This window comes from Micromonospora sp. NPDC048839, from assembly GCF_040649915.1.
Lineage (GTDB): Bacteria > Actinomycetota > Actinomycetes > Mycobacteriales > Micromonosporaceae > Micromonospora.
In genome coordinates this window covers 47,090-101,027 of sequence record NZ_JBEZGL010000015.1, presented here as the reverse complement: position 1 = coordinate 101,027, position 53,938 = coordinate 47,090, and the positions used below count along the sequence as shown (strand labels likewise).

At 71.6% G+C, this 53,938-nt stretch carries 64 protein-coding genes (1 of these 64 only partly in view); 24 read left to right on the top strand and 40 right to left on the bottom strand.

The features are described from left to right. Positions 1-1,037, top strand: the 3' portion of a protein-coding gene (locus AB0C25_RS25695; RefSeq protein ID WP_357376780.1) for a hypothetical protein. Its footprint begins 136 nt before the window's first position; the window shows 1,037 of its 1,173 coding nt (coding positions 137-1,173); its start codon lies off the left edge, out of view; its stop codon occupies positions 1,035-1,037. A gap of 101 nt (positions 1,038-1,138) precedes the next feature. Continuing rightward, positions 1,139-1,510, top strand: coding sequence for a VOC family protein (locus AB0C25_RS25690; protein WP_357376779.1), 372 nt, complete (start codon positions 1,139-1,141; stop codon positions 1,508-1,510). An 11-nt stretch (positions 1,511-1,521) separates the two neighbouring features. Here the strand turns inward: AB0C25_RS25690 and AB0C25_RS25685 are convergent, their stop codons facing one another. The 5 genes from AB0C25_RS25685 to AB0C25_RS25665 form a co-directional block, all read right to left on the bottom strand. Continuing rightward, positions 1,522-2,520, bottom strand: a complete 999-nt coding sequence (locus tag AB0C25_RS25685) for a tyrosine-type recombinase/integrase (RefSeq protein WP_357376778.1) — start codon at positions 2,518-2,520, stop codon at positions 1,522-1,524. A gap of 67 nt (positions 2,521-2,587) precedes the next feature. After that, positions 2,588-3,013, bottom strand: a complete 426-nt coding sequence (locus AB0C25_RS25680) for an Hsp20/alpha crystallin family protein (RefSeq protein WP_088951751.1) — start codon at positions 3,011-3,013, stop codon at positions 2,588-2,590. 113 nt (positions 3,014-3,126) lie between these two features. Next, complete coding sequence (locus AB0C25_RS25675) at positions 3,127-3,540, bottom strand: DUF6069 family protein (protein ID WP_357376777.1); 414 nt, start codon at positions 3,538-3,540, stop codon at positions 3,127-3,129. A gap of 77 nt (positions 3,541-3,617) precedes the next feature. Beyond that, complete coding sequence (locus AB0C25_RS25670) at positions 3,618-4,094, bottom strand: MarR family transcriptional regulator (protein WP_357376776.1); 477 nt, start codon at positions 4,092-4,094, stop codon at positions 3,618-3,620. A gap of 52 nt (positions 4,095-4,146) precedes the next feature. Further along, a complete protein-coding gene (locus AB0C25_RS25665; protein WP_357376775.1) occupies positions 4,147-4,662 on the bottom strand; it encodes a DUF2087 domain-containing protein in 516 nt (171 codons plus the stop codon). Positions 4,663-4,787: 125 nt separating this feature from the next. Between AB0C25_RS25665 and AB0C25_RS25660 the strand changes: the two genes are divergently transcribed. Then, entirely contained in the window at positions 4,788-5,507 is a 720-nt protein-coding gene (locus tag AB0C25_RS25660; RefSeq protein WP_357376774.1) for a VOC family protein, read from the top strand. 32 nt (positions 5,508-5,539) lie between these two features. On the opposite strand, the gene AB0C25_RS25655 is transcribed toward AB0C25_RS25660, so the two are convergent. Then, entirely contained in the window at positions 5,540-6,043 is a 504-nt protein-coding gene (locus AB0C25_RS25655; protein ID WP_357376773.1) for a MarR family transcriptional regulator, read from the bottom strand. Positions 6,044-6,111: 68 nt separating this feature from the next. On the opposite strand from AB0C25_RS25655, the gene AB0C25_RS25650 reads away from it, so the two are divergent. After that, positions 6,112-7,344: an MFS transporter gene (locus tag AB0C25_RS25650; RefSeq protein ID WP_357376772.1), complete on the top strand. Its 1,233-nt coding sequence runs from the start codon at positions 6,112-6,114 to the stop codon at positions 7,342-7,344. A 66-nt stretch (positions 7,345-7,410) separates the two neighbouring features. On the opposite strand, the gene AB0C25_RS25645 is transcribed toward AB0C25_RS25650, so the two are convergent. Further along, positions 7,411-7,602 (bottom strand): DUF397 domain-containing protein, encoded by a 192-nt coding sequence (locus tag AB0C25_RS25645; RefSeq protein ID WP_355031686.1) that lies wholly within the window; start codon positions 7,600-7,602, stop codon positions 7,411-7,413. Continuing rightward, a complete protein-coding gene (locus tag AB0C25_RS25640) occupies positions 7,593-8,360 on the bottom strand; it encodes a DUF5753 domain-containing protein (protein ID WP_357376771.1) in 768 nt (255 codons plus the stop codon). Before AB0C25_RS25640 ends, AB0C25_RS25645 begins: the two co-directional genes overlap by 10 nt. 236 nt (positions 8,361-8,596) lie before the next feature. Between AB0C25_RS25640 and AB0C25_RS25635 the strand changes: the two genes are divergently transcribed. The 3 genes from AB0C25_RS25635 (at position 8,597) to AB0C25_RS25625 (ending at position 10,509) form a co-directional block, all read left to right on the top strand. Next, positions 8,597-8,890, top strand: a complete 294-nt coding sequence (locus AB0C25_RS25635; RefSeq protein ID WP_357376770.1) for a hypothetical protein — start codon at positions 8,597-8,599, stop codon at positions 8,888-8,890. Further along, a complete protein-coding gene (locus tag AB0C25_RS25630; protein WP_357376769.1) occupies positions 8,890-9,135 on the top strand; it encodes a flavin reductase in 246 nt (81 codons plus the stop codon). Before AB0C25_RS25635 ends, AB0C25_RS25630 begins: the two co-directional genes overlap by 1 nt. Positions 9,136-9,276: 141 nt before the next feature. Further along, on the top strand, positions 9,277-10,509 hold the full coding sequence (locus AB0C25_RS25625; protein WP_357376768.1) for an MFS transporter: 1,233 nt from the start codon (positions 9,277-9,279) through the stop codon (positions 10,507-10,509). A gap of 79 nt (positions 10,510-10,588) precedes the next feature. Here AB0C25_RS25625 and AB0C25_RS25620 read toward each other — a convergent pair whose 3' ends face one another. From AB0C25_RS25620 to AB0C25_RS25605, 4 genes are all read right to left on the bottom strand, one after another. Then, positions 10,589-11,083, bottom strand: a complete 495-nt coding sequence (locus tag AB0C25_RS25620; protein WP_357376767.1) for a CAP family protein — start codon at positions 11,081-11,083, stop codon at positions 10,589-10,591. Between the two features lie 469 nt (positions 11,084-11,552). Further along, a complete protein-coding gene (locus tag AB0C25_RS25615) occupies positions 11,553-12,140 on the bottom strand; it encodes a GNAT family N-acetyltransferase (protein ID WP_357376766.1) in 588 nt (195 codons plus the stop codon). 24 nt (positions 12,141-12,164) lie between these two features. Beyond that, positions 12,165-12,671, bottom strand: coding sequence for a DinB family protein (locus tag AB0C25_RS25610; RefSeq protein WP_357376765.1), 507 nt, complete (start codon positions 12,669-12,671; stop codon positions 12,165-12,167). Beyond that, positions 12,668-13,699 carry an aldo/keto reductase gene (locus AB0C25_RS25605; protein ID WP_357249377.1) on the bottom strand — a complete coding sequence of 344 codons (1,032 nt, stop codon included), beginning with the start codon at positions 13,697-13,699 and terminating at the stop codon, positions 12,668-12,670. The genes AB0C25_RS25610 and AB0C25_RS25605 overlap by 4 nt, the downstream gene beginning before the upstream one ends. A gap of 122 nt (positions 13,700-13,821) precedes the next feature. Between AB0C25_RS25605 and AB0C25_RS25600 the strand changes: the two genes are divergently transcribed. Continuing rightward, a complete protein-coding gene (locus tag AB0C25_RS25600; protein WP_357376764.1) occupies positions 13,822-15,372 on the top strand; it encodes a glycosyltransferase family 39 protein in 1,551 nt (516 codons plus the stop codon). A gap of 39 nt (positions 15,373-15,411) precedes the next feature. On the opposite strand, the gene AB0C25_RS25595 is transcribed toward AB0C25_RS25600, so the two are convergent. Continuing rightward, complete coding sequence (locus tag AB0C25_RS25595) at positions 15,412-15,894, bottom strand: Rrf2 family transcriptional regulator (RefSeq protein WP_357376763.1); 483 nt, start codon at positions 15,892-15,894, stop codon at positions 15,412-15,414. Positions 15,895-16,031: 137 nt separating this feature from the next. Here AB0C25_RS25595 and AB0C25_RS25590 point away from each other — a divergent pair, with 137 nt between their 5' ends. After that, positions 16,032-16,772, top strand: a complete 741-nt coding sequence (locus AB0C25_RS25590) for an NAD(P)H-binding protein (protein ID WP_357376762.1) — start codon at positions 16,032-16,034, stop codon at positions 16,770-16,772. Between the two features lie 93 nt (positions 16,773-16,865). Then, positions 16,866-17,600 (top strand): SMI1/KNR4 family protein, encoded by a 735-nt coding sequence (locus AB0C25_RS25585; RefSeq protein ID WP_357376761.1) that lies wholly within the window; start codon positions 16,866-16,868, stop codon positions 17,598-17,600. A 28-nt stretch (positions 17,601-17,628) separates the two neighbouring features. Here the strand turns inward: AB0C25_RS25585 and AB0C25_RS25580 are convergent, their stop codons facing one another. Together AB0C25_RS25580 and AB0C25_RS25575 are read right to left on the bottom strand one after the other, a co-directional pair. Further along, positions 17,629-18,111 (bottom strand): NUDIX hydrolase, encoded by a 483-nt coding sequence (locus tag AB0C25_RS25580; RefSeq protein ID WP_357376760.1) that lies wholly within the window; start codon positions 18,109-18,111, stop codon positions 17,629-17,631. A gap of 120 nt (positions 18,112-18,231) precedes the next feature. Continuing rightward, entirely contained in the window at positions 18,232-18,807 is a 576-nt protein-coding gene (locus AB0C25_RS25575; RefSeq protein WP_357376759.1) for a TetR/AcrR family transcriptional regulator, read from the bottom strand. A gap of 80 nt (positions 18,808-18,887) precedes the next feature. Here AB0C25_RS25575 and AB0C25_RS25570 point away from each other — a divergent pair, with 80 nt between their 5' ends. Beyond that, a complete protein-coding gene (locus tag AB0C25_RS25570; protein ID WP_357376758.1) occupies positions 18,888-19,808 on the top strand; it encodes an alpha/beta hydrolase in 921 nt (306 codons plus the stop codon). Between the two features lie 60 nt (positions 19,809-19,868). On the opposite strand, the gene AB0C25_RS25565 is transcribed toward AB0C25_RS25570, so the two are convergent. Beyond that, entirely contained in the window at positions 19,869-20,987 is a 1,119-nt protein-coding gene (locus AB0C25_RS25565) for an NAD(P)/FAD-dependent oxidoreductase (RefSeq protein ID WP_357376757.1), read from the bottom strand. A 53-nt stretch (positions 20,988-21,040) separates the two neighbouring features. Here AB0C25_RS25565 and AB0C25_RS25560 point away from each other — a divergent pair, with 53 nt between their 5' ends. Next, positions 21,041-21,733, top strand: a complete 693-nt coding sequence (locus tag AB0C25_RS25560; protein ID WP_357376756.1) for a TetR/AcrR family transcriptional regulator C-terminal domain-containing protein — start codon at positions 21,041-21,043, stop codon at positions 21,731-21,733. A 188-nt stretch (positions 21,734-21,921) separates the two neighbouring features. On the opposite strand, the gene AB0C25_RS25555 is transcribed toward AB0C25_RS25560, so the two are convergent. Together AB0C25_RS25555 and AB0C25_RS25550 are read right to left on the bottom strand one after the other, a co-directional pair. Further along, on the bottom strand, positions 21,922-22,524 hold the full coding sequence (locus tag AB0C25_RS25555) for a uridine kinase (protein ID WP_357376755.1): 603 nt from the start codon (positions 22,522-22,524) through the stop codon (positions 21,922-21,924). 135 nt (positions 22,525-22,659) lie between these two features. After that, the gene (locus AB0C25_RS25550) at positions 22,660-23,061 is read right to left on the bottom strand and encodes a nuclear transport factor 2 family protein (protein WP_357376754.1); all 402 of its coding nucleotides are present in this window, start codon (positions 23,059-23,061) and stop codon (positions 22,660-22,662) included. Positions 23,062-23,145: 84 nt separating this feature from the next. Here AB0C25_RS25550 and AB0C25_RS25545 point away from each other — a divergent pair, with 84 nt between their 5' ends. After that, entirely contained in the window at positions 23,146-23,643 is a 498-nt protein-coding gene (locus AB0C25_RS25545; protein ID WP_357376753.1) for an HNH endonuclease, read from the top strand. A 102-nt stretch (positions 23,644-23,745) separates the two neighbouring features. Here the strand turns inward: AB0C25_RS25545 and AB0C25_RS25540 are convergent, their stop codons facing one another. Together AB0C25_RS25540 and AB0C25_RS25535 are read right to left on the bottom strand one after the other, a co-directional pair. Further along, positions 23,746-24,270 (bottom strand): NUDIX hydrolase, encoded by a 525-nt coding sequence (locus AB0C25_RS25540; protein WP_357376752.1) that lies wholly within the window; start codon positions 24,268-24,270, stop codon positions 23,746-23,748. A 320-nt stretch (positions 24,271-24,590) separates the two neighbouring features. Then, entirely contained in the window at positions 24,591-24,986 is a 396-nt protein-coding gene (locus tag AB0C25_RS25535; RefSeq protein ID WP_357376842.1) for a RidA family protein, read from the bottom strand. 130 nt (positions 24,987-25,116) lie between these two features. On the opposite strand from AB0C25_RS25535, the gene AB0C25_RS25530 reads away from it, so the two are divergent. Continuing rightward, a complete protein-coding gene (locus tag AB0C25_RS25530) occupies positions 25,117-26,091 on the top strand; it encodes a WYL domain-containing protein (protein ID WP_357376751.1) in 975 nt (324 codons plus the stop codon). Between the two features lie 80 nt (positions 26,092-26,171). Here the strand turns inward: AB0C25_RS25530 and pip are convergent, their stop codons facing one another. Continuing rightward, positions 26,172-27,158, bottom strand: a complete 987-nt coding sequence (pip, locus tag AB0C25_RS25525; RefSeq protein WP_357376750.1) for a prolyl aminopeptidase — start codon at positions 27,156-27,158, stop codon at positions 26,172-26,174. After that, complete coding sequence (locus AB0C25_RS25520) at positions 27,155-27,355, bottom strand: hypothetical protein (RefSeq protein ID WP_357376749.1); 201 nt, start codon at positions 27,353-27,355, stop codon at positions 27,155-27,157. The genes pip and AB0C25_RS25520 overlap by 4 nt, the downstream gene beginning before the upstream one ends. A 53-nt stretch (positions 27,356-27,408) precedes the next feature. Here AB0C25_RS25520 and AB0C25_RS25515 point away from each other — a divergent pair, with 53 nt between their 5' ends. Beyond that, entirely contained in the window at positions 27,409-27,804 is a 396-nt protein-coding gene (locus tag AB0C25_RS25515) for a cupin domain-containing protein (RefSeq protein WP_357376748.1), read from the top strand. A gap of 56 nt (positions 27,805-27,860) precedes the next feature. Here the strand turns inward: AB0C25_RS25515 and AB0C25_RS25510 are convergent, their stop codons facing one another. From AB0C25_RS25510 to AB0C25_RS25500, 3 genes are all read right to left on the bottom strand, one after another. Next, entirely contained in the window at positions 27,861-29,762 is a 1,902-nt protein-coding gene (locus AB0C25_RS25510; protein ID WP_357376747.1) for a prolyl oligopeptidase family serine peptidase, read from the bottom strand. 45 nt (positions 29,763-29,807) lie between these two features. Continuing rightward, on the bottom strand, positions 29,808-31,295 hold the full coding sequence (gene rox / locus AB0C25_RS25505; RefSeq protein WP_357376746.1) for a rifampin monooxygenase: 1,488 nt from the start codon (positions 31,293-31,295) through the stop codon (positions 29,808-29,810). A 225-nt stretch (positions 31,296-31,520) separates the two neighbouring features. After that, positions 31,521-32,231, bottom strand: a complete 711-nt coding sequence (locus tag AB0C25_RS25500; RefSeq protein ID WP_357376745.1) for a TetR/AcrR family transcriptional regulator — start codon at positions 32,229-32,231, stop codon at positions 31,521-31,523. Positions 32,232-32,316: 85 nt separating this feature from the next. Here AB0C25_RS25500 and AB0C25_RS25495 point away from each other — a divergent pair, with 85 nt between their 5' ends. After that, positions 32,317-33,180 (top strand): NmrA family NAD(P)-binding protein, encoded by an 864-nt coding sequence (locus tag AB0C25_RS25495; RefSeq protein WP_357376744.1) that lies wholly within the window; start codon positions 32,317-32,319, stop codon positions 33,178-33,180. Between the two features lie 103 nt (positions 33,181-33,283). Here AB0C25_RS25495 and AB0C25_RS25490 read toward each other — a convergent pair whose 3' ends face one another. Continuing rightward, on the bottom strand, positions 33,284-33,901 hold the full coding sequence (locus tag AB0C25_RS25490) for a TetR family transcriptional regulator (protein ID WP_357376743.1): 618 nt from the start codon (positions 33,899-33,901) through the stop codon (positions 33,284-33,286). A gap of 92 nt (positions 33,902-33,993) precedes the next feature. On the opposite strand from AB0C25_RS25490, the gene AB0C25_RS25485 reads away from it, so the two are divergent. Continuing rightward, positions 33,994-34,428, top strand: a complete 435-nt coding sequence (locus tag AB0C25_RS25485) for a nuclear transport factor 2 family protein (protein ID WP_357376742.1) — start codon at positions 33,994-33,996, stop codon at positions 34,426-34,428. A 54-nt stretch (positions 34,429-34,482) separates the two neighbouring features. After that, entirely contained in the window at positions 34,483-34,956 is a 474-nt protein-coding gene (locus AB0C25_RS25480) for an HIT family protein (RefSeq protein WP_357376741.1), read from the top strand. Positions 34,957-35,009: 53 nt separating this feature from the next. Here the strand turns inward: AB0C25_RS25480 and AB0C25_RS25475 are convergent, their stop codons facing one another. Beyond that, entirely contained in the window at positions 35,010-35,702 is a 693-nt protein-coding gene (locus AB0C25_RS25475) for a class I SAM-dependent methyltransferase (RefSeq protein ID WP_357376740.1), read from the bottom strand. Between the two features lie 100 nt (positions 35,703-35,802). Here AB0C25_RS25475 and AB0C25_RS25470 point away from each other — a divergent pair, with 100 nt between their 5' ends. Continuing rightward, the gene (locus AB0C25_RS25470; RefSeq protein ID WP_357376739.1) at positions 35,803-36,279 is read left to right on the top strand and encodes a hypothetical protein; all 477 of its coding nucleotides are present in this window, start codon (positions 35,803-35,805) and stop codon (positions 36,277-36,279) included. Between the two features lie 34 nt (positions 36,280-36,313). Here AB0C25_RS25470 and AB0C25_RS25465 read toward each other — a convergent pair whose 3' ends face one another. From AB0C25_RS25465 to AB0C25_RS25450, 4 genes are all read right to left on the bottom strand, one after another. Then, positions 36,314-37,099 (bottom strand): ABC transporter permease, encoded by a 786-nt coding sequence (locus tag AB0C25_RS25465; protein ID WP_357376738.1) that lies wholly within the window; start codon positions 37,097-37,099, stop codon positions 36,314-36,316. 31 nt (positions 37,100-37,130) lie between these two features. Then, entirely contained in the window at positions 37,131-37,889 is a 759-nt protein-coding gene (locus AB0C25_RS25460; protein ID WP_357376737.1) for an ABC transporter permease, read from the bottom strand. Positions 37,890-37,903: 14 nt separating this feature from the next. Further along, complete coding sequence (locus AB0C25_RS25455; protein WP_357376841.1) at positions 37,904-38,845, bottom strand: ABC transporter ATP-binding protein; 942 nt, start codon at positions 38,843-38,845, stop codon at positions 37,904-37,906. A gap of 90 nt (positions 38,846-38,935) precedes the next feature. After that, a complete protein-coding gene (locus AB0C25_RS25450) occupies positions 38,936-39,967 on the bottom strand; it encodes a helix-turn-helix domain-containing protein (protein ID WP_357376736.1) in 1,032 nt (343 codons plus the stop codon). Positions 39,968-40,032: 65 nt separating this feature from the next. On the opposite strand from AB0C25_RS25450, the gene AB0C25_RS25445 reads away from it, so the two are divergent. Continuing rightward, positions 40,033-40,608: a maleylpyruvate isomerase N-terminal domain-containing protein gene (locus AB0C25_RS25445; protein ID WP_357376735.1), complete on the top strand. Its 576-nt coding sequence runs from the start codon at positions 40,033-40,035 to the stop codon at positions 40,606-40,608. A 3-nt stretch (positions 40,609-40,611) separates the two neighbouring features. Here AB0C25_RS25445 and AB0C25_RS25440 read toward each other — a convergent pair whose 3' ends face one another. Both AB0C25_RS25440 and AB0C25_RS25435 read right to left on the bottom strand, forming a co-directional pair. Continuing rightward, the gene (locus tag AB0C25_RS25440) at positions 40,612-41,154 is read right to left on the bottom strand and encodes a GNAT family N-acetyltransferase (RefSeq protein ID WP_357376734.1); all 543 of its coding nucleotides are present in this window, start codon (positions 41,152-41,154) and stop codon (positions 40,612-40,614) included. Positions 41,155-41,195: 41 nt separating this feature from the next. Continuing rightward, positions 41,196-41,681, bottom strand: a complete 486-nt coding sequence (locus AB0C25_RS25435) for a DUF1992 domain-containing protein (protein ID WP_357376733.1) — start codon at positions 41,679-41,681, stop codon at positions 41,196-41,198. A gap of 224 nt (positions 41,682-41,905) precedes the next feature. Here AB0C25_RS25435 and AB0C25_RS25430 point away from each other — a divergent pair, with 224 nt between their 5' ends. Next, positions 41,906-42,556: a LysE family translocator gene (locus tag AB0C25_RS25430; protein WP_357376732.1), complete on the top strand. Its 651-nt coding sequence runs from the start codon at positions 41,906-41,908 to the stop codon at positions 42,554-42,556. Between the two features lie 60 nt (positions 42,557-42,616). Here AB0C25_RS25430 and AB0C25_RS25425 read toward each other — a convergent pair whose 3' ends face one another. The 3 genes from AB0C25_RS25425 to AB0C25_RS25415 are packed head-to-tail and all read right to left on the bottom strand — an operon-like array spanning position 42,617 to position 45,491. Next, a complete protein-coding gene (locus AB0C25_RS25425; RefSeq protein ID WP_357376731.1) occupies positions 42,617-43,450 on the bottom strand; it encodes an SDR family NAD(P)-dependent oxidoreductase in 834 nt (277 codons plus the stop codon). After that, positions 43,447-44,787, bottom strand: a complete 1,341-nt coding sequence (locus tag AB0C25_RS25420) for an NAD(P)-binding domain-containing protein (protein ID WP_357376730.1) — start codon at positions 44,785-44,787, stop codon at positions 43,447-43,449. The genes AB0C25_RS25425 and AB0C25_RS25420 overlap by 4 nt, the downstream gene beginning before the upstream one ends. Before the next feature lie 56 nt (positions 44,788-44,843). Then, positions 44,844-45,491, bottom strand: a complete 648-nt coding sequence (locus AB0C25_RS25415; RefSeq protein ID WP_357376729.1) for a TetR/AcrR family transcriptional regulator — start codon at positions 45,489-45,491, stop codon at positions 44,844-44,846. 57 nt (positions 45,492-45,548) lie between these two features. On the opposite strand from AB0C25_RS25415, the gene AB0C25_RS25410 reads away from it, so the two are divergent. The 3 genes from AB0C25_RS25410 (at position 45,549) to AB0C25_RS25400 (ending at position 48,739) form a co-directional block, all read left to right on the top strand. Then, on the top strand, positions 45,549-46,940 hold the full coding sequence (locus AB0C25_RS25410) for an MFS transporter (RefSeq protein ID WP_357376728.1): 1,392 nt from the start codon (positions 45,549-45,551) through the stop codon (positions 46,938-46,940). A 52-nt stretch (positions 46,941-46,992) separates the two neighbouring features. Then, the gene (locus AB0C25_RS25405; RefSeq protein ID WP_357376727.1) at positions 46,993-48,162 is read left to right on the top strand and encodes a hypothetical protein; all 1,170 of its coding nucleotides are present in this window, start codon (positions 46,993-46,995) and stop codon (positions 48,160-48,162) included. Between the two features lie 235 nt (positions 48,163-48,397). After that, positions 48,398-48,739, top strand: a complete 342-nt coding sequence (locus AB0C25_RS25400) for an RNA polymerase-binding protein RbpA (protein WP_030489777.1) — start codon at positions 48,398-48,400, stop codon at positions 48,737-48,739. A gap of 68 nt (positions 48,740-48,807) precedes the next feature. On the opposite strand, the gene AB0C25_RS25395 is transcribed toward AB0C25_RS25400, so the two are convergent. The 4 genes from AB0C25_RS25395 to AB0C25_RS25380 all read right to left on the bottom strand — a co-directional run bounded on the left by AB0C25_RS25395 (position 48,808) and on the right by AB0C25_RS25380 (position 53,775). Beyond that, the gene (locus tag AB0C25_RS25395; RefSeq protein ID WP_357249499.1) at positions 48,808-49,326 is read right to left on the bottom strand and encodes an FxsA family protein; all 519 of its coding nucleotides are present in this window, start codon (positions 49,324-49,326) and stop codon (positions 48,808-48,810) included. Positions 49,327-49,443: 117 nt separating this feature from the next. Then, on the bottom strand, positions 49,444-50,253 hold the full coding sequence (locus AB0C25_RS25390; protein WP_357376726.1) for a polyprenol monophosphomannose synthase: 810 nt from the start codon (positions 50,251-50,253) through the stop codon (positions 49,444-49,446). 34 nt (positions 50,254-50,287) lie between these two features. After that, positions 50,288-51,886, bottom strand: a complete 1,599-nt coding sequence (gene lnt / locus AB0C25_RS25385; RefSeq protein ID WP_357376840.1) for an apolipoprotein N-acyltransferase — start codon at positions 51,884-51,886, stop codon at positions 50,288-50,290. 551 nt (positions 51,887-52,437) lie between these two features. Further along, positions 52,438-53,775 (bottom strand): glutamate mutase L, encoded by a 1,338-nt coding sequence (locus tag AB0C25_RS25380; RefSeq protein WP_357376725.1) that lies wholly within the window; start codon positions 53,773-53,775, stop codon positions 52,438-52,440. Positions 53,776-53,938 lie beyond the last annotated feature (163 nt).

The following is a 53,938-nucleotide window of genomic DNA, read 5'->3' as shown; positions in this document are numbered from 1 at the left end:
CCGCGTACCTGACGCCTGAGCTGGGGCCGGCGACGCCCGCCGGTGCGACCGTGCTCGGCGCGGGGCCGCTGCTTCTGGTCGTCGACCCCGGCCCGGACCCGCCGACGATGAGTGCCTACGACGCGGCCGCGCCACGTCGCCCGGCGCGGTGGCGGGTCGCGATGCCGCCCGGCTCCGGGTGGTCCGCCGAAGCGGTCGGTGACGTGTTGTTGGTCGCCGAACGCGACCAGGTACGCGGGACGCGAGTGACCACCGCCCGGTCGATCCGCACGGGCCAGGTGGTGTGGCGACGACCCGAGCGGGTGTACGCGACCGGCGACGTGGCGGTGGCGGTGAGCGAGGTACGCAGTGCCTCCGAACCGGGTCGCCGGATCGAGGGCGGCGTGCACGGGGTCGATCCGGCCACCGGCGTCAATCGTTGGTCGGTGCCGGTGCCCTCCACCGCCGTCCTGCGGGTGCTGCCCGACGTGCCCGGGCGGTTGCTGCTGGTGCAGGACGACGGGCTGGCCCGGCTGCTCGACATCCGCGACGGCGCCGACCGCGGGCGGGGGCGGCTTCCGCCGGCCAACTACGGCCCGGACAATCCGCAGGTCGTTGGCGCGCATCTGGTGCTGCGGCATCCGAGCGGCAGCAGCGGGTCGGTGCTGACCGGTTACGACCTGCCCGGGCTGACGCCGCGCTGGCAGGTGGCGGTCGAGCCGGGCGAGATGACCCTGCGGCCCTGCCAGGGTCTGATCTGCGGGCAGGACGAGCAGGGCCGCTGGGCCATCGACGCGGGCACCGGCGCGCGGCGGTGGACATGGCCGGGCGGGGCGCGCTGGCACACCGTCGCGGGCGCCCGCGTTGCCGGTGAGTCGTTGGTGCTGCTGGGCTTGGCGTCGGACGGCCGGCGCGTCCTGGTCGCGACGGTGGGCGCGGACGGTCACCGGGTGATCGCGGTGCTCCCGGCCGGGCTGAGCGGTTGCCGGCGGGTCGGTGCCCGGCTGATCTGCGGCGACGGCACCCGCGCGACGCTCTGGCCGCTCGGTGTCCCCTGACCCGACCGCGTCCGCGGGTCGACGCTCAGCGCAGGGGACCTCGGGCGACGGCGGCGCGCAGGTGCACCGAACCTGTCGGGCACCGGCGGCATACTGCTGGCGTGACAGTCTCTGCGGACCTCGCCATGGTCAATCTCGACAGTTCCGACCCTGCCGGCCACGCCGCTTTCTACCACCAGGTGCTCGGCTGGGAGATCACCCACAGCCAACCCGAGTACGCGATGATCAAATCAGGTGGAGTCTCCATCGGCTTCGGTCTGATCGAGGGCTACCAGCCGCCGGCCTGGCCCGATCCCGCCGGCGACAAGCGTTACCACCTGGATCTCTACGTCGACGACCTCGCGGCGGCGGAGGCCGCGTTCGTCGCGGCGGGCGCGTCCAAGCCGGATTTCCAGCCCGGCGGTGAGACGTGGGTGGTGCTCCTCGACCCGATCGGGCAGCCGTTCTGCATCTGCCCCCGCCCCCAGAGCTGAGCGGGTGACCGTCAGCTGCGGCGGCGGGACCGGGCCGCCCACACCACGTAGGCCGGGTCGCGGTCGAGGTTGTGCCGGTCGCGGTCGTAGCGGCGGGTGGTGCGCGGGTCGGCGTGGCCCATCGCGTCCTGCACGTCCTCCAGCGGCACCCCCTCGGAGCGGGCGGTGGTGGCGAAGGCGTGCCGCAGTGAGTGCGGTGACAGCTTCGCCCAGGCCGGGATCCCGGCGGCACGGGCGAGGCGGCGGACCATCCGGAACACCGAGTGCCGGTCCAGCCGGGCGCCGCTGGCGGTGACCAGCAGCGGCCCGGTGAGCTGTGGCACGGGCACGCCGGTGGCGGCGGCCCGCTGGGCCAGGTAGGCGTCCACGGCGTACCCACTGCCGGGGGTGAGGGCCCGGCGGCGTTGCTTGCCGCCCTTGCCGACGAAGCGGACGCTGCGGTGGCCGCGTTCGGTGCCGAGGTCGGTCAGGTCCAGCGAAATCAGCTCGCCGACCCGCAGGCCCAGGTCGGCGAGGAGCGCGATCGCCGCCCGGTTGCGCAGGGCGGTCGGGCCGGTGTCCGCGTCGGCGGCGGCGAGCAGGGCGTCCACCTCCTCCGGGCTGAGCCCGAGGGTGGCGGAGTGGTCGCGGTCGACGCGGGGCCGGTCCGCGCCGGAGACCGGGTTGGCCGGCAGCGCGCCCAGCTTCACCAGGAAGTCGTACCAACTGGACAGCGCGGAGAGCCGTCGCGCCACGGTCGCCGGGGTCAGCGGTCGGCCGCTGCGGGCGGCGAGGGTGGACTCCAACGCCCGGGCGTAGTCGTTGACGTGCAGGAACGTGGCCCGCAGCGGGTCGAGGTCGCGGCCGGCGCACCAGGTGAGCCAGCCGGTGACGTCGCGTCGGTACGCGTCGCGGGTGTGTTCGGACAACCGCCGGTTACGCAGCCACGCCTCGGTGACCTCGACCGGTCCACTCGGCAGCGCGGGTGACGCGGACGGGCGGGCCAGCACCGGAGCGTCGGAGAACACCATGTGAAAAAGGTTCTCAGCCTCGGGTGGGATCAGCGCGCAGGCGCGCCGATCCCACCCGACACCGTGATCATGCGTTGATCTGCCGACGCCCGTCGCCGTTTGCGGTGATGGTCACGCGGCGGGGCTTGGCCCGCTCGGCGACCGGGATGCGCAACGTCAGCACTCCGTGCTCGTACCCGGCTTCCAGCTTGTCGGTGTCCAGGGTGTCGCCCAGGAACAGCTGCCGGGTGAAGGTGCCCATCGGGCGTTCGGCGGCGACCAGCTCGACGCCGTCGCCGCTGGGCCGGCGACGCTCGGCGCGGACGGTGAGCACGTTGCGCTCGACGGTGCAGTCGATGGTGTCCGGGTCGACGCCGGGCAGGTCGAACGCCGCGTAGAAGTGGTCGCCGTCGCGGTAGGCGTCCAGGTGCATCATCGCGGGACGGGCTGCCGTACCGAAGAACTGCTCGGCGAGCCGGTCGATCTCGCGGAACGGGTCGGTACGCATCAACATGATCATGCCTCCTCGGTTCTCCTGGCCGAAGGTGATGAGTTGAGCCGGGGCGACTCAACTTCCTCCTCTTATTTAGCGCATCCCCCGACCGGGCGTCAACCGCTCAGCGGTGGTCAGCGGCGGCGTGCCGGTAGCAGGGCGATCAGGGGAGCCGCCACGGCCAGGTGCGTCGCGCCGAGGGTCAGCTTGGCCCCGCCGGTGGCCTCGACGCCGAACAGGGGTACGAGGGACACCGCCGTCACCACCACGGCGAGTGAGATCCAGACCGGCCGGGCCACCCGCGGGGCGAATCGTTCCAGCAGGGCCAGCGTGGCCCAGCCGAGCAGGGCGGCGCCCAGGGCGACCACGAGGATCGCGCCCGCCCCGATGTCGGCGGCGGGTTGACCCGGGCTCTCGACCGTGAAGTCGACGCCGGCCAGCGCGCCGATCGCCCAGATGGCCAGGGCGGCCACCACGGCGGCGGCGACGCCGAGAGCGCGGCGGCGCAGGGTCGAGGTGGTGGGGGTCGTGACGGCGGTAGCGCTCATGACGGGCTCCTCGTTCAGGGGAAACGAACGAGTACGACCGTAGCAGATAGTCTTGTTCGGAACTATCTTTGTCGGAACTAACAGGCGGAGCGGCCGCCCGGCGCGTACGGGGAGGTAGTGGCCAGCGGGCCGCTCACCAGCGCCAGCAGGGCGCGCAGAAACGCCTCCCGGTCCTGCTCGGGCAGGGTCGCGAGCAGGTCGTCCTGAATGCGCCGGACCACCTGCTGCGCCCGTTGCAGGACCTGCTCCCCCGCCGGAGTCACCACGACCAGCCGGGCTCGCCGATCCGTCGGCGCCGGTCGGCGCTCGGCCAGCCCGGTCCGCTCCAACTGGTCGAGCGTGACGACCATCGTGGTCTTGTCCACGCCACACCGCTCGCCGATCTCGCGCTGGGTCAGCTCGCCGGTGCGGGCCTGCGCCAGCACGTAGTGCGCCCGCGGCGAGATGCCCAGCTCGGCCAGCCCCGCGGCATGCTCGGTCTGCAACGCGTGACTCGCCCAGGAGAGCAGGAACAACAGGTCCGGTGGGCCGTCGGCGGGCGTGCAGGAGGTCATGCGCCGAGGCTAGCAAGATGCTCCGCGACCAGACGGTTTGCGGCGTGGACGATCAGGGCCGCTGGTAGATGCCGTGCTCCCGGGTGAGCAACTGCTCGTCGATCAGATACCGACGCAGCGTGGCGTGGTCCGACCCGCCCGCCGCGCACCACGCCTTGAGCGCCTCGTCGACGGCCCGCTCCGGATAGCGGGCGCCCGGCTCGAACGACCGCTCGGCGATGTGCGTGAGCAGGACGCGCCGCCGTTTCGGCTGCGCCGGCAGGCCCACCAGGACGTCTCCGCGCAGGAAGGTGCGCAGCACCGGATCGGCGGCCGGGTCGGTGTCGTCGGCCGGGCGGCTGTCGCGGGCGGCCGCCCGCAGCGACGCCTCGTCGACCGCGAGCGCGCCGTCCGCACCGGCGACAAGGCCCGCGTCGGTGAGCCGACGGACCCCGGTGAGCACGACCCGCACCGGCAGGCCGGTGCGCTCGGCGACCTGCGCCGCGCTGGTCGCCCCCAGCACAATCGCCGCGAAGATCCGTCGTCGTCCGTCGTCGGCCAGGGTCCCGGCCAGAGCATGCGCAGTCACGCCGGTCACCCTCGCATCAGCGGTACGCGCACCGCCAGGCGTTTTCCGGCCGATCGGATGGCCGAAGGCGATGATCGGCTATTTCCATGTGCGACGGACACCCTCCCACCCCTAGGAAGGGAGGCATGACCAACGAGCGGACCGTTCCCCTGCTGCCGTGCGCATCCATTGACGACATCGAAGACTTCTACGGAGTTCTCGGTTTCCGCACCACGTACAAGCAACGCAAGCCCAACGCGTGTGTGGGGGTGCAGCGGGAAGACCTGCATCTGCAGTTCTTCGAGATCACCGGATTCGACCCGGAGCAGTCCTATGGCTCCTGCCTCGTCATCACCGCCGACATCGAGGGACTGCATCGGGCATTCGCGGCCGGCATGCGTGCCGCGTACGGCAAGGTGCTGGTGTCCGGAACGCCGCGGATGACCCGACCCAGGGCGCGGAAGAACGCCGACGGGCTGGGCGGATTCAGCGTCATCGACCCGGGTGGCAACTGGATCCGCGTCTTTCGGGACGCCGCCGCCGCGCCCATGCCGGCCGCCACGGCTACCGGGCGGCTGGCCAAGGCCCTGGCGAACGCTGTCGTGCAGGCCGATTCCAGGGGAAGCGTCGGACAGGCCGTTCGGATCCTCGACAGCGCGTTGGCCCGCCCGCAGGCCGACGACGACCCGGTCGAGCAGGTAGAGGTCCTGGTCTACCGCGCCGAACTCGCGCTGGTGCTGCACGATCCGGAGACCGCGGCCGAGATGCTGGCCCGCGCCCAGTCCGTCACGCTCACCGAAGACGAATCCGACAGGGCGGCACCCGCGTTCGACAACGCCACCGAACTCGCACTAGCGCTGCGGTGACTCACCAGGCGAACGCCGGCCGGCCGAGGAGCTCAGTCGGCCGTCGGCTGCTCGGCGACGAGCAGCACCCGGCGCAGCAGGTCGGCGAGGTGTCTCCGCTCGGTCGTCGTGAGCGCGCCGAGCAACCGGTGCTCCTCCGCGCCCTGGATCTCCATCGCCCCGCGCCACGCCGCCTGCCCCGCGTCGGTGAGTGCCACGTCCACCCGCCGACGGTCGACCGTGGACGGGATGCGGCGCACGAAACCCCGCCGTAGCAGGGCGTCCACCCGCGCGGTGATCGAGGCGGGAGCCATCGCGAGGTCCGTGGCGAGGTCCGAGGGCGCCGCCCGGCCACGGCGGCCGGCCAGGGCCTGCAGGGTGTCGTACTCATGGACCGACAGGTCGAAATCGACCAGGACCCGCTCCTTGACCGAACGCAGGTGCCGGGTCAGCTTGATCATCCTGGTCACCGCGCCCTCGACGTCGGCGTCGAGGTGCGGCACCACCGGCAGCCACCGCTCGATGTGGCTGTCGACGGTGTCGGGAGTCGTGGTCACCGCCTCAGTTTACCTCAACGTCGAAATATTCATTGTCGAAAGGTTCGATGTCGAAGTATGTTGCCGGCATGACTCACCCCCTGCGCACCCGCTCGTTCCGGTTGCTGTTCCTGGGCCGGACCGTCTCCGCCGTCGGCGACGCGGTGGTGCCCGCTGCGCTGGCCCTGGCCGTGCTGCGGGCCACCGGCTCCACCGGCGCGCTGGCCGTCGTCCTGGCCGCGGCGATGGTCCCCCGGCTGCTGCTGTTGCCCCTCGGTGGTGTCGTCGCCGACCGGTTCGACGCCCGACGGGTCGCGTTGCTGGCCGACCTGGTCCGCTGCGCCACCCAGCTCGCGGTCGGCGTGGAACTGCTCGGGGGTGATCCGTCACTGACCACAGTCGTCATCGCGTCCGCCCTCGGCGGCACCGCCTCGGCGTTCGCGATACCGACCGCGTCTCCGCTTGTCGCCGGCGCCGTCGAACCGGCCGGCCGGCAGCGGGCCAACGCCCTGATGGGGATCACCGCCAACGCCAGTCGCCTCGCCGGCCCGGCGTTGGCCGGCGCGCTGGTCTGGGCCGCCGGGCCCGGCTGGGCGTTCATCCTCGACGGCGCGTCGTTCGCGCTCAGCGCGGCACTGCTCGCGCTGGTGCGGATCCGCCACGTGCCGGTGCCGCACCGGTCCGTCTTCGCCGACCTGCGCCACGGCTTCGGGGAGGTCCGCGCCCGGGACTGGTTCTGGACCAGCCTGCTCGGGCACGGCGTGTGGAACGGCGCCGCCGCCGTCCTGATGACCCTCGGCCCGGCCGTGGCCATCGACCGCCTCGGCGGCGAGACGACCTGGGTGCTGCTGTTGCAGGCCGGCGCGATCGGCATGCTCACCGGCTCGCTGCTGGCCGGGCGGGTCCGCCTACGCCGACCGGTGCTGCTGGCCAACCTCGCGTTGGCCAGCTACGCCGCGCCGCTGTTCCTGCTCGCCGTCGCCGCGCCCGCCCCGGCGGTGATTGCCACGTACGCCGTGGCGCTGACCGCCCTCGGCTACTTCAACCCGGTCTGGGAGACCGTCGTGCAGCACCACTTCCCGCCGGAGGTCCTGGCCCGCGTCACCTCCTACGACTGGCTGGTGTCGCTGGGCGCCATGCCGCTGGGGTACGCGTTGGCGCCACTGGCCGCCGACGCGTTCGGCGCACCCGTCCCGCTGGCCGTCGCCGGCCTGCTGGTCCTGGTCTCCTGCGCGGGCACCTCACTCGTCCCCGGCGTACGCCGACTCACCTGGCCGACCACCCCGCAACCGCGAGCGGCCGAACCTGCCGGCGTCAGGTGAGCCGGACCGCGCGCACACGCGAAAGGCCCCCGACCAGCGCCGGGAGCCTCTGAGCGGGGTGGTCGGTCAGCCGGCGTCGCGGGTCATCGCGACGAAGCCACGCCAGGACTGCGGGCTGAAGGTCAACGTGCCGCCGTCGCGATCCTTCGTGTCCCGCACGAGGACCACCCCCGGGAGGTTGTCGGCGACCTCGACGCAGTCACCGCCGTTGCCGCCGCTCTTCGTGCTCTTACGCCACCGCGCACCGCTCATGTCCATGATGCTGCCGCTTCTCTCAGAAGGTCCAAGGAACGCCCTCGGGGCAGTGCCTCTCCGCGAATACGCTCCCACCGTCGTTCCAGGTTAACAAGCTCCGATGGCTGGTCGAGGATCTGCGCCTGCGCCGGGCCGTCGACGTGCGCGACCCGCGACCCGTCCGGCATGTCGGCGATGGTGAATGGACCGTCCAGGCCGGGATAGCTGGGCGCGTCCGCCGGAACGATGTGGAGCTGCACGCTGTCGGTCTCGGCGTGCCCGAGCAGGCGGGTGAGTTGCGCCGCCATCAGGGCGCGGTCGTCGCCGACGCGTCGCCGGAGTACCGCCTCGTCCAGCACGGCGATCAGCAGCGGCCCATTGTCGCGGGTGAGGATCGCCTGCCGGTTGATCCGCGCCTCGGCGAACTCGCCGACCGCGTCCGGTCTCAGCACCCCACCCGCCAGGGTCGCCCGCGCGTACGCCTCGGTCTGTAACAGTCCGGGCACCCAGGCCAATTGAAACGATCGCAGCGTCACCGCCTCGCGTTCGATGTCGACCCACGGCCGGAACCACACCGGTTCGCGGCGACGGACGACATCCGGCCAAAGCGCGTCGGTGTCCTTTGCCAACAACTCCGCGACGGTGGAGCGGTGTCGACTCTGCGGAATGTGGCCCGGGTTCGCCCATCTCGCGACGGTCTTCGGGTGCACACCGATGCGACCTGCGAGGCTCTCCGCGGTGTGACCCGCCTCGGCGAGCGCCGCAACAAAGGCGTGGTTCATGCCGTGCCTCCCCTGGAACAAAGCAACCGTCCGAAGAAGATTGCACAACGCTGTGTGATTGTCCAGCGACTCTCGGCAAAGTGCGGTGTAGACGGCGCGGCCGGCAGGGACCCGAACCCGGCGGACGCGTTCGTGCCGGGGCCGCCCCGACGGGGCGGCCCCGATCCCACCACCAACCAGGGGGCATCGATGCCAGCCGAGACCGGACCAGCGCGGCCGACACCACAGGAGCCGCGATGACCGGCACACTGCGGGCGGGGGACGTGATCCTCCTGAGCACCGCCGCCAGCGTCCAGTTCCACACACCGATAGTCGTCCGGGTCATCCGCGAGTTGCCCGACCGACACACCTACGACGGATGGCTCTGGCTCGACGCCTACGAGCTGAACCCGAAGGGCGAAGCGATCGCGCGGCGGGAGCTGTTCGTCCTGCGGGCGGGCGTGCAGATCCAGGTGTCGTCCCCGCGCCCCGGCAACGAGACCCGCCGGCCCGCACCGATCCGGCGTACCGGTCCCGTGAGGGTCCGCTGATGCCACAACGCCCCAAGCACTCCCCGTTGCGGCCGTCGTGGCGATGCCGGGTCTGCGGCATCCGGTGGCCGTGTTCGGCCGCGAAGTTGCGCCTGCTCGGCGAGTACCGCGAGGACCGGCCCGGCCTGTTGGCACACCTGGCAGAGCTTCAGGAGGCAGCCGAAGCCGACCTCACCACGCTCAACCCGGGCGTCGTGTCGCCCGACCTCGCCCCGCGTTTCGTCGGCTGGGCCGAAGCCCGCTGAGCCGTCCCGATCCGACGGCGACGGAGACCGCCGCGCCGTCGCGCACCTGGCATTAATCGCACGCTCTTCGACACCGGTATGGCTAGCCTCACCCAGAGGCTGGTCGGTGAACGGGCACATCCATGAATCGGGGGATTCGCGATGTCAGGCGCAGCGCCCGGCGGCGACTCGCTGCGTCCCACCCAACTGCTTCGCCGCAGTCGACCCTTTCGCAATCTCTTCTCGGCCCGGCTCGTCTCGTACGCCGGCGATTCGCTCAGCCTCGTCGCGCTCATGCTGCACGTCAGCGAGACGACGGGGAAGGCGCTGGCAGTCTCCCTCCTGCTGCTCGTCGGAGATCTCGCGCCCTCGATGTTGGGTCCCTTCAGCGGGGCGCTCGTCGACCGGCTCAACCTCCGGCGGCTGATGGTGGTCTGCGAACTCGTCCAGGCCGCGGTCCTGCTGGTGATCGTGGTGACGCTGCCCCCGCTGCCGGTGCTGCTGGCCCTCGTCGCGATCCGCGCCACCGCCTCGCAGATCTTCCAACCGGCGTCGCGGGCGGCGGTGCCCGCACTCGTCGCCGACCGTGACCTGGAGACCGCCAACTCCACAGTCGGGTTCGGCTCGAACGCGGCGGAGGCGGCCGGCCCGCTCCTCGCCGCAGCCCTGTTCCCACTGGTCGGAGTGCGTGGGCTGCTGCTCGTCGACGCGGTGACGTTCCTCGTCTCGGCCGTGCTGCTCGCGACTCTCCCGTCCCTCCCGGCGGTGACCCCCGAGGGCCGCCAGCCGTCACTCCTGCGCCAGGCCAGATCGGGAATCGGCTATCTGCTCAGCGTTCCGACAGTACGGGTGATCTTCCTGGGCTTCGCCGCGGTGGTCGCCTTCAACGGAGTCGACGACGTGGCACTGCTGGTGTTGGCCCGGGACACCTTCGAGGTGGGCAACTCCGCGTTCGGGCTGCTGCTGGGCGCGGTCGGCATCGGACTCGTCGCCGGGTACGCCCTGTTGTCCCGGTGGGGCACCCGGGCGTCGATGGCGCTGCTGCTGATCGTGGGCTTCGGGGTCAGCAGTCTCGGGAACCTGCTCACCGGGCTCGCCTGGGCCGTCGCCGCCGCGATCGCGCTCCAGGGGGTCCGGGGGCTCGGACTGGCGGCCATGGACGTCGCCTCCAGCACGCTGCTGCAACGGACGGTCCCCGCGGGCATGCTCGGCCGGGTCTTCGGCAACCTGTACGGCGCGATCGGGGTCGCCGCCGCACTGTCCTACCTCGCCGGTGGTCTGCTGCTGGACCTCACGTCCGCTCCGGTGACCCTGGTGATCGCGGGCGTCGGCGGCCTGGTGGCCACCGGCATCGTCGCGCTGCGACTGCCACGGGCGATGCGACGCCGGGAATGATGGGCGTCGGCCGCTCGACTGGCGCAGAGCGGGGCGCACCGGTCATCGCCGGTACGCCCCGCCGCGAGGGGTCGGTGTGTCAGCTTGAGGGCCCGATGTTCATCACGTACTGGCCTTCCATGTTTCCGGGCAGCGAGAAGTTGGCCACGATGAAGGTCTCCCACCACTTCGTGCCCTGGCCGGCGACCCGCCCCACGCCCAGCTTCGTGGTGTTCTTCCACACCAGTGCGGTGAAGTGCCCGATCGGCTTCGTGGGGTCGAGGGGTTCGCCCGTGGCGAAGTTGTAGTTGCTGTTCTCGGCGTACCAATTCTCAACAGCGGCAGTTCCCGAGCCCGCCGTGGGACCGGTCGAGGCGCCCGCCCACGACGCGTTCTCACCGGTGTCCGGTCGCAGGCCCTCGTGGGTGAGCTTGGTGCTCTCGGCCATGAAGGACGCCCTCGACTTCGAATACTCCACGAGTTCCGGGTCGAGGGTGAGCAGCGACGATCCGTGCCGGGCCCGCAGCTGGTTGACCTTGTTCAGCACCTCCTGCAGGAACTCGTCGTTGGTTCGATCAGCGAATCCAGCTCGCATGATGTGACACCCTTCTGCTGAAGACGAACGGCGGGGAGGTCTACCCCTTGGCGGGCGGCTCGGCCCCGGAGGGCTCACACAGCGGGCCGGGCAGCCATCGGCAGCCTTCCATCCGCCAACACGACAAAACCGTCACTGACGGTGACGGATCAATGACAGAAGCGGTAACACCGAGGGCTGGCCGGTGAATCGGTGCGGAGACGCCGTGGCGAATCTGGCCGCACCCCAGGTGACCGGGGTACCCGGGCTTGGACGGCAGCGTCAGCGGCTCGTATTGCCAGCCGGGAACGACATCAGCGACGTGCCAGAGAATTTCCTGTTCTCTGTCACAACGGCAATTTCGCACCCCGGCCGACCAGCACGACACCCGTCCACGGCACGGTGCGACTCGCCGCCAGGTTTGTGTCCCATCGCGATGCGACGTAAGGACGGTGCGACGCCGACGGCGTCCAGCGAGTAGATCGACTGCTCAGATCGGGCCGTCGGTGCGCAGCCGTGCGTGCAGGTGCATGTCGTGCCAGCCGTCGGCGTGTCGAACCGACCCCCGGAGCAGGCCCTCAGGCGGGAAACCGACGCGCGTGGCCACCCGGCACGACGCCGCGTTGGCGGTCGAGTGATGCAGGGCCAGCCGGTGCAACCCGGCCCGGGTGAAGCTCCACCGGGTGAGTGCCCCCAGCGCCGCGGCGGCGTTGCCCTGCCCACGCGCGGCGGGCACCACCCAGTACGACACCTGCGCCGACGCCTCCTCCAGCAGCACGTCCCGCAGCCCCACCTGACCCACCGGCCGGTCGTCGGCGTCGACGACCGCCCAACTGGCCGACGTCTCGTCGCGCCAGCGCTGCGCCCACTGGGCCGTCCACGCCCGCGCCTCGTCGTCGCCGTCCAGGCGGCGGACGTGCCACCGCTGGATCCGCGCACAGTCGAAGGCGGCCCGAACGGCCGGGGCGTCGTCGAGCCGCCACGGCCGCAGCGCCAGCCCGGGGCGTACCGGAAGGTCTGGTTGTTGCTGGGCGCCGAGGCTCCCGGCGGGCAGGGCGGGCGCGACGAGCAACGGCATCGGCCCATTATCGGGCCGGCGGCGTCACTCCCCGGTCGGACCCCCGGCGAGTTCGGCGACCACGTCGAGGTGACCAAGGTGGCGGGCGTACTCCTGCACCAGGTGGAACAGCACCCGCTCCAGCGACGCCGGGGCCGCGTCGTTCCAGCGCGGCCCCGGCGCGCCGATCTCCGCCAGGTCGTGCGCCGTCACCACCGCCGTGGTGTGCGCGCCCTGCGCTCGCAGCGCCGCCACCAGGTCCTCCCGCGTCTCGTCGGGGGCGACGTACCAGCGGTCCTCGCGGCGGTCGCCCCACGGCTGCGCGACGTCCCGGCCCTGGAACCCCCACTCGATCCAGCGCCGCTCGACGTGACGCAGATGCGTGAGCAACTCCAGCGGGGTCCACCCGGACGGCAGCCGGCTGCGCCGCAGCTCCGGCTCGGCCAACGCGGACACCTTGGCCACCAGGGTCTCGCGAAAGTAGTCCAGGTAGCGCAGGAAGACCTCGGTGCGGCTGCCGGCCGGGTCGGTCGGCTCGGGAAAGGCAGTCACGACCCGGTGGGCAGGTCGCGGGCGCGCTGTCGCACACCCGCCCCGCCGTACGGGTAGTCACCCACCAGCGGGGCGCTCGCCTCGTCCAGCGAGCGCATCTGCTCGGCGTCGAGGACCAGGTCCGCGGCGGTGAGGTTGTCGTCGAGCTGCTCGGTGGTACGCGCGCCGAGGATCACCGAGGTGACCGCCGGTCGGGCCGCCAGCCAGGCCAACGCCACCGCCGACATGGACACGCCCCGTTCGTCGGCGACCCGGCGCACCGCGTCGAGCACCCGCCAGGTGCGCTCCTCGGCGTTGCGACCGGCGTACGCCTCGACGCCGCGCTGCGGGTTCTCACCGAGGCGGGTCGCACCGGTGGGCGTGTTGTCGCGCTGGTACTTGCCGGTCAGCCAGCCGCCGCCCAGCGGCGACCACGGCAGGATGCCGATGCCCTCGTTCTCGCAGACCGGCACCAGTTCGAACTCGATCTCCCGGGCCAACAGGTTGTACTGCGGTTGCAGGGACACGATCGGGGTGAGGTTGAGGTGCTGGGTGAGCAGGGCCGCCTTCTGCAACTGCCAACCGGTGAAGTTGCTGACCCCCGCGTAGCGGATCTTTCCCGCGCGCACCGCGTCGTCGAAGAACCGCAGCGTCTCCGGCAGGGGGGTCAGCGGATCCCAGGCGTGCGCCTGGTACAGGTCGACGGCCTCGACACCGAGCCGCCGTAGGCTGGCGTCCAGGGCGCGGGTGAGGTGCACCCGGGACAGGCCGGCGTCGTTCGCGCCCGGACCCATCGGGAACCGTCCCTTGGTGGCGATCACCAGCCGGTCGCGCACGTCGGGCCGCGTCCGCAGCCAGCGTCCCACGATGTCCTCGGAGACACCCGCGGAGTAGACGTCGGCGGTGTCGAGGAAAGTGCCCCCGGCCTCGACGAACCTGTCGAGTTGAGCGAAGCTGCCGGCCTCGTCGGTCTCCGCCCCGAACGTCATCGTGCCCAGACACAGGGTCGACACCACCGTGCCGGTGCTGCCCAGAGTGCGATAGCGCATATCGTCCTTTCGGTCCGAGTGACAAAGCCGATCTTCGCACTCGGTAGGGCCACCCGCACATGGAGGCCGCCGGGCCCCGACACGGGCACCCGTGCGGCCACCTCGCCGGTCATCATGGGCGGGTGAGCGAGTCCGCGATCAACATTGACCGGCCTCAACGGCCGGTTCCGACATCACCGCCGGGAGCGCCGGAGCCCGGTGCGCCCACCCGCCTCCCGGGGCTGGTGGCCCTGACGACGAGCGTGGTCCTGCTGTTGCTCGCCGGGCGCTACGGCTATCACCGCGACGAGTTGTACTTCCTGCTCGCCGGCCGGCACCTCGACTGGGGTTACGTCGACCAGGGGCCGCTGGTCCCCGCGCTGGCCCGGCTGCTGGACACGATCGCGCCGGACAACCTGGTGATTCTGCGGACCCCGTCGGCGCTGCTGGCCGGTGGCGCGGTGCTGCTGGTCGCCGCCATCGCCCGCGAGTTGGGCGCCGGTCGCGGTGCGCAGACCTGCGCGGCGGTGCTGGCCGCGCTGTCCGGCATCGTGCTCGCCAGCGGGCACCTGCTCAGCACCACCACCGTCGACCTGCTGGTCTGGCTGGCCGCGGCGTGGTGTGCGGTGCGGTTGCTGCGTACCGGCGACAGCCGCTGGGCGCTGGGCATCGGGCTGGCGCTCGGCGTGGGCATGCTCAGCAAGGTGCTGCCCGCGCTGCTGGCCGTGGGCCTGATCGTCGGCGTGCTCATCGGCGGGCCACGTCGGCTGCTGCGGGACCGCTGGGTGCTCGCCGCCGCCGGGATCGCCGTGCTGCTGGCCGCACCCAATCTGATCTGGCAGGCGGCGCACGGCTTTCCCCAGCTCGGCGTGGCGGCGTCCATCGCCGACGGTGACAGCTCCTACAGTGGCCGCCGCGACGCGTTGACCCTCCAGTTCGTCATCATCAGCCCGTACGCCGTACCCATCTGGATCGCCGGCCTCGTCGCGCTGCTGCGGCGACCGGCGTGGCGGGCCTACCGGGCGGTGGGCTGGGCCTGGTTGGTGGTGTTCGGCATCGTGCTGATCGCCGGTGGCAAGGGCTACTACGACGCGCCGCTGCTGCTGGTGCTGACGGCCGCCGGCGCCGTGGTGACCGTGGGGTGGGCGTCGCGCGGGTCGGTCCGGCTGCGCCGAGGGCTGCTCGCGTTGGGCGTGGTGCCGTTCCTGCTGCCCAACATGGTGCTGCTGCTGCCGGTGCTGCCGGCCGAGCGGTTGCCCGGTTTCGTGGTCGACGTCAACTACGACGCCGGCGAGACGATCGGCTGGCCGGCGTTCGCCGACTCGGTCGCCACCGTCCACCGTGGGCTGCCGCCCGAGGAGCGCCCCCGGGCGGTGATCCTGACCAGCAACTACGGCGAGGCTGGCGCGCTGGCCCGCTACGGTCCGGTCCGTGAGCTGCCCCGGGCCTACTCCGGGCACAACAGCATGGTCGACTTCGGCCAGCCGCCGGCCAGCGCGGACGTGGTCATCGCGGTCGGCTGGGAGCGCCCCGAGCCGCTGACCGCCTGGTTCGACGAGTGCACGCTCGCGGGGCGGGTGGATCAGCGGGTCGAGGTGGATAACGACGAGAACGGCGGCCCGATCCACGTCTGCCGGGGGCTGCGGCGTCCGTGGGCGCAGATCTGGGACACCGAGGTACGCCACACCGGCTGATGCCCCCGGGGCGCACGCTCCGGCAGTGGGCCGCGGTGGTCAGCCGGCTCCGCTGCTCAGCCAGGTCTGGATGCCGGCCAGTGCTTCGGGGCCGGAGGTGGCGTCGACGTCGCGGGCGAGGTCGGCGATGGTGACTGCGGCGAGCGCCTGGCGCCAGGCGTCCTCGGCTGCCCACATCGCGCGGGCGACCGGACACGGCGTGGTGCAGGCGTCGGCCGGGGTCGCGAACGGGCCGCGCTGGCGGATCTCGGTGCAGACGAAGGTCGGGCCGGGGCCGTCGATGGCCCGGACCACGTCGAGCAGGGTGATGCTCTGCGGTGCCCGGGTCAGCACGTAGCCGCCCGACTTGCCCTGCACCGAGTGGATCAGGCCGGCGCGGGCCAGGGCCTGGAGCTGCTTGGCGAGGTAGCTGCCGGAGACGTCGTGCAGCTCCGCCAGCTTGGCCGCCGGCACGGGCGCGCTGCTGGTGGTGAGCACCACGCAGCAGTGCAGCGCCCACTCGACCCCGCCGGACATCTTCATGCCCTCACCCTAGCCAACCCCGGTTACTCGGACTTCAAATGTCCGAGTATTGTTCTCGGACAGGAAAGGTCCGAGTTCTGGCTGCCCACAGTGCGGCCGGACAAAGACCCCACAACGTCACGGGAAGGTGCACTGTCATGAAGATCGCCGTACTGGGTGGGACCGGGCTCATCGGTTCGCAGGTCGTGCGGATCCTGCGGGCCGCCGGTCACGACGCGGTGCCACTGTCGCCGTCCACCGGGGTGGACCTGCTCACCGGGCAGGGTCTGTCCGACGGGCTCACCGGCGCTGACGTCGTCGTCAACCTGACCAACTCGCCGACCTTCGACGACGCCTCCCCCGCCTTCTTCCAGACGACCATGAACAACCTCCTCGCCGCGGCCGATCGCGCGGGCGTCGGCCACGCCGTGGTGCTCTCCATCGTCGGCGTCGACCAGGTGCCCGACCTGGCCTACTACCGCGCCAAGGTCCTTCAGGAGGACATCCTCAAGGCCGGTCCCGTCCCGTACTCGATCGTCCGCGTCACCCAGTTCTTCGAGTTCGTCGAGGCGATCCTGTCGTGGACGGCCGACGACACCACGGTCCGCCTGCCCAGCACCCCCGTGCAGCCCATGGCCGCGGCCGACGTGGCGCAGGCCGTCGCGGACGTCAGCATGGGCGCACCGCTGCGCGGTGTCCGCAACGTCGCCGGCCCCGACGTCTTCGCCCTCGACGAGCTGGGACGGATCACCCTCGCCGCGCGCGGTGACCAGCGCAGCGTCACCACCGACGGCAGCGCCGGCATGTTCGCCGCCGTACCCGGTGCGGTGCTCGTCGCCGCCGACGACGCCCTCATCGCCCCCACCACCTACCGGGAGTGGCTCGGCCGCCAGGGCTGAGGCGTCCGCCGGCCCGCACACCGACGTGCGGGCCGGCGCCGGTCGTGGGGTCGGGGCCGCGAAGACGAGGTGGTGACGGCTAAGGTCCGCGTCATGACCGACACCGCAGCCGAGGTCGACAGGCGCGTCGCCGAGGCGTGGGCCCGGATCGAGGCTGGCCTCGGTCGCGTCCTGCCGTCGTCTCTACGGCTGCTCAACGCGCCGGCTCCGGCACCCGCGATCGATGCGGTCGAAGCCGCCCTGGCCAGGACACTGCCGCCCGATTTCCACGCCAGTCTCCGCATCCACAACGGGACCGAACCCGGGGCGACACCGCCGTCCCTCGCGCCCACCCCCGTACCGCTGGACAACCTCTGTGACACCGACGAGATCATCGAGATGACCCGGATGTGGCGCGACAACTACGGTCCGGAGCCGGACTGGGACGACCCTCAGGTCTGGGCCTACCTGGTCGACAGAGGAATGCTCTGCCTGAACGGCCCGGTGCGGCCGATCGTCGGCACGCCGGGCGTGGTGGTCGTGGGGCACATGAACGGCGACGTGCTGTGGCTGCTCGACGGTGATCCGGCACCGGGGGGCACGCCCGGACAGGTGGTTCGGGTGGATATCGAGTGCGCCTCCTGGGACGTGCTGGCCCCATCCTGGACGCAGCTGCTCGTCCGCTACGCCGAGGACCTCGCACTGTTCGCGGCGGACCCGGACACCTCTCCTCTGGAGATCGATCCCCTCGTGGGGCCGGCCTGCGAGTGGGGCAGCACCCCGTCGGCCTCCTGGGGGACGCGTCCGGCGTGGCTTCGGGACGTCCCAGCTCGCAGCCCCTACACCTGATCCTCGCCGACGAGCCCTGGACGGGCGGTCAGTGTCGCAGCAGGCCGGTCGTGCGGATCGGCTCCACGTGCCCGCTGGGTGGCGCGCTGCGGTGCAGTTCCAGACCGATGTCGACGACGACGGAACGCTCCAGGGTCCCGACCTGCGCCATCGGAACCCACTGCGCCAGGTCGGTCGTGCCACCGGTCTCGGATCGAAGCTCACCGCCCACGATCCGGGCTCGATAGAACACCGCGAGCATGTGCAGCTCGACAACGTCGTCGTCGACCCGTTCCACGTTCCTGGTCCGCGAGTTCACCCCGAGCAACTGCTCGACCTGCGCCGCGTACCCCGTCTCCTCCGCCACCTCGCGCACGACGGCGTCGAACGGATCCTCGGTGTGCTCGACCCCTCCACCGGGCAGCGTCCAGTGCCGCCGAGCCCCGTCGGGCGACACCCAACGGGCGAGCAGCAGGCTCTCGTCCCGCAGACACACCGCGTACGCGGCCACTCGAAGCCGTTGTGTGATCACACGAACCAGGATCGCGCAGTTGCCGGCAACGTGCCGCCCGCACACGCGTTCGGCCGGCCTCCCCGCACCGCCGCCACGGCCACGTCGGTGCGACGAGGAGTGTGGGGTCGTCCTCGTCGGTCAGCTCGGGAAAGGGTTACGGGCGGCGGCTGCGGCGACGGTTGCCAGGTCGTCGCTCGAGAAGCCGGCGCGGCTCAGCACCGCCAGGGACTTGTTCGTTGCCAGCGTGCACAACGCCAGCGCTGCCGCCTCCTGCTCACCGGCCCCCGCCGCCTGCAACGCCTGCTGCAGCATCGCCCGCAACCCGTCGATCATGGCGCGGACCATCGCCTGGCCCTCTGCGTCGAGGGTCGGGAACTGCGTTGCCGACACCGTGAGCAGGCAGCCGTCGGGAACCGTCGGGTCGGCGATGCGGTTCAGGGTGACCTGCAGGTAGGCGGCCACCACGGCGCTCGGGCTCGGGTGGGGGCCGGTCAGTGCCCGCTCGTACAGCGGTTGGTAGGTCTGTGCGTACCGTTGGAGACTTTTGCGGAAGAGGGCGCTCTTGTCGCCGAAGGTGCCGTAGAGCGAGCCCCGGCCCAGGCCCGTGCCCTCGGTCAGGCGGTCGATCGAGGCCTCCGAATAGCCCCAGCGCCAGAAGACGTGCATCGCACGTCGGAGCGCCTCGTCCACGTCGAACTGCTTGCGGCCGGCCATGGTTCGTCAGTCTACACATCTTGTAACGATCGTTCCAACAGTCTTGTACTGATCGTTCCAACATGCGTATGGTCAGCGGCATGACACACCTGAGTTCGCTACGGCTGCCCGACGGGTTCACCGATGTCTTCACCAGCCGCCTCGTGGAGGCGAACGGGCTGCGGTTGCACGCCGTCACCGGCGGGGAGGGCCCGCCGCTGCTGCTGGTCGGCGGGTGGCCGCAGACCTGGTACGCCTGGCGCGACGTGATGCCCGCGCTCGCCCGCGAGCACACCGTCGTCGCCGTGGACTCGCGCGGGGCCGGGCTCTCCGACAAGCCCGACGACGGTTACGACGCCGGCACGCTGGCCGCTGACCTGGTCGCGCTGATGGCCGCGCTCGGGCACGACCGGTTCGACATCGTCGGCCATGACATTGGCATGTGGACCGCGTACGCCCTCGCCGCCGATCACCCCGGGCGGCTGGGCCGGCTCGCCGTCGTCGACGCCATCATCCCCGGTCTCACGCCGACCCCGTCGGTCTTCAGCCCGGCCGCGGTCAACCAGCGGCTCTGGCACTTCGGCTTCAACCGGCTCACCGACCTCAACGAGGAGCTGGTCCGGGGACGGGAGCGGCTCTTCTTCGGCTACCAGTTCGCCAGGAAGGCTGCCACCCCCGAGGCGATCCCCGCGTACGCCGTCGACGTCTACGTCGATGCGATCGTCGCGGATCCTCGCGGTCTGCGGGCGAGCTTCGCGTACTACCGGGCGCTGGACGAGACGATCGCACAGAACGAGCAGCGCACGAAGACCCGGCTGACGCTGCCGGTGCTCGCCGTCGGCGGCGCGCGGTACAGCGGCGCGGCGGTCGCCGAGACGATGCGGCTGGCTGCCGACGACGTCACCGGGGTGCTCATCGACGACTGCGGCCATTACGTGGCCGAGGAGCAGCCGGCCCGGTTCAGCGAGGTCCTGGAGGACTTCCTCGGTGGCAAACCGGTAGCAGGCATGCCGCTCAGCTGACCCATCCGTGCTTCCACCCCCGTTCATTCCCGGTGGTGACGACCTGCCCGAGTCTGGCGGTCAGGACGGCTGGACGTGGTCGAAGAGGGCGAGGGCGTCGGCGGGGTCCGGGCTCACGAGGCGTTCCAGACCGGCCGTCGTGATCGTCGCCCACCTGCCGGCCCGTGCCCACATCTGCTCCTCGAAGGTACGGACGACCTCGTCCAGATTCTCGGGGTCGGCCGCGATGGACTCCGCGAGTTCGGCACCGTCCAGCATCGCGAGGTTCGCGCCGGCCCCCAACGGCGGCATCAGGTGGGCGGCGTCGCCCAGGAGCGTCACCCCGCGCACGTGGACCCAGGTGTGGGATTCGGGCAGGACGTAGAAAGGGCGGTGGACGAAGGCGGTGCCGTGGCCGAGCAGGTCGAGAACGGGAGAAGCCCAGCCGTCGAACAGCGCCAACAGGCCCGATCGCGTGGCCTCGACGTCGGCCAGATCCAGGCCGGCGTGCCAGTCCAGCGGTGCGCGGAACTTGGCGTACACCTTGACGTGACCGCCGCTGTTGCGCTGGGCGACAAGAGATCGGTTCACGCCGTACACGGCCACCGAACCGTCGCCGATCAACCGGGCGAGGTCGGGGTGGCGGGTGTCGACGTCGTCGAGGGAGGTCTCGACCGAGGTGACGCCGGTGTACTGCGGCGTCACCGGCGAGACTGCCGCGCGTACCCGGGACCAGGCGCCGTCCGCTCCCACCACGAGATCGAACGCCTCCTGCCGCCCGTCGGCGAAACGAACGAGTACGCCATCCGCGGTCCCCGGCACCACCTGCGCCACCTCTCGACCCCACCGCACGTCGAGGGAGCCGAGCAGCAGGTCACGGAGGTGCCCGCGGTCGATCTCCGGATTGGCCAGCTCCTCCGGATCGGGTTGCCAGTCGCGCAGAACGGTCCCCGCGGCGTCCAGGATGCGCATGGCCTGCCCCTCGGGACGAGACAGCGCCTGGAACTCTGCCCGCAGCCCGGCCTTGTCCAGTGCCAGCTGGCCCAGCCCTTCGTGCAGGTCCAGCGTGCCGCCCGGAGGGCGGGAGTCGGGCGCGGGATCGCGTTCGAGGACGGTGACGGGGTAGCCGTGGCGGTGCAGGACACGGGCGAAGGTAAGACCCCCAGGGCCACCCCCGACCACCGCGATACGCTGTCTCATAGCGATACACCGTATCCCGCCCGTACAATGCACCGCAACAACAGGGAGTGATCATGACCGTGTGGGACCGGCCGGAGCCGCCGAATCGCCCCGTGCCGCTCAGCCGGGAACAGATCATCGCCGCCGCCATCGCACTGGCCGACGAGGGCGGGCTGGAGGCGGTGTCGGTGCGCAAGGTCGCCGCCCGCCTGAACGCCGGCCCGATGCGGCTGTACGGATACATCTCCACCAAGGACGAGTTGCTCGACCTCATCGTGGACGAGGTCCACGCCGAGATCCTCCCCGCCGAGCGACCCGGTGACTGGCGGGAGGCGCTGCGCATCCTCGCCCAGCGCACCAGGCAGGCCGCGCTGCGCCACGTTTGGCTCGCCGATCTGCTCGGCGGCCGCCCGACCCTGGGCCCCAACGCCATGGCCGTGACCGAGGCCAAGTTGGCCGCCCTCGACGGTCTCGCCGACATCGACACGGTCCTGCGCGCCGTGGACACGGTCAGCGCCTACGTCATCGGTGCGATCAGGCGCGAAACCGCGAACCTGCGGGCCGAGCGCGCCACGGGCCTGTCCAAGCGCGACTGGCAACGCGCCTTCGGCCCGCACATGACGACAATGTTGGCCACGGGCCGCTTCCCGACGCTGTCCAAGGCCGTACACGACGGCACCGAGGTGGACCCCGAGGCGTCCTTCGCGACCGGCCTGGACTGGGTCCTCGACGCCGTGGCCGTCAAAATCACCCGACCGCCGGCGTAACGCTCACCTCCTGCCCACCCCGCGGATACGCAGGTAGGCGCGATCGTCGAAGCTCACCTGCCCAGGCAGCACCCCCTTGGTCCGGCGGTCGCACGGCGCACACCGCTCAACCGGCTCGCCAGTCGCACAACCCTGATCTCCGAGAGTGAAAAACTGACGTGACGACGTGCGGGTCGCCTCGATCTCGCTCAGCTCGGTCCTCGTCTGCCAACGTCGACCTTGATGAGGACCGGTCGGGTCACATCCTGGTTGTCGATGACGACGTCCGCGCGATCGTGCGGCGCGCAGGCGGTGAAGTACAGCCGCTGGCCGCCGACGTAGCGGCCGACGCTGGGATGGTCGGGGTCCGGATGCGAGCCGTCTCGTCGGGCCATCCGGGCCACGGTGACCGCGAACGGCGCGTCGAGAAATACGGAGAAGTCCCAGAACTCCACCAGCTCGTCACGGTGCAGGAACAACCCGTCGACGATGAGGACCGTGCCAGGCGGCGCGGTCCGCCACGCAAGATCCAGGACCTCGTCGGAACGCAGATCGTGGGCAGCAGGACGGTACCGGCGCGAACCACCGGGCCCGAACGGCTCCAGCACGTTGTGGACGAGGGCTTCGTAGTCGTAACTGTCGAGCCAGAAGCCCTCCGGCGAATCCCGGCCCCGGCGATGCCGCACAGCCCGACGGTGATGAAAGTCGTCCGCCGGCACGGGCACGACGTCACGTCCCCGCCCGCCCAGCAACGCGGCCAACTCACCGGCGAACGTCGACTTCCCCACCCCGTCGACCCCGTCAACGGCCACCCGTACGCACCGCGGCGCGGGGAACGTCGGAACCAGGTCAGCGACATCGTCAAGCAGTTGCCCCCGTACGACGTCCCCGCCCGTCCTCCCATCGGCACGCCGACCGCCCCCGGCCACCGTGCTCCCCCTCACCTGTCAGGGGCGCAGCGGCGTGCGGCGGGGAATCACCCTGCGATACGCGATGCGCCATCCAGCCGCTTCCCGACGCACGACGTCCTCGTAGACGACGCTGCCCACGCTGCCGTCGGCGGAGACCCCGATTCCCTTCGACCGCACCCGCACCGTGCCGTCCGGATCCTCGCTCACGCAGATGTTCGTGACGTGATGCCCGACCGGGTTCGCATCGCCCAACGCCAGGCCGGCTTCGGTGATCGCCTCGTACCCGTGCAGTTCACCGAACCCGAACGCGGAGACGTCGTACACGATGTCGGCACAGAACAGCTCGCCCATCCGGTCGAACTCGCCGCTGTCCATCAGATGACCGTGCAACGAGAGCAGCTCATGCACCGCGAGCCTGTCTTCGACCGACAACGCCACCAACGACCCCCACCCGACAAACGGACACCACCGACCTACCGACGTCGATATTCCTATCACGTCGGGGGCGAGAGAGCACGGCCGGTGACCGAGAGCCGGCCCAACGTGGGTACGGTGGGTGGCGTGCTCTCGGCCGTGAAGGGTCTGTCCCGCTACCACACCGAGGAGTCGCTGCGCACCTACCTGCTGCAGCGCTCACACCGCACCGAGGACGGCTGCCTGCTCATCGAAGGCTACGGGCGGCGACGCGGGGTGCACCAGAAGGTCGCCGGTCGTGCGTGGGCGCACATCGCCGCGTACGTCGTCCTCGTCGGCGGGTACGACCCCGCTCTCGACGTCGACCAGACCTGCGGCGCCGCCGACTGTATCGAGCCGACGCACCTGCGCCAGCTCAGCCGGACCGAAGCCAGCCGCACCCGCAACCAGCCGGCACAGTGCCGCAACGGCCACGACCGTGAACTCGACCCGGCGACCGATCGGTACCGGCGAGTCTGCCGGACATGCAACCGGGAGGCTCAACGCCGATGGCGCGAACGCGAGGCCGCCGAGGTAGCCCAAGCCCGCTCCGCCCATGGCCGCTGACGGCTTGTTCCTTGACGCACCACCACGAACACCTCCCCACCCCGAACCGGTCCGTCGGCCTCGCAGCCGCAACGCCGGTCTGCCGTCAGTCGAGCGGCGGGGTCAACGGGACATCGTGTAGAGGGTCAGCGCAGCCAGCGACGGCGCATCGACGATCTCACCAGCCAACACCATCGCCCGGATCTGCGCGTCGGTGAACGACAGGTGCACCATGTCCTGCTCGGTCGCCTCGCGGTCCGGTTCTCCCTCGGTCAACCCGGTGGCCAGGTAGACGTCGCAGCCCTGGGTGGAAAAGCCGTACGCCTCGTACAGGTGCCCCAGATGGGTGACCGTCTCCGCACGCAATCCGGTCTCCTCGGCCAACTCCTGGCGAGCCAGTGCGGCGGCGTCGCCCCTGATCCCGTGTCCCCAACTGCCCTGAGGGAACTCCCAAGCTCGCCGGCCAACCGGGTAGCGGAACTGTTCGACCAGCCAAAAGCCCTCAGCCCAGCGGGGCAGGACCAGCGCGGAGTCCGGCTTTTCCACCACCCCGTAGATGCCGGTGGAGCCGTCCGGCCGGCGAATGCGGTCCTCCCGGACGGTCATCCAGGCGTTGGTGTAGACGGTCCGGCTATCCAGGCGCTCCATCGCACGATGCTCGCAGGCCAACTGCATCGGTCGAAACGCCGTCGCAGCCACTGAACGGCTTCAGTGGGCCGCGGCCCCACCGGGACAGAACACCCGCTCATCGAAGGGCTACATCAACCTGATGCCTTACGCACAAGAACTGTCATTATGGTGCACGCCTGGTTCGCCCCTTTTGTGGTGGTGATTTACGGGATTACTGTTACTGGCAATACATTAAATAAGCGTCGCAGGACTTCCAGCGGGACTGAGCACCGGAACCATCCATGCCTGACGCTCGTGCCGGCTGAACCGGCACGAGCATCAGGGGCGACGACGTCACCTCACGCGACGGCGGTTGCCTCAAGCTCGACCATCTGTCCGGGGATCGCCAGCCGCGTCACCCCGAGCATCGTGGTGGTCGGTGCCACCCCGGCGGCACCCAACCGCGACGCCAGGACGCCGTAGTGCGGAAACAGCAGGTCGACGTCGGTGGTGTAGACGTTGAGCCGGACTAGGTTCGCGAGGGACATGCCGGCCTCGCCGAGCACGGCCTCCAGGTTGTCGAGGCTCAGCGCCAACTGCGCGGCCAGGTCCCCGTCATGCAGAGGTTTGCCGTCGCCGCTCATCGCGGTCTGTCCGGAGCAGTACAGGGTCCGGCTGTGCCCGGACACGACCTCACCCTGGTTGAATCCCATGTCCAAAGACCAGGTCACGGGGTTGACTGCCGTTCGCTGCACTGCCACATCAGCTCCATTCGACTCAAAGGACGTACGCCCACGGGCTCGGTAGCCACCGTCGTTGACGTCGCGTTGATGAGCCTGCCAAGCAATCACGACACCCTGTGTCGTGTATCGGTAGACTTCTCATATGCGTGCCGACCGATTGGTCTCGCTGGTGCTGCTGCTGCGCCAACGCGGTCGGCTGTCCGCGGCCACGCTGGCCCGCGAGCTGGAGGTGTCCACCCGCACGGTGCTGCGCGACATCGAGGCGCTGTCCGCCGCAGGCGTCCCCGTCCGTGCCGACCGCGGTCGGCACGGAGGATTCGCACTGTTGCCCGGGTTCCGGACCGAGCTCACCGGACTGAATCACGACGAAGCGCTCGCCCTGCTCGTCGCCGGATCGCGGCGCGGCGCTCAGGCATTCGGCCTCGGCTCGGCGCTGGCCTCGGCCATGCGCAAGGTGGTCGACGCGCTGCCCGAAGGCTATCGGGCCACTGCGGCCGACGCGGTCCAGCGATTGCTCATCGACCCGCAGACCGACCTGCTGTCGCGCCGGCAGGTCCCCGACGAAGTGCCCGACGCCGTAGTGGCCGAGGTCCGACGTGCGGTGTTCGCCGGACACAAACTGCGCATCCATTACGCGGCCGTGGACCAAACCCCGACGTGGCGCACGGTGGACCCGATCGGCCTCGTCACGGTACGCGACCAGGGCTACCTGCTGGCCACGAGATCCGGCGCGGACCGCACCTACCGGCTGTCCCGAATCGTGGCCGCCGAGGCACTCGCCGAACCCGCACAGCGACCGGACCGGGTCGATCTGGACGGGGCCTGGCAGCAACGCAGCACGCAGTTTCGCAACGGCGGCGACCAAGTCATCGTGCTGGCACGGGTGAACCCCGTGCGACGGGAGGACTTGGTGGGCACCGCACTGGCCGTGCGCGCCGAGGAGACCGACGCAGACGGCTGGCTGCGGATGGAGGTGACCTTCCAAGACCCGAGACACGCCGAATGGGCGCTCTGGCAGCTCGCGACGCACGTGGAAGCCGTGGCCCCGCAGTGGTTGCGCACCTCCCTCCGCAACCGGGCGGCCGCGATCGCCGCCCGCTACGGGGTGCCATCCTGAGAGGTCGATCGGGGCTTCGCGTCGGGCGACTGCTCCCATGCCGGTCCGGTTCACGGAATGACAGCGCCGACCTGAGGCCATCACGGGCGGCTTCGTACGCCCAGGGAGTCGTTGACGGCGAATCGGTCGAGGGCATGAAGAACGTGCTCGCGGGTCTCGGCGGTGCCGAGATGCCCTGCACTCTCGATCACTGTCAACGTCGAGCCGGGCCAGGCACGGTGCAGGTCCCACGCTGTTTGCAGCGGTCCGCCCAGGTCGAGTCGGCCGTGGATGAGGACACCGGCGATGCTGGCCAACCGGCCAGCATCGCGCAGCAGTGCGCCCTCTTCCAGCCACGCGCCATGGGCGAAGTAGTGCGCGCAGATGCGCACGAAGGCCAGCCGCGCCGCGGGAGGGCGATCGCCGTACGGATGTGACGCACCGCCGGTCTCTCCGGACAGGACCGCGTCTTCCCAGGCGCACCAGTCGATCGTGGCCCTGTCCCGCACGGCGGGGTCCGGGTGTTCCATCAGGCGGGCGTACGCGGCGACGACATCCCCGTCGCGGGATGTGCCCGGGGCTCCTTCGAGGAATCGTTCCCACTGCTCGGGGAAAAACCGCCCGACGCCTCGGTAGAGCCAGTCGATGTCGGCGCGCCTGGTCATGGTGACGGCGGCGATGACGATCTCGGAGACCCGCTGGGGGTGCTGCTGCGCGTAGGCCAGGATGAGCGTGGAACCCCAGGATCCGCCATGCAGCAGCCAGCGGTCGATGCCGAGGCGTTCGCGCAGCCGTTCCATGTCGGCGATCAGGTGCCAGGTGGTGTTGTGCCGCATATCGGTCGCCGGATCGCTCGCGTGTGGTGTGCTGCGACCGCAACCACGCTGGTCGAACAGGACCACCCGGTACCGGGCCGGATCGAAGTACCGACGCCAGCTGGTCCCACACCCCGAGCCGGGCCCGCCGTGGACGACAAGCGCTGGCTTACCGGCCGGGTTACCGCACACCTCCCAGTACACGACGTTGCCGTCGCCGACGTCGAGCATGCCGGTCTCGTACGGCTCGATCGGTGGGTACAGCTCGGTCAAGGTCCAGACCTCCCGGCGTGCAGCACGGTGTCCGGGACGGCGGCGCACAGCGTGAAGTCGTACCAGTGGAGGTCGATCTCCGGGCGGCGCAGGCCGAACAGTTCGGTGGCCACGCCCAGCTCGAACGGGTTCGACCCGTCGTCGACGAGCATCACCACCCGATGCGCGTCGCCAGGCTGCGAGGATTGTTGCGGCATACGCGATTTCTAGCACTCGCGCCTCGCTGACGGCATGGGCGACGATGGCAGCCATGATCAGTGAACCGGTCGAGCTGTCCGCCGCCCTGGCCACCTTCGAGGCGCTGTGGAGCCCGCGCATCGTGACGCAGGTCAACGACTATGACGTACGCATCGCCAAGGTCGCTGGCGAGCACGTGTGGCACCGCCACGACAACACCGACGAGTTCTTCCTCGTACTGTCCGGGCAGTTGACCATCGCCCTGCGCCTACCGGGCGAGCAGGAACGCACCGTGGTGCTGCCGCAGGGGTCGGTGTTCGTCGTACCGCGCGGCACCGACCACAAACCCTCGTCCGCGGACGGTGCCGCGATCCTGATGTTCGAACCCACCGGCACCCTCACCGTCGGCGACCACCATGACCCCGTGCCCGACCACGTCGACACCACGACTGGGCATGACCTGCGGTGATCCCGCCCAACGTGGGACCGCCCGCCGGTTACCACTGACAGGTCCACGTGCCCCGGTCAGGGCCGCAGCCAGCGATCGAACCACGCGCGGGTCCGATGCAGGACGTCGATCTGGTGGTGGCGTTCCCGGATCGAGTGGCCCTCTCTCGGGTAGATCACGAACTCGTGCTCGACGTCGAAGTGGCGCAACGCACGATGCAGGTACACGGCCTGTCCGAGGGGAACGTTCGTGTCCTCGGCGCCGTGCAGGATGAGCACCGGAGTGCGGATGTGGCTGGCGAAGGAGATCGGGCTGACCGCGTCGTGTGGGTGTGGTCCGATGCCGGACCAGCCGGTGCTGCCACCGAGCGCGGCTTCGAACTGGCCGTTGTCCCCGGTCGCGGCGAGCATGCCCCAGTCGACGACGCCGGCGCCGACCAACGCGGCGCGGAAACGGTCGGTCTGGCCGACGGCCCAGGCGGACATGAAGCCGCCGTGACTCCAGCCGGCGATGCCCAGTCGATCCGAGTCGGCGATGCCCTCGGCGACGAGCAGGTCGATGCCGGTCAGGATGTCCGTCCACTCCTGCTGTCCGACCCGGCCGGCGACGCTGGCGGCGAAGCCGTGGCCGTGGCCCTGACCACCGCGCGGGTTGGGCAACAACACGGCGTAGCCGGCGGCGGCCAGCCACTGCGCGCTGGGGAACCAGAACAACTGGCACCGATCGGCGTAGCGGTCGTACGGGCCGCCGTGCACGATCGTGATGAGCGGGAACGGACCCTGCGCTGCGGTTCTTCCGACCGGCAGGACGAGCAGGCCGTCCAGGTCGAGGCCGTCGGCGGCCCGGTAGGCCAGCGGTTGTTGCGTGCCGAGTGCGATGCCGTCCAGTTCCGGGCGGGTATTGGTGATCCTTCGCAGCGCCCCGGTTGGCGGTCCGACATGGACGTTCGGCGGCTGATGGCGGGTGCCGGTGAGGACGGCGACTACCGCACCGGCAGGGGTGGTGGTGAGGTTATCGAGGCGTCCGGGGTGCTGCGACAGGGTCGTGAGGCCGGTGGGGTCGAGCCGGGCCAGGGTCGTGTTCAGGCCGTCGGCGCACACCACCAACGGCGCGGCGCCGGTCTGGCAGAGTTCGGTGGGGCACATCGGAAGACCAGCCGTGCGGTTGCGCAGGACGCGGCTGTCCACGGCCAGGTCGAACACGGCGGTGCCGGCCTGCAGACCCGGTGGGGTGAGCGCGAGGTGTCCGAGGTGCCAGCCGTCCTCGCCCGGCCACCAGGCCAGCGATTGTGCATCGACCCCGACCGGCCCGAGGTCCTCCACGGTTCCGGTGGTGGGGTCGAGCAGGTGCAGTTGTCCGCTGCGCGGACCGTGGTCGTTGTCGGCGCTGGCCCTGGTCAGCACGGCAAGTGGCCCGCCGCCGGGACGTTGCCGCAGTTCCACGACGTGCCGGTCAGCGAACACGTTCGGGGTGGTGATCCGGCCGGTGCGCAGGTCGAGCAGACGCAACCGGGCACACGGTTCGCGCTCGCCGACGACGATGGCGTCGTCGCGGTTCCGGGCGCGGCGCGCGTCCGGCCCGGTGGGTTCGTCCTCGGCGAGCAGAGCGACCAGGGTGGGGTCGTCGAGCGGCAGATGGTCGATGACGCCGGTGCGCCAGCTGGTCACCGTGGTCAACGTGCCGTCGGAGAGGTTGAGCGCGTGTAGCTGCGGGGTGCCACGGACGGCGCGGTCGGACAGGAAGAACAGGGTCGCCGAGTCGGAAGACCAGCGTGGTTGGGACTCGGTCGCGGTGTCGTCGGTCGCCCGGCGCGACGCGACGGCGCCATCGGTGTCGACGAGCCAGAGTTCGGTGTCGAGGCGGTCCCCGGTGCGGCTCATCGGAGCGAGGACGTAGCAGAGCCGGCGCCCGTCCGGGGCGAGCGCCGGGCTCTGCGGGGCACGACCATCGACCACGAGCTCGGCGGTCAGACCTGTCATGCGATCAGTCTGCCCGGTGTCGATCGAGTCGATCAAGAAGCGACGTCAGTGGGTAAACGTGCCGAACCAGCGGGAAAGATGATCGTCCAGGCTTTCCTGGTCGTCGCCGATCCAGGCGACGTGCCCATCGGGGCGCAGCAGGACACCAGGCACGTCCAGCGCCGCGGTGGGATCGGCGAGGTGGTCGACCCGGTCTGACCAGCCGCCGACGGTCAGGCGTTCGGTGCGGTCCAGCAGCAGGCCGCGACCGCGATGCAGCAGACCGTAGAGATTGCCCTGTTTCACGGCGACGTCGCCCAGACGGCGTCCGAGCAGATCGGGACCCGCGCCGAAGTCGTAGCGGATGGCGACTGCGGTGATCTTCTCCAGCAGGTAGCGGTTGACCTCGTCGAAGTCCATCAGCTCGCTGAGCAGCCTGCGCACGGCCCGTGGACCCGGTTCGGTGGACAGCAACTCCGTCTGGGCGCGGGTGTTGTCCAACACGTCCTCGGCGACCGGACGGCGTTCGGCCTGGTAGGTGTCCAGCAGCGCGTCCGGCGCCCAGCCGCGGATCCGCCCAGCCAGTTTCCAGCCCAGGTTGACCGCGTCCTGGACGCCCAGGTTGAGGCCCTGGCCGCCGATGGGTGGATGGATGTGCGCCGCGTCGCCGGCGAGGAGCACCCTCCCGACCCGATAACGTTCGGCGAGGCGCGTGGCATCGCCGAAGCGGGACAACCAGCGCGGAGAGTGGACGCCGAAATCGGTTCCGGCGATGCTGCGCAACTGTTGTTGGAAGTCCTCAAGGGTGGGTGGTTCCGTGCGGTCGCTTACTCCCGCCGCGGGGACCAGCACGCTGTAGACCCCTCCCCCGAAGGGCCTGAGCCAGAACCGTTGTGGGGCCTCGCCGAGTGCGGTCACCGTGGCGGCGACCTCCTCCGGGGGCATGCCCACCTTCATCTCACCCATCAGCGTCTCGGTGCGTGCGGGCTCACCGGGGAAGCCGACACCGAGCAGTTTGCGTACGGTGCTGCGCCCGCCGTCGCAGCCGACGAGGTAGCGCGACCGCAACCGTTCCCCGTCGGCCAGCAGGACTGTCACGCCCTCGTCGTCCTGCCGCACGTCGGCGACCGCGCACCCGTGCCGTACCTGCGCACCCAGTTCGAGCGCGCGTTCTTCGAGCACGTTCACGATGACCGGCTGCGGGATTCCCAGCAGATAGGCGTACGCGGAGTCCAGGCCCTTCGGCGCGGGTTTGGCGATGGCGGCGAAGAAGCCGGCAGCCGGACGCCGCCGCCCGTGCGGGAGGACCCGATCCAGCAGTCCGCGCATCGCCATCAGCTCGAGACTGCGCATGTGCAGACCGACGATGCGGACGAACGACGCGGGTTCGGTTTCCTTTTCCAGGACGAGTACCCGCACCTCGTGCAGCCGTAGTTCGGCGGCCAGCATGGCTCCGGTCGGCCCACACCCGGCGATGATCACGTCGAAGGTGAGGGGCGCGCGGCCGGCCCGACCGTCGGACGGCTGCTCACTGGTGAATTGCGGAGAGCGCATAGGTGTTGCCCTTCGAGAGTGCCTTGGTGGCGAGGCGCTCCCGGCGACACCTACGTCAATCGCCCGGCCGTGACGGAAGGGGGAGCACCCATATCGATACAGCGGTCATGGGTCTCACCTCCTCGGGCGGTGTCACGGTCAGCCGCAAACTACGGTCCGCGCACCAGCGCGTCCAGTGTTTTTCCCTCCGAAACGGACTACCGGCGGTGGCCCCGCGCGGCGCGGTCAGGCGGTCAACGATCGGCGGAGCCACTCCGTCATGAGCGCGCGTTCGGCGTCGGTGAGCCCCGGAAGGTCGGGCACCACCGTGGCGAAGGTGACCGCCACCGCGCGCACTGTGGTGTCGGGCGTCGCCGGAGCGCTCACGAGGATGCTGCTGAGCACGGCGTCGAACATGGCGTCACCCAGACCACTGTCGCGCTCCTGCGGAGGTGTCGCCAGGAGGGCGAGGATGGTTCCGTTGCCGGCGGCGTGGATCATCATGAGTGCGCGCCGCTCGTCGACGCCCAGCAGGCCGGCCGCGGCCAGTCGCCGCACGCGGGTGCGCAGCACCTCGATGCCGGCAGCCGTCGCCGGCGACGGCCTGCCGGTATCCCGAGTGCCGATGAGGGCGTACAACTCGGGGTTCGCCAGGCCGAACTCGATATGCACCCGCCATCCGAGCCGCAGGTCCGCTACCGGATCTCCTTCGGCGGCCTGCACCACGGCGGATTTGGCGGCGACGTAGGTGGCCATGACGTGTTCCGCGACGGCATCGATCAGGCCGTCCTTGTCACCGAAGAGGCGGTAGATGGTGGGCGCCTGCACACCGGCCGCCTGGGCGACGGCTCGCGTTGTCACCGCGCTCGCGCCCTTCTCCCGCAGCAGTTGGCTGGCTGCCGTGACGATGCCCTGCCGCACGTCGTCTCGGGATGTCGTGTCCTGCGCCGCAGTCATGAATCAATGCTAACAGAAACTTGTTATCCTCGAACTATCACTGCTAACGTTGCGACGATATCGCCGATAACAGGGAGTGCTCATCATGTTCGTCATCACCGGTGCCACCGGTCAGCTCGGCTCCCAGATCGTCGATCGGCTGCTCGAGCGGGTGCCCGCCGACACCGTGGGCGTCAGCGTGCGGGACGTGACCAAGGCGGCGGGTCTCGCCGCGCGCGGCGTACGGGTCCGCGCCGGAGACTTCACCGACCCGACCACGCTGCGACACGCCTTCGAGGGCGCCGACAAGGTCCTGGTCGTGTCCGCCGCCATTCGCGGCGCCGGCGCGATCACCGCGAACCGCGCCGCCATCGACGCCGCCCACGCCGTCGGGGCCAAGCGCGTGCTGTACACCAGCCACCAGGCGGCGGCCGAGGATTCGCTCTTCCCCGCCCAGCACACGCATGCCGAGACCGAGGAGCACCTGGCCGGACTGGGTGTTCCCTTCACCGCCCTGCGCAACGGCTTCTACGCGAGCACGCTCAGCTTCGCCATCGGCACGGCCCTCGACACCGGACAGCTCGTGGCGCCAGCGGACGGTCCGGTGTCCTGGACGGCACATGCCGACCTCGCCGAGGCCGCGGCCGTCGCCCTCGCCGAGGACGGCGTACTCGACGGGGTCACGGCCCCGCTCACCGCGCCGGAGATGCTCGACCTCGAGGCGGTGGCGGGCATCCTCAGCACCGTGACGGGCCGCACCATCAGGCGTGTCGTCGTGGATGACGACCAGTGGCGGGCCACCGCCATCGCCCGTGGCATGCCCGCGGCGGCAGCCGACTTCACCCTCGGCATGTACCGCGCGGCTCGCCGTGGCGAGTTCGCCGTCACCGACCCGACACTGGAGGCCCTCATCGGTCACCGTCCGACGTCCGTCCGTACGGTGCTCACGGCCATCGCCGCCCAGGCCTGAGGGCGCAGCTCAGTCGACGGCCCGGCCTCGTCCTTCGTACCGTCGATCGGGCCGCCGACCAGCTACCCCGCGCGGTGCCGTGCGTGCCCCACCGGGTCGCGGCTCACCTCGCGCCGGCGGGCCGGACCGACGACGGCGGCATCTCGGCCGTGGCCAACGTCTGGAAGCACGGACGAAGTAGCTCGATGATCTCCTCGGGTGAGGCGTCCGCGAGTCGGCCGAGTCGAAGCAGGTAACGCTCGATGATCACGCCGTGGACGATTGCGCTGAGCAGGCTGGCGCGCAGTTCGGCGTCCTCGGTCGGAATCGCGGTGGTGATCTGGCTGAGCTGGGGCTCGGCGGCGGCCCGGTACCGCTCGGCGGCGTCGCTGTTGGTGAGCATGGAACGCAGGACCGCCAGTGAGGCGACCGGTTCGCCGACCAGGCGGCTGGCGAGCGACGCGAGCAGGACTTCGACGATCTCTTCACCGCCGCCGCCGGGCAGATCGCCGGCCGGCAGGTCGTCGGCGGGCAGTTCGGCGGCCCGGGAGAAGAGGTTGTCCTTGGTGCCGTAGTAGTGCATCACCAGGCCGGCGTCGACCCCGGCCGCCCTGGCCACGGCACGGATCGTGGTGCGCTCGTAGCCGAGTTCGGCGAACATCTGCCGGGCCGCCGTCAGGATGCTCTCTTCGGTATGGCGGCGCTGCTGGGCTCGAGTCAACCGCGGGCTCGGTTCGGTCACCTGGTCATTCTACGGTTGTTGACCGGCCCCCTTGTTCGTTCTACGCTGGTTCAATCAACGCTTGTTCAACCAATGCTGGCCAGGAGGTCGCGATGACAACCTCGTCCCGCACGGTCGTCGAGATGGTGCTGCGGGCCGGCCGCGAGGTCGACATCGACGCGTTCGTGGCGTTGATGTCGCCGGACGGATACATCGAGTGGCCCTACCGACCGGCCGGCGTGCCCGGTCGGCTACGAGGGCGTGCGGAGATTCGCCGTCATCTCACGGAGACAGCCGGCAGCTTCGTCACGTTCGACGAATACCGCAACGTGGTGCTGCACGAGACCGCCGACCCCGAGGTCGTCATCGTGGAGTACGAGGCGTACGGCAGCCTCGTCGCCACCGCCCAGCCGTTCAAGCAGACGGTGATCGCGGTCATCCGAGTCCGCAATGGCCGGATTCTGTCCTATCGCGACTACGTCAATCCCCTGCCCCTGGTCGAGGCGCTGACCAGCGTCACGACAGGGCCGACTGGTCGGGTCGGGTAAGCGAACCATCGTAAATTGGATTGCGGTTCGGGCAGACACCGTTACGTTCTGATCATGGCGAGGAACGGAAGTCCGGCGGGTGCGGGCCCAGGCGATTGCATCTTCTGTGCGATCGTTCGTGGCGAGGCGGAGGCCAGCATCGTCTATGAGGACGATGGTGTGGTCGCCTTCATGGATGTGCAGCCCGTGACGCCGGGGCATCTGTTGGTCGTGCCGCGGGCCCATGCCGTGGGGATGGAAGATCTGGCCGAGGGCGACGGCGTGCGGGTGTGGACGGTGGCCCAGCAACTAGCGCTGGCGCTCCGCCGGTCCGAGTTGCGGTGTGAGGGCGTCAATCTCTTCCTGGCCGACGGGGAAGCTGCTTTCCAGGAGGTTTTTCATCTCCATCTGCATGTGTTCCCGCGCTTCGTCGGTGACAGCTTCCGGATCGATGCGGATTGGCGAGTTCGGGACCGTCAGGAGTTGAACCAGGCGGCTGCGGCCGTGCGTGAGGGATGGGCAGCCCGGACGAACGCCGCCACTCGTTGATCCGCGTGGTCGGTGTAACGGGTCGCGGGTACCGCCAGCTGCGGTGCGCGTCGTCAGGGGCGGCGTAGGCGCAGGGCGACGAAGCTCGGGCGCTCGGTCAGCCGCTCGTAGCGCTCCGGGTTGACGGCGCGCAGCGTCTCGACCGCCTGCGGCTCGACCAGCCGTTCCAGCACGAACCCGGCGTCGAGCACCTCGGTCACCAGGGACTCGATGGTCATCCGCTGGAAGCGCATGGTGATCCCGTCGGCCACCGGGAACTCGACCCAGCTCTCGTCGAAGAACGATTCGCCGAAGTACCGCCAGTCCGACGTCGGATGTGTCGTCGACAGCAGGAACCAGCCGCCCGGCCGCAGCACTCGCCGCACCTCGCCGAGGAACCGGGCCCGGTCGGTCAGGTGTTGCAACACCAGCGCGCAGACGACTCCGTCGAACGACGAGTCGGCCGCGAACTCCAGCGGGGCGTCCAGGTCGTGCTGCTGGATCTCGGCGCGATCGCCGAGCAGTGCCCGGGCGTGCCGGACCAGCGTCGCGCTGCCGTCCACCGCCACCACCTGGGCTCCCCGGTCGACCAACTCGGCCGCGTAGTGCCCACCGCCGCAGCCGGCGTCCAGGATCCGAAGACCGGCGACGTCGCCGGCGAGCGTCAGCATGGCCGGCCGGTCCGTGTAGGCGTTGTGCGGACCGTCGGCGGCGTGCGCCGCGAAGACGTCACCGGCCTGGTCGTGGTACGCGTTGGCTGCGGGCATCCGGCAAGCGTGCCCGGGTGCTGGCGCGGACCGCAACCGAGATCGACCAGGGCGCAGCTGATTTGACCCTCAACCGGGTCGAGGCCCGAGCATTGCCGGCATGGACGCCCACCCGACACCCGACCCGACAATGACCCGTATCGGCGAGGCGGTGCAGCTCGGCCGGTCAGGGCGGAAGGGTCCCGCCCGCGACGCTCTCACCGCGTTGTGGGACGAGATCGGCCCCACCGGCGACGCCTTCCACCGCTGCACCCTCGCCCACTACCTCGCCGATCTCCAGGACACCATCGAGGCGGAGCTGATCTGGGACGAGCGCGCCCTGGCCGCCGTGTCCGACCTGACCGACGAACGCGCCCAGCGCTACCTGTCCTCGCTCCAGGTCCAGGCGTTCCTGCCGTCGCTGTATCTCAACCTGGCCGACTGCCACCGGCGTCTGGGCAACCCCGCCCAGGCCCGGGAGCACCTGGCTCGGGCCGGCGAACACCTGGCGCACCTGTCCGACGACCCGTACGGCGAGGCGATCCGCGCCGCCGTCCGCGACTTCGCCGCAGACGACCCGACCGACGCTCGGCGCTGACTGTCGGCGAGGCCGACCCGACCCGGCCGCACCGTCAACGCAGCATCATCCGGGTCATACGGCGGGTCGCCACGGTCATCGCGATCGAGCCGAACGCGAGCAGGTAGACCACCGGGATCAGCAGGTCCCAACCGAGCCGACCCAATGCCGGTTCGCGGACCAGCTCGATGCTGTGGTAGAGCGGCAGCGCCTGGATCAGGGGTCGCACCGCCTCCGGATAGACCGACAGGGGGTAGAACGTCGTCGCGAACAGGTACATCGGCAGCATGAAGAGCTGGATGTACTGGAAGTCCGGGAAGTCGCGCAGGTACGTCGTGACGGCCAGCCCGCCCGCGGCGAACGCGTACGCGATCAGCAGCGACGCGGGTAGGGCCAGCAGCACCCAGGCCGAGGTGACCAGCCCACCGACCGCCATGAGGACGAGGAACCCGATCGACGTGAGCAACGCGTTGATCATCGCACTGGTGACCTCGCCGACGGCGATGTCGGTGACGGACAGCGGCGTCGGCAGGATCGCCTGGTAGGTCTTCTCGATCCTCATCCGGGCGAAGACACCGAAGCTGGTCTGGTTGAACGCGGTGTTCATCGCGGTCGTGGCCAGGATCGCCGGGGCCACGTAGACGGCGTACGGGACCTGCACCCCGGGTACGGCGCCGACGAGCATCCCGACGCCGACGCCGATCGACAGCAGGTACAGGATCGGTTCGACGAGTGCGTTGAGCAGCGGCGTGACCGACCGACGGTAGATCATGAAGTTGCGTTCGACGAGCGCGAACGCGCGACGTCTCGTCCAGGCCGGTACGACCACGACGGTGCTCATGCTGTCTCCACGGGGCTCGGGGGGTGGGCCGTCACGGGTGCAGCCGTCGCCGGTAGGTGACCCGAGCGACCAGGAAGCCGCCGACGGCCAGCGTCAGCAGGTAGGCGATGTGGACGGAACTGCCGGTGATCGTCGCGGTGCCGAGGCTGAGGGTGCGGCACAGCTCCACCCCGTGCCACAGCGGCAGCAGGTAGGACACCGGGCGGATCCACTCCGGCAGCTGCGAGATGGCGAAGAACGTGCCGGAGAACATGTAGAGCGGCATGATGACGAAGCGGAACACCGTGTCGATGTGGCGCAGCTTGCGTACCCCGACCGCCCACGCGGCGGCCGGCGCCGCGAACGCGACCCCGGTCAGTGTCGCGCCGAGCAGGGCGCCGAGCGCCCACCAGCCCCCGACCAACCCGAACGCGGCCATCACCACGATGAAGGCGCCGCTGGCGATGAGCACCCGGAAGGTGATGAAGAGCAGGTGCCCGGCGGCGAGTTGCTCCGGGCCCAGTGGCGTCGGGGTGGCGCTCCGGTACGCCCCGAAACCCGCGGCCCGGGCGACTCCGGCGGATCCTTCCAGGAACGCGTTCTGCATCGCCGCGGCGGCCAGCATGCCCGGGGCGAAGAACGCCGCGTAGGAGACGCCGGCGATCTGGGCCGGCGCGTTGTCGTCGACGAGGGCACCCAGGCCGGCGCCGATACCGATGAGGAACAGCAGCGGGTTCAGCACGTTGATCACGATCGAGCCACGCCAGGTGCGTCGGTAGCGGACCATCCAGTATCCGAATGCGTGCAGCACCGTGGTCTCCCCTGCTACTCGATGAGCGATCGGCCGGTGAGCGTGAGGAACACGTCCTCCAACGTCGCGCGACGAACCAGGGCGGTGAGTGGCGTGAGCGACATGGCGTGCACCGCGGCGAGGGCGGCCTCACCGTCGGCGGTGTAGACGAGCACCCGGTCGGGAAGCGACTCGACGCGGCCGTCGGTGTCGTTGCCGCCGGTGGCCAGGGCCGACGTCCGGAGCTTCTCCGTTGCGGTGTCCCGGTCGTCGAGGCGGAACCGCAGTTCGAGGACCTCTCGGGTGGCGTACCTGGTGATCAGGTCCCGGGGGGAGCCCTGCGCGACGATCCGGCCGTGGTCGACGACGATGAGCCGGTCGCAGAGCTGCTCGGCCTCGTCCATGTAGTGGGTGGTGAGGATGAGCGTGACGCCCTCCTGCTTGAGCTGGAAGAGCCGGTCCCACAGGATGTGCCGGGCCTGCGGGTCGAGGCCGGTGGTGGGCTCGTCGAGGAGCAGGATCTCGGGCTCGTTGATCAGGGAACGGGCGATGGTCAGCCGGCGGCGCATACCACCGGAGAGCGTCTCCACCTGGTCGCCGGCCTTCTCCTGAAGCTGGGCGAAGTCCAGCAGTCGGATCGCACGGTCCCGGATGACGGCCCGGGGCAGGCTGAAGTACCGCCCGTAGATGTGCAGGTTCTCCCGGACGGTCAGCTCGTTGTCCAGGTAGTCGTCCTGGGTGACGACGCCCAGCCGGGCGCGGATCTCCGGCCCCTGCCGCGCCGGGTCCAGGCCGAGCACCCGCAGGGTGCCGCCGCTGACCGGCGACGTCGCGGCGATCATCCGCATGGTGGTGGACTTGCCGGCGCCGTTGGGGCCGAGCAGCCCGAAGGACTCCCCCCGCTGGACCTCGAAGTCGATGCCGTCGACCGCGCGGAACTCCGCTGTGGACCCGCGCGGTGGATAGACCTTGGTCAACTGCCTCGCCTGAACCAGGGGCTGATCGATCACCAGGGCAGCCTACGAAAATCAACATCGACATGCAAGATTTTGGCAGGCAGCTGAAATTTACGAACGAGAGCGCTGGTGGGCGGCGGCGGCCCGGTATGCCTGCGGTGAACGTCCGAAGCGAGCACGGAACAGGCGGCTGAAGTGGGCCTTGTCCGCAAACCCCCACCGAGCGGCTATGGCATGAACCGGTTGCCGTAGGTGCAGCGGATTCCCGAGATCACGCCGGCACTGTTCCAGACGCTTGGCGCGGATCAGTTCGGCCGCCGTCGTCGTCTCCCCCTCGAACAGACGGTGCAGCGACCGCAGCGAGATGTGGTGGGCGGCGGCGACGCTACGAGGGCTGAGCTCAGCACTGCCGAGATGGCGATCGATGAAATCGACGACGCGGGCGCGCAGTGCGGTGCGCCGGGCCTCCGGTGACAGGGTGCCCTCGACGTCGAGGTGCTGAGCGAGCATGGCGGTGAGCAGGTCGAGTGCCACACGGCCCAGGACCTCGGCGTCAGCCTGCCCATACTGCTCCGGGTGCGCCGCGACGCTCCGGAGGTGGTTGGCCAACAACCCGCCGACGCCGAGGTGCGACGGCATCGTCATGGCCAGCAGACGGCGCAGCAGGTCCGGCGTGAAAGGTAGCGCCGCGTGGGGTATCTGCACAGTGATCGTGGCGGCGAGACCGGAGCCGTCAGCGCTGTGCCGGGCCACGTGCGGCCGCGCGGCGTCCAGCAGCGTGAAGTGATTCCCGGCTTCGAACGCGGACTCGTTGCGGTCCTGAGTCAACACGCTGCGGCCCGCCAGAGGTAGGGCGAGCTGATACACGTCCGCCTCGGCTCTGCGGACCAGTTGGGCGGGCCGGGTCGAGTCCAGCGACGGGTACCGCAGCGAGGTCAGCCGGATGGGACCGAGATCGATCGCCTGGGCGTACGCGACGAAGTTGTCCAACTGGGCACTGCTGATGTGCGCCGGCGCTGTCTCCTGGGCGACCAGGGCACGCCAGAATTCGAACCTGTCCGCCGGTGCCAACACCGTCGTGTCCACCAGCAGGTTGGGCAACACTCCGCTCGCCTCCCCGCGTGCAAGAATGGATTCTTGCATGCGACGAATCTCCTTGCTCACGACGAAATTCCCACGCCTTCCGATGCGGTCCGGCAGGTCGACGAATGTCAGCGGTGACCGGCGTCGAGCTGCTCGAAGCGGCCGACGAGATGACCCGGGTGTTGCACCCGCACCGCGAGCGCGACTGGTCGGTGCCGGCCGGCCCGCTGACCTGGAGCTGCTGGACCACCGCCGCGCACGTCGCGCACGACCTGCTCGGGTACGCCGGCCAGGTCACCGGCCGCCCGGAGGACGGCTACCTGCCGTACGACCTGCGGGTCTCCCCCGACGCGAGCCCGGCGCAGACCCTCACCGTGGCCCGGGCGTGCGCCGGGCTGCTCGCCGCCGCCGTCGACGCCGCCGCGCCGGACGCGCGGGCCTGGCACTACGGTCCCTGTGACCCGGCCGGCTTCGCCGCGATGGGCGTGGCCGAGACGCTGCTGCACACCCACGACATCACCGTCGGTCTCGGTGTGCCCTGGCAGCCGCCGCAGCGGTTGAGCGCGGCAGTGCTGCGGCGACTCTTCCCGGACGCCCCGGACGGGGTCGCGCCCCAGGTCCTGCTGTGGATGACCGGCCGCGGTGACCTGCCCGGCCGGGCACGACGCACCTCGTGGACGTGGCAAGCGGCGGTCAGCTGACCGCTAGCCGACGCTCAGCGAGTGCCGGTGACCGTCCAGCGGAAACGGCGGCCGGGCCGGCAGCACCTCCTGGAACACATAGCCGCTCTTCTGCGCCACCCGGCAGGACGCCACGTTGTCCACCTGGTGCAGCAGGTCGAGGCGCTCCAGCGCGGGGAACTGGTCGAACGCCCACCTGCTGAGCGCGGTGACCGCCCGCGGAGCGACGCCGCGCCCGCGCGCCCACGCCGCCGTCCAGTAACCCACCTCGGGCGCGGGCCAATCCGCGCTGACCCTCTTGAGCACCACGTTCGCCACCAGTCGCGGACCGTCCACGTCGTCCTCGACGACCGCGAAGCTGTACCGCCGACCGGCGTCCCAATCCTCTCGCACCCGCTCCAGCCACTGCCGGCCCTCGGCCGGGTTGGTCACCGGCAGCCGGGTCCACCGACGCAGCACCGGGTCCCGGTACGCGTCCAGCAGGGCGTCCAGATCGTCGTCCGCCCAGGGGCGCAGCGCCAGGCCCGGCTCCGAGGAGATGACGGACGTCCGTGGATCGATCACCATCCGCACAGTCTGCCGGTGTCGGTCACGGCCGAGCAGACGGGTCAGCGTGACCGGTGGCGCCACGGCAACCACCAGGCGCGACGCGGCCGGCGTGGCGCGACGACGGTCACCGGGTCGGTCGTCGGCGCCGGGAGGCTGGGCGGTGCGTGCTCGGCGCGCCAGCGGCGTACCACCTCGTCGGCGTTCACCGGACGTACCGCCACGCGGGGGCCGTCGGGGTTGCGCAGCCACGCCACGATCTGCGTGTTCAACTGACCCACGAAGTCACGTACGGCCTGTTCGGTGGGCAGGTCGCGGACCTCGTCGGGGACCTGCTCGACACGTCGGCGCAGTTGCAGCGGGGTGGGCAGGAGCAGGTCGCTGGGCAGTGCCTCCCGTTCCAGGAAGCTCTTGATCCACCACGACTCGTCGTACGGTGCTCCCCGGCCGGGAATCGGCTTGCCCATGCCGGGCAGGCCGTCGAACTCGCCGCGTTGCACGGCTCCCCGGATCTGCGCCTCCACGGCCGCTTCCCACGCATCGGTCACTCTGCGGCACCTCCCCCGGCCACCGTAACGCGCCGCCTCCGCCCGGCGACGCGCGCTCGTAGGGGGTCAGCGCGCCCGCCACGGTGACCATTCCCGCCGGCGTCGGGCCGAGGTGGTTTCGGCCCAGGTGTCCGAATCGAGGGCCACGACCTGCCAGGTGGCCCTCGGTCGACACGGTCGCCCCCGCCTACGGTCGGTGCGGGCTGACGAACGGGGGAATCATCGTGGTGAGCACGGGGGCACTGCTGGGCATCGCGCTTGTGGCGTTGGGGCTGGTCCTCACGCCCGGTCCGAACATGGTCTACCTGGTGTCCCGCTCGGTGGCCCAGGGCCGCCGGGCTGGCCTGGTCTCACTGCTCGGGGTGGCCGCCGGCTTCGGGGTGTACCTGGCGGCGGCGGTCGCCGGTCTGGCCACCGTCTTCGTGCTGGTGCCGACCCTGTACGCGGTGGTGAAGTTGGCCGGGGCCGGTTACCTGCTCTGGCTGGCCTGGCAGACGCTGCGCCCGGGTGGGCACTCACCGTTCACGCCGACGCCGCTGCCGCCGGACCCGCCCCGGCGGCTGTTCACCATGGGTCTGATCACCAACCTGCTGAACCCGAAGATCGCGATCCTCTACGTGTCGGTGCTGCCCCAGTTCATCGACCCGGCGCGCGGGCAGGTGGCGATGCAGAGTCTGCTGCTGGGCCTGACCCAGATCACCGTCGCGCTGATCGTGAACACGCTGATCGTGCTCAGCGCCGGCTCGTTGGCCGGGTTCTTCGCCCGCCGACCGGGGTGGCTGCGGGTGCAGCGGTGGGTGACCGGGACGGCCCTGGCCGCGCTTGCCGTCCGGATCGCCGCCGACCGCTCCCGCGCGGCGGTCGCCACGCCCTGACCGGACGGTCGCTGCCCACTTCCGCGACGGACACCGAGGGCCACGCCCGGACCGAGACGGTCACCGCCCGTGGTGGCGGCGGACCATCCCGGCGGCCAGCGGCGCGGCGTCCAGGTCACCGGCGGCGAGCCGGGCGGCGAGGGTACGACGGACCAGCCGATCGGCGAGCGCGGGCGCGTGCCGGCCGACGGCCAACTCCAGCCGACCGCGCGTCGTGGTCGCCACGTCGCGGGGTGCCCGCCGGGCCGTGGCGGTACGCAGGATCGCCGCGACCACCCCCTCGACGGGCTCGGGGCGGGACACCCCCCGCAGGGACAGGCCGGCCTCGGCGGTGCTGTGGTGGATGGGTGAGACGACCATGCTCGGGTAGACCACGCTCACCCCGACGTGTGTGCCCACCTCGTGGCGCAGCGCGTCGGCGTACGCGACCAGAGCCCGTTTGCTGACACCGTAGGCGGCGGCGAGCGGCAGGGGCAGCACCGCCATCCGACTGGCCACGAAGATGACACGCCCGCGAGCGGCGAGCAGCGGTGGCAGCGCCGCGGCGGTGGTCCGCCAGGCGGCGAGCAGGTTGACCTCCAGTTGTCGGCGGACCACCTCGTCGGGCGGCAACTCGGCGGGGGCGGGACCACCGACACCGGCGTTGTTGATCAGCAGGTCCAGCCCGCCGAGCCGGTCGACAGCGGCTCGTACCGCCGGTGCCACGGCGTCCGGGTCGGTCAGGTCGCAGCCGAGCACCGGCAGGTCGCCGTCGGGGCGCGCGTGCAGGTCGAGACCCACCACGTGAGCGCCAGCGGCGGTGAACGCCGCGCCGAGATGCCGGCCGAAGGTTCCGCTCGCGCCGGTCAGCAGCACCCGACGGCCCGTCAGCGCGCTGACCCGCCGATCCCTCACTGTTGCACCCCGACCGAGGACGCCGCGCCGGATCGGGCGCGGCGGGTGCCGGCGGTCAACTCGCGGGCCAGGTCGGCCAGGTAGGCGTCGAAGTCCACGCGCATCGCCGGGCGGCGCTGGCCCCACCGGGCGGTCGCGGCCCGCAACTCGGCCCGGCACGTGGCCCGCTGCCGGTCCGGGTCCGGCAGCGCGTACCGGCCGGCGAGCTGCGCGGCGATCAGCTTGGCCTGCGCCTCCACCAGGGGGAACGCGGACCCGGTGGACTGCATCAGGCCGACGAAGGTCAGGCCGGGGGCGTCGGTGTGGAACACGTGCCGGTACAGCGGCAGGGTGTCGGCGCCACCGCCGAGCAGCGCCGGGTCGAGAAACGGGATCTCCACCCGGTAGCCGGTGCACCAGACGATCAGGTCGACACTGTCGCTGCGGCCGTCGGTGAACTCGACCCGGTCGCCGTCGAGGGCGGCGACGCCGGGTCGGGCCTCGACGTCGCCGTGGGTCAGCCGCGACAGCAGCCCGTCGGAGAGCGTCGGGTGGTCCTGCAGGAAACCGTGCGTCGGCGCGGGCAGCCCGTAGCGGGCCGGGCTGCCGACGGTGGCGCTGAGCATCGTCTGGCTGATGCGTTGGCGCAGCCGCCACGGCAGTCGGCGGGCCAGCGCGCCGTTGAGGGTGTCCGAGGGGCGGCCCAGCAGGTACTTCGGCACCACCCAGACACCCCGGCGCAACGACAGCAGGGTGCGGGTGGCGGCGTACGAGGCGTCCACGGCGATGTCCATCGCGGAGTTGCCGCCGCCGACGACGAGGACCCGCCTGCCGGCCAACTGCTCCGGGCCCCGGTAGTCGTGGCTGTGGATCTGCTCGGCCGTGCAGGTGCCGGGGTACGCGGGGGCGGGCAGCCGGGGCACCCGGTTGTGCCCGTTGGCGACGACCACGGCGTCGACGGTGACCTCGACCGGCCCGTCCGGCCCGCGAGCGGTCACCGTCCAGGTGCCGGCGGAGTCCCGGGTGACCTGCTCGACGGTGTGGCGCAGCCGGACGTCCTCGCCCAGCCCGAAACGGTCGGCGTAGTCGGTCAGGTAACCGGCGACCCGGCGGTGGTCGGGGTAGTCGGGCCAGTCGCCGGGCATCGGGTGGTCGGCGAACTGGGTGCGCCCCCGGCTGGTGTTCAGGTGCAGCGTGCGGTACGCGGGCGAGTCTGGCGCCCCGTACACCCAGAGGCCACCGACCTGGTCGGCGGCCTCGAAGCCGATCACCGGCACCGCGGCGTCGCGCAGTGCCTTGACGGCGGCGAGCCCGGCCGCGCCAGCGCCGATCACCGCCACCCTCGGTGGTACACCCATCGCCGCCCCCATTTAATCCAACGTCTGCTGGATAATCGTCGCGCGGCGGCGACGCGTCAAGGGGTCGACGATCCGTACAGTCCGTCGAGCAGGCGATGCACGAACGCGCGGAACTCGCGCCGCTCCCGAGCGCCCGGCGCACCCGCGGCCAGCGCCACCACGTGTCCGTGGGTCGCCCACACCAGGCTGCGGACGGTGATGTGCGGGGTCGGCTCGGCCAGCGTCCCGGCCGCCGCGGCGGCGGTGAGCAGCTCCGCGATCAGCCGGTACAACGGCTCAGCGTACCGCTTGTCGAGCTCGGCGTGCCGCTGCGGTTCCAGCCAGCGGCGCAGCCACAGCGCGGTGGTCTCCGGGCGGTCCTCCAGGAAGTCGACGAAGACGTCGACCAGGTCGTGCAGCGCACGTCGGGAGGCGTCCGGACCCGCGCCGAGGGCCGCGCGGGTCTGCTCGGCGGCGCGGGTGAGCACCTCCTGCTCGGCGGCGAAGACCCGGGCGAAGCAGGCGTCGTAGAGCGCCGCCTTCGTACCCGTGTGGTGCGCGACCGTGGCGACGTCGACCCCGGCGGCGGCGGCGACCTCCCGCAGCCCGACGGCGTCGAAGCCACGCTCGGCGAACAGCGCGGTCGCCGCGGTGAGGACCACCTCGCGGGTCGGCCGGGTCTCGTCGCGGCGGGGCCGACCGGGACGGCGGCGGGGCATGGTCATGGCCGCCATTCTGCCCCTAGAATCCAGCAACCGTTGGATTACCGAGGGGATGCGGCGATGACCGGGCTCGACCGGCGGCCCGTGGCCGCCACCGACGCGACGCTTGCCCGTGGCCCCCTGGCGGCCTTCGCGGCCGGCTCGCTCGGCATGGGTGTCTGGGTGACAGTTCCCGGCCTGCTGCTGCTGTACTTCCTCACCGACGTGCTGGCGGTCGGGCCGTGGCTGGCCGGCCTCGCGCTGCTGCTGCCGAAGATCGCCGACGTACTGCTGCACCCCTGGGTGGGGCACCGCGCCGACGTCGAGCAGACCCGCCGGGGCGACAGGCGTCGCCTGCTGCTGCTCGGCTGTGCCCTGCCGGTCGCGTTCGCCGCGCTCTTCGCGGTGCCCGGCGGGCTGACCGGCGTGCCGGCGGCCGCGTGGGTGGCGGTGTTCTTCGTCGCCGGCAACCTGCTCTTCGCCGCCTACCAGGTCCCCTACCTGGCCACCCCGGCCGACCTGCGGATCGGCTACCACGAACGCACCCGGCTGATGGCGTTCCGGATGGTCGTGCTGACCCTGGGGATCCTGCTCTCCGGACTGCTGGCCCCGCTGCTCACCGGCGGCGACGCCGCGACCCGGGGCGGCTACCAGCGGATGGGATTGGTCCTCGCCGTCGGCATGCTGGCCGCCATGCTCGTCGGTGTCGCCGGCATCGCCCGGCTGCGCGGCGGCGCGGCGGACCCCACGCGAGCGGGGCACGGCGGGTGGCGGGCGCTGCGCACCGCGCTGCGCGACCGACAGTTCCGCTGGTTGGTGACCGCGTACCTGGCCATGTCCACCGCCACCCACCTGGTGCTCGCCGGGGTGCCCTACTACGCCGAGTACGAGTTGCGCGCGCCCGGTCTGACCACGGTGCTGGTGGCCGCGTTCGTGGCGCCGGCGCTGCTGGTGACCCCGATCTGGCTGGTGGTGGCCCGCCGGGTCGGCAAGCAGCGGGCGTTGCTCGGCGCGCAGGGGGCGTTCGCCCTCGGGTCGCTGGTGCTCGCGGTGGGTCGCCCGGCCGGGCTGCCGGCGCTGATCGGCGCGGTGGCGGTGCTCGGGGTGGCGTTCGCCGGCATGCAACTGCTGCCCTTCTCGATGCTGCCCGACGTGATCCGCGCCGCCGCGAGCGACCGCGCAGCGGCCGCCGACAGCACCGGTACCGCCGCGACGACAGGTGCCGGCACCTACACCGGGGTGTGGACGGCCACCGAGGCCACCGGCGCGGCCCTGGGTCCGTACGCGTACGCGCTGTGCCTGGCCGTCGGCGGTTTCGTGGCCTCGACGGCCGGTGAGTCGCCGACGCAGCCGGACGCGGCGCTGGCGGCGGTCCGCTACGGCTTCGGGGTGCTGCCGGCGGTGGCGATGCTCGCGGCGCTGCTGCTGCAACGCCGCTACACCCTGGACGCGAGCGCCCGCGCCGCGAGCTGACCCCCGGCGCGGTGCGCCGGGCGCCGCCGCCCGGCACTAGACTGCCACCTCGATGGACGCCCAGCCCACCACCACCGAGACCCGTCCGTGTGCCCACTGTGGACTGCCGGTGCCGCAGCGCGTCGGCGCGGGCCGACCGTTTCGGTACTGCCGGGACAACGACGGCGCCTGCCAGCGCGCCTCCCGCAACAGCCGGATGCGCCACCGCAACGCCCCCGGCCTGCCGGGGCAGGTGGCCCGCACCTGGGAGGCGGTGGACCGCCTCGACCAGATCGTCGAGACGTTGACCGAGTCCCTGCACGCCGAGTTGTCCCCGGTGGGTGTGCAGCGCCAGATCGCCCAGGCTCGCGCGGAGGCCGCCACCGAGGTCGCGGCGGCGCAGACCGAACGTGACGAGGCCCGCGACGACGCCGAGACCGCCGCCGCCGACGCGGCGCGGGCCCGGGAGCAGGCCCGCACGGCTCTCGCCGACGCCGACGAGGCCCGGCGACGCGCCGAGCAGGCCACCGAGGCCACCGAGCGGGCGCACCAGCAGGCCACCGCTGCCGACGAGCGGGCGCGGCACGCCGAGGCGGCCCGCGACCAGGCCCGCCACGACGTCAGCGCCGCCGAGGCGTTGCGCGCCCAGGCCGAACACGACCGGGACCAGGCCCGCGCCGAGGTGCGGGACCTGCGCACGCACCGCGACGCCGAGCGGCAGCGGGTGGCCGACCTGACCGCTGAACGCGACGCGGTCCGCGCCGACGCCGAACGGGCCATCCGGGTCGCCGCCGACGCGACCGAACGGGCCGGCCGGTGGCAGGCCGAGGTACAGGACGTGCGCCGCCAGATCGAGCAGGCCCGCGCCGACGCCGCGCGCGCCCGCGCCGAGGCCGCCGACGCGACGCGGGCGCGGGAGCAGGCCGACCGGGCCCGCGAGCGCGCCCAGGTCACCGCCCGCCAGGTCGACGACGCCCGGCAGGAGGTCGCGCAGGTGGCGGCACGGCTGCGCGCGGAACTGGCGGCCACCGAAGCCCAGCGCGACACGCTCACCGCCGAGCTGACCGCGGCCCGGCAGGCGGCGGTCACCGCCGAGAGCCAGGTCACCGCCCTGACGGTACGACTCGACGCGGCCGTTGGTGGCCGGGACCTGGCTCAGCAGCGGGTGGCGCAGCTCGGTGACCAGGTCAGCGACCTGGCGGCGGCGCTGGCCCGACTCGGCTCGGTGCCGACGACCGGTTGAGCCGCCCGGGGGCGCAACTTCCGCCGCCCCCGGGCGGTTAACCTCCCCGGTGGCAGCGGATCCACACCCCCGTTGCGACAGGCCTGGGGATCACCCGGCCGGGTGCGCGTCCCGGCCGGCTACCCTTGGTCGCGGCCCCACCCGTGGACGCCTCACGCCCTCGGGCGGGAATGGCTCGACGGGAACGCGCCGTTACACCCAGAAGACCAGCACCACGAACGAGGGGAAGTCGATCATGGGCGAGCGTATGCTGCGCGGAAGCCGCCTTGGCGCGGTGAGCTACGAATCCGACCGCAACACGGAGCTCGCGCCGCGTCAGACCCGCGAGTACCTCTGCGCCAAGGGCCATCAGTTCGAGGTGCCGTTCGCCGTCGACGCCGAGGTCCCGATGACCTGGGAATGCAAGTTCGACGGCAGCGTCGCCCGACTCGTCGACGGCAACGAGCCGGAGCAGAAGAAGGCCAAGCCGCCGCGTACCCACTGGGACATGCTGCTGGAGCGGCGTTCGATCGCCGAGCTCGAGGACATCCTCGAGGAGCGTCTGCAGGAGGTTCGGACCCGCCGCGGCCGCGCCTGATCCGCACGACACACGGCGCCCCCGGGATCATCCCGGGGGCGCCGTCGTGTCCGCGTGCGGTCCTCGGCCTACTGGCGACCGGGCTCGATGATCTCGCCCTCGATGGCCCGACCGCCGTCGACGACCACCGGCTGCTGCGGCTGCGGGGCCGGTTGCGGCGCACCCTGGCGCACCCGGACCGTGCGGGGGCCGAACAGGTCACCGGCGACCATCGACGACACCCGCCGCTCGGTGGCGCGTCGCACCCCGGCGCGGGCCAGTCGACGCACCGGAGGCACCAGCAGCAGCAACCCGATCAGCCCGCTGACCAGCCCCGGCGCCGCCAGCAACAGGGCGCCGCCCAAACCGACGAGCCCGTCGGTCACCTGCCCACCCGGTGGTTGCCCGGCCGCCGCGGCGGAGCGGAAACCACGCCAGGCGCGCATCCCCTCCCGGCGCAGCAGCACCAGGCCCAGCAGGGACGCGGCGAACACCAGCAGCACCGCCGCCCCGAACCCCAGCGCCCGCCCGACTCCGACGAACACCGCCAACTCCAGCACCACCGCCAGCAACAGGGCCAACGGCACGAACCTCAGTCCTCGGCGCATCTCACCTCATCGCCATTCCCGCGACACCATGGACGTGTCCCGCTCATCCAGCATGACACGGCCGCGCTCACGGCCACCGCGCCTGCGGCGCCTCACGGCCACCGCGCCTGCGGCGCCTCACGGCCACCGCGCCTGACCGGTGGAGGTGCCGTGCAGGCCACGGCGTACCGCCTGCCGCCGGTCCTGCACACCCCAGGCGGTGATCCGCCACAGCGCCTCGGCCACGATCCGGGGGCTCATCTTGCTGTCCCCGTGTTCCCGTTCGGCGAAGGTGATCGGCACCTCCACGATCCGCACCCCGGCCCGGTGCGCCAGCCGGGACAGCTCCACCTGGAACGAGTACCCCTGCGACGTCACCGACCCCAGGTCGATGGCGTCCAACGCGCTGATCCGGTACACCCGGTAACCGCCGGTGGCGTCCGACACGGGCATGCCCAGGGCGAGGCGCGCGTACAGGTTGCCGCCGCGCGACAGCAGCAGCCGCCGCAGCGGCCAGTTGAGCACCCGCGCGCCGCTGGTCCAGCGTGATCCGATCACCACGTCGGCGTCGCGGGCGGCGTCGAGCAGCGCCGGCAGGTCCTCCGGCGCGTGCGAGCCGTCGGCGTCCATCTCCACGACCGCCTGGTAGTCGCGCTCACGCGCCCACCCGAACCCCGCCAGGTACGCCGCGCCGAGGCCCTGCTTGCCCTGGCGGTGCAACACCTGCACGTGCGCGTCGCCGTCGGCCAGGTCGTCGGCGATCGCGCCGGTGCCGTCGGGGCTGTTGTCGTCGGCGATGAGGATCCGCACCGCCGGGACGGCACGTCGGACCCGCCCGACGATCGACGCGATGTTGGCGGCCTCGTTGTAGGTGGGGATCACCACCAGCACCCGGCCCACGCCCGGCACCTCGTCCGGGCGTCGGATCGTATCGGTCGCCTGGATCATGGTTCCTCCGCTCCCGCCGGCGTACCGGCTGTTGCTACCCGGGCATGACCCGCTGCCGCCGGCGCAGCACCGCCGCGCCGACCAGGGCCGCCACGGCCAGCGCGGCGAGCGTCACCTCCGGCCACCAGCCGAGGCGGGTGGCGAGGGTACGTCCGTCGTCGAGCCGCAACTGCCGCACCACGACCTCCCGGGTGTTGAACCCGGTGGCATCGCTTACCCGCCCGTCGGGTGCGACGAACCCGGACACGCCGACCGTGGACGCCATCAACGCCGGTCGGCCGTGCTCCACCGCCCGCAGCCGCACCATGGCCATCTGCTGGCGGGCCTCCGCCACGTCGAAGGTGGCGTTGTTGGTCTGCACGACCAGCAGCTGCGCGCCGCCGTCGACGGTGTCGCGGACCACGTGGTCGTAGGCGACCTCGAAGCAGATGACGTCACCGAGCACGGCCGGGCCGGCGCGTACCACGCCCGGGGTGCTTCCGGGCACGAAGTCGCTGCGGATCAGGTCGACCTGCTTGCTGACCATCCGGGCGATGTCGCGCAGCGGCACGTACTCGGCGAACGGCACGGGGTGGCGCTTGGTGTACAGCTGGTCCAGGTCGGCGCCGGAGCCGGGACGCCACAGGATGCCCGCGTTGCGGACCTGCCCGGGGCCGGGGCCCAGCAGCACCGCCCCGACGAGGATCGGCGCGCCGATGGTGTCGGCGGCCTGGGAGATCCGCGCGCCGGCCGTGGGGTTGCGCAGCGGGTCGATGTCGCTGGAGTTCTCCGGCCACACCACCAGGTCGGGGTGACGTTCCTGACCGGCGGCGACCCGCCCGGCCAGCTCGATGGTGGCGTCGACGTGGTTGTTGAGCACCGCCTGCCGTTGGGCGTTGAAGTCCAGACCCAGGCGCGGCACGTTGCCCTGCACGATCGCCACGGTGACCGTGGCGCCCGACCCGGCGGTGGCGACCGGCACGAGCAGGCCCCCAGCGGTCAGCGCGAGGGCCACAACGGCCGGTACGGCCACCGGCGCCCACCGGCGAGCCGACGTCACCCCCTGCGCGCCGTCGGCGTCCGGGGAGCCCTCAGCGGGCGAGGTGGGGGTACGGGCGGCAGCCCAGCCCCGCCACACGGCGGTGACCAGCAACCCGCCGACGAGCGCCGTCGTGAAGGTCACCAGCGGCGCGCCGCCCAGCGCGGCCAGGCGCAGCAGCGGGGAGGTGTCCTGACTGAACGCCAACCGCCCCCACGGGAACCCACCGAACGGGGTGCGGTCGCGCAGCGCCTCCTGCCCCACCCACAGCAGCCCGGTCAGCACCGGCCACGCCCAGCGGACCCGGTCGGCCAGCGGCGACACCCAGGCGGTGGCCACGCCCAGCAGCGCCAGGTAACCGGCCTGCAGCAACGACAGCAGCACCCACGGCAGGTAACCGGTGTGCAGGTTCGTCCAGGCCAACAACGGGCCGAACAACGCCACCCCGGTCAGGAAGCCCAGGCCGGCGCCGGCGCGCAACCGCCGCCGGTGCGCGGCGGCGGCCAGCAACGCCACCCCGACCGGCGCGAGCGGCCACACCCCGTACGGGGGGAACGCCACCAGCAGGGCCAGCCCGGCGGCCACGGCCAGGGGCACGGCCACCCGCAGCGGCAGCGGCCGGCCGGTCCCGACCGGCCGACTCGGCGCGGCCGGGCTGTGGGTGTCGTCCCGGTCCAGAATCGTCACCGCTTCACCTCGATCACGGGGCGAAGGCTACCTGGCTGGCCTGCGAACCGACCGCATCGGGCCGGCGGGCACACACCGCCCAGCGGACATGAAATCGGGGCGCGGCTCACGCCGCGCCCCGATGCTCCCAGGCCCTTCCCGGCCGGTGTGGCGAGGATGGGGTACGACGACCTTCGGACCGACCGGACGTGGACTGGCTGCCCCCGCCGGGCCGTTGTCTACTGGCCGTGCACCTCACCCTGCCCGTACACCGGTAACCGCGGCCGGTTCGCGCCGCCCCGCCGACCCCCGCCCGCTGGACCTGGCCGCCGCGACGATGACGCTCAAAAATGTCGCTCGGCCAGCGGACGAGAGGACGAAGCGAACAACAGCCGCTTCCCGTGGTAGGACTCAAAGACGGTACGTGCCGACCCCCGTCGGTTGTCAACCCACCCCCGGCCTGTCGTGTGTTGCGACACGGCGTGTCGGGTCGGCGAGTCTCAATGCGTGCGCAGATGGTGGCGTAACAGCGCCCCCGCCGCCGCCCGGTGCTCCTCGGCGAGCAACCCCCCGGCGGCCAGCACGTACTCGGTGTCGACGACCGCGGCGGCGGCCCGCGGCAACGCCCACCCGCCGCCGTGGTCGGCCAGCACCGCCGCCAACACCTGGGCAGACGTGTCCGCCGAGGCGTGCCGCAACACCCCACCCGAACCCACCAGCAACCGCACGTCGCGCAGGTCCCGGCCGGCCCGTTCACCGGTGGCGGCCCCACGGGCGTGCCGGCGCAACGCCACCGTCGCCGCGAGGGTGGCGATCCGCCGGTCCACGGCCCGCTCGACGTCGTCGACGGCCAGAAACGCCGGGTCGGCGGCCCGACCCGCCGCGGCGGCACCCAGGTCGTCGGCCTCGTCCGGGGTGAGCAGCCGCTCCTCGACGGCGGCCCGCACCACCCCGGGCGCACTCCACCGCATGCCCAGGTCACCCTCCACGGTGCGGGCCCGCCACAGGTTCCCGGCGACCTGCCGCGCCGGCCCGCTGGCCCGCTCGTCGGGGGTGAGCACCGAGTACACGTCGGTGGTGGCCCCACCCACGTCGACCACGGCGAGGTCACCGCCGAGGGTGTCGGCGAGCACCTCCACACCCGTGAGCACCGCGTCCGGGGTGGCCGCGCGGACCAGCCGCGCGAACCGGGTGCCCCTCGACAGTCGTTTACCCCCGATGACGTGGCGCAGGAACACCGCGCGGATCGCCGCCCGCGCCGACCCCGGGGCGAGCACCCCGATGCGGGGCAGGACGTTCTCCGCGCCGGTCACCGGCACCCCGGCGGCCTCCAGCAACCCGGTCAGCTCGGCGCGCACGTCGGCGTTGCCCGCGTACACCACCGGGACCCGCCAGCGGGCGCGGGCCAGCCGGGTCGCGTTGTGGGTGACCGTCTCGGCGTCACCGCCGTCGGTGCCACCGACGAGCAGCACCACGTCCGGTCGGGCCGCCCGCATCGCCGCCAGGTCCGCCGCGCCGAGCCGACCGGCCGCCACGTGCACCACGTGCGCGCCGGCGGACAACCCGACCCGCCGGCCCGCCTGCGCGGTGACCAGCGGCTCGTAGCCGACCACGGCCAGCCGCAGCCCACCACCGGCCGACGAGCACACGTACCACGGCACGTCGCGCACCCCCAGCCCGGCGGTGGCCGCCGCGACCGCGGCGTCCAAGCCGTGCAGCACGTCGGTGCCCACCGTGGTCGGCGCCGCCGCCGCGCCGACCAGCACACCGGCGGCCAGGTCCACCACCGCCACCTTCGTGTACGTGGAACCGACGTCCGCGCAGACCGCCAGGGTCACGCGTTTGCCTGTTCGCGACTGCGGGGCTCGCAACCCCGGCTCACTCCTCGCGACTCACGGTGAGCCTCCTGTTCGCGACTGCGGGGCTCGCAACCCCGGCTCACTCCTCGCGACTCACGGTGAGCCTCCTGTTCGCGACTGCGGGGCTCGCAACCCCGGCTCA

Coding starts and splice junctions, on each gene's coding strand:
- AB0C25_RS25685 (WP_357376778.1), bottom strand. CDS start 2,520: ATGGTGTTCTCCGACGCTCCGGTGCTGGCCCGCCCGTCCGCGTCACCC.
- AB0C25_RS25680 (WP_088951751.1), bottom strand. CDS start 3,013: ATGTTGATGCGTACCGACCCGTTCCGCGAGATCGACCGGCTCGCCGAG.
- AB0C25_RS25675 (WP_357376777.1), bottom strand. CDS start 3,540: ATGAGCGCTACCGCCGTCACGACCCCCACCACCTCGACCCTGCGCCGC.
- AB0C25_RS25670 (WP_357376776.1), bottom strand. CDS start 4,094: ATGACCTCCTGCACGCCCGCCGACGGCCCACCGGACCTGTTGTTCCTG.
- AB0C25_RS25660 (WP_357376774.1), top strand. CDS start 4,788: ATGACCAACGAGCGGACCGTTCCCCTGCTGCCGTGCGCATCCATTGAC.
- AB0C25_RS25650 (WP_357376772.1), top strand. CDS start 6,112: ATGACTCACCCCCTGCGCACCCGCTCGTTCCGGTTGCTGTTCCTGGGC.
- AB0C25_RS25645 (WP_355031686.1), bottom strand. CDS start 7,602: ATGGACATGAGCGGTGCGCGGTGGCGTAAGAGCACGAAGAGCGGCGGC.
- AB0C25_RS25640 (WP_357376771.1), bottom strand. CDS start 8,360: ATGAACCACGCCTTTGTTGCGGCGCTCGCCGAGGCGGGTCACACCGCG.
- AB0C25_RS25635 (WP_357376770.1), top strand. CDS start 8,597: ATGACCGGCACACTGCGGGCGGGGGACGTGATCCTCCTGAGCACCGCC.
- AB0C25_RS25630 (WP_357376769.1), top strand. CDS start 8,890: ATGCCACAACGCCCCAAGCACTCCCCGTTGCGGCCGTCGTGGCGATGC.
- AB0C25_RS25625 (WP_357376768.1), top strand. CDS start 9,277: ATGTCAGGCGCAGCGCCCGGCGGCGACTCGCTGCGTCCCACCCAACTG.
- AB0C25_RS25620 (WP_357376767.1), bottom strand. CDS start 11,083: ATGCGAGCTGGATTCGCTGATCGAACCAACGACGAGTTCCTGCAGGAG.
- AB0C25_RS25615 (WP_357376766.1), bottom strand. CDS start 12,140: ATGCCGTTGCTCGTCGCGCCCGCCCTGCCCGCCGGGAGCCTCGGCGCC.
- AB0C25_RS25605 (WP_357249377.1), bottom strand. CDS start 13,699: ATGCGCTATCGCACTCTGGGCAGCACCGGCACGGTGGTGTCGACCCTG.
- AB0C25_RS25595 (WP_357376763.1), bottom strand. CDS start 15,894: ATGAAGATGTCCGGCGGGGTCGAGTGGGCGCTGCACTGCTGCGTGGTG.
- AB0C25_RS25590 (WP_357376762.1), top strand. CDS start 16,032: ATGAAGATCGCCGTACTGGGTGGGACCGGGCTCATCGGTTCGCAGGTC.
- AB0C25_RS25585 (WP_357376761.1), top strand. CDS start 16,866: ATGACCGACACCGCAGCCGAGGTCGACAGGCGCGTCGCCGAGGCGTGG.
- AB0C25_RS25575 (WP_357376759.1), bottom strand. CDS start 18,807: ATGGCCGGCCGCAAGCAGTTCGACGTGGACGAGGCGCTCCGACGTGCG.
- AB0C25_RS25570 (WP_357376758.1), top strand. CDS start 18,888: ATGACACACCTGAGTTCGCTACGGCTGCCCGACGGGTTCACCGATGTC.
- AB0C25_RS25565 (WP_357376757.1), bottom strand. CDS start 20,987: ATGAGACAGCGTATCGCGGTGGTCGGGGGTGGCCCTGGGGGTCTTACC.
- AB0C25_RS25560 (WP_357376756.1), top strand. CDS start 21,041: ATGACCGTGTGGGACCGGCCGGAGCCGCCGAATCGCCCCGTGCCGCTC.
- AB0C25_RS25540 (WP_357376752.1), bottom strand. CDS start 24,270: ATGGAGCGCCTGGATAGCCGGACCGTCTACACCAACGCCTGGATGACC.
- AB0C25_RS25530 (WP_357376751.1), top strand. CDS start 25,117: ATGCGTGCCGACCGATTGGTCTCGCTGGTGCTGCTGCTGCGCCAACGC.
- AB0C25_RS25520 (WP_357376749.1), bottom strand. CDS start 27,355: ATGCCGCAACAATCCTCGCAGCCTGGCGACGCGCATCGGGTGGTGATG.
- AB0C25_RS25515 (WP_357376748.1), top strand. CDS start 27,409: ATGATCAGTGAACCGGTCGAGCTGTCCGCCGCCCTGGCCACCTTCGAG.
- AB0C25_RS25510 (WP_357376747.1), bottom strand. CDS start 29,762: ATGACAGGTCTGACCGCCGAGCTCGTGGTCGATGGTCGTGCCCCGCAG.
- rox (WP_357376746.1), bottom strand. CDS start 31,295: ATGCGCTCTCCGCAATTCACCAGTGAGCAGCCGTCCGACGGTCGGGCC.
- AB0C25_RS25500 (WP_357376745.1), bottom strand. CDS start 32,231: ATGACTGCGGCGCAGGACACGACATCCCGAGACGACGTGCGGCAGGGC.
- AB0C25_RS25495 (WP_357376744.1), top strand. CDS start 32,317: ATGTTCGTCATCACCGGTGCCACCGGTCAGCTCGGCTCCCAGATCGTC.
- AB0C25_RS25485 (WP_357376742.1), top strand. CDS start 33,994: ATGACAACCTCGTCCCGCACGGTCGTCGAGATGGTGCTGCGGGCCGGC.
- AB0C25_RS25480 (WP_357376741.1), top strand. CDS start 34,483: ATGGCGAGGAACGGAAGTCCGGCGGGTGCGGGCCCAGGCGATTGCATC.
- AB0C25_RS25475 (WP_357376740.1), bottom strand. CDS start 35,702: ATGCCCGCAGCCAACGCGTACCACGACCAGGCCGGTGACGTCTTCGCG.
- AB0C25_RS25470 (WP_357376739.1), top strand. CDS start 35,803: ATGGACGCCCACCCGACACCCGACCCGACAATGACCCGTATCGGCGAG.
- AB0C25_RS25465 (WP_357376738.1), bottom strand. CDS start 37,099: ATGAGCACCGTCGTGGTCGTACCGGCCTGGACGAGACGTCGCGCGTTC.
- AB0C25_RS25450 (WP_357376736.1), bottom strand. CDS start 39,967: ATGCAAGAATCCATTCTTGCACGCGGGGAGGCGAGCGGAGTGTTGCCC.
- AB0C25_RS25445 (WP_357376735.1), top strand. CDS start 40,033: ATGTCAGCGGTGACCGGCGTCGAGCTGCTCGAAGCGGCCGACGAGATG.
- AB0C25_RS25440 (WP_357376734.1), bottom strand. CDS start 41,154: ATGGTGATCGATCCACGGACGTCCGTCATCTCCTCGGAGCCGGGCCTG.
- AB0C25_RS25420 (WP_357376730.1), bottom strand. CDS start 44,787: ATGGGTGTACCACCGAGGGTGGCGGTGATCGGCGCTGGCGCGGCCGGG.
- AB0C25_RS25415 (WP_357376729.1), bottom strand. CDS start 45,491: ATGACCATGCCCCGCCGCCGTCCCGGTCGGCCCCGCCGCGACGAGACC.
- AB0C25_RS25410 (WP_357376728.1), top strand. CDS start 45,549: ATGACCGGGCTCGACCGGCGGCCCGTGGCCGCCACCGACGCGACGCTT.
- AB0C25_RS25405 (WP_357376727.1), top strand. CDS start 46,993: ATGGACGCCCAGCCCACCACCACCGAGACCCGTCCGTGTGCCCACTGT.
- AB0C25_RS25400 (WP_030489777.1), top strand. CDS start 48,398: ATGGGCGAGCGTATGCTGCGCGGAAGCCGCCTTGGCGCGGTGAGCTAC.
- AB0C25_RS25395 (WP_357249499.1), bottom strand. CDS start 49,326: ATGCGCCGAGGACTGAGGTTCGTGCCGTTGGCCCTGTTGCTGGCGGTG.
- AB0C25_RS25390 (WP_357376726.1), bottom strand. CDS start 50,253: ATGATCCAGGCGACCGATACGATCCGACGCCCGGACGAGGTGCCGGGC.